58 protein-coding genes (2 of these 58 running past the window's edge) are annotated in these 57,233 nt (G+C 52.9%); 13 read left to right on the top strand and 45 right to left on the bottom strand.

What is annotated here, in order from left to right; genetic code table 11:
- From lapB to gyrA, 9 genes are all read right to left on the bottom strand, one after another.
- Positions 1–807: the 5' portion of a lipopolysaccharide assembly protein LapB gene (lapB, locus tag ACTF5G_RS00305; protein ID WP_438950819.1), read on the bottom strand. Its footprint begins 381 nt before the window's first position; 807 of the gene's 1,188 nt are visible here — the first part of the coding sequence; it begins with the start codon at positions 805–807; the stop codon falls past the left edge of the window.
- A gap of 13 nt (positions 808–820) precedes the next feature.
- Positions 821–1,114: a lipopolysaccharide assembly protein LapA domain-containing protein gene (locus ACTF5G_RS00310; RefSeq protein ID WP_438950820.1), complete on the bottom strand. Its 294-nt coding sequence runs from the start codon at positions 1,112–1,114 to the stop codon at positions 821–823.
- Positions 1,115–1,214: 100 nt separating this feature from the next.
- Positions 1,215–1,508 carry an integration host factor subunit beta gene (gene ihfB, locus ACTF5G_RS00315; RefSeq protein WP_438950821.1) on the bottom strand — a complete coding sequence of 98 codons (294 nt, stop codon included), beginning with the start codon at positions 1,506–1,508 and terminating at the stop codon, positions 1,215–1,217.
- A 56-nt stretch (positions 1,509–1,564) separates the two neighbouring features.
- Positions 1,565–3,247: a 30S ribosomal protein S1 gene (rpsA, locus tag ACTF5G_RS00320; RefSeq protein ID WP_438950822.1), complete on the bottom strand. Its 1,683-nt coding sequence runs from the start codon at positions 3,245–3,247 to the stop codon at positions 1,565–1,567.
- Between the two features lie 115 nt (positions 3,248–3,362).
- A complete protein-coding gene (cmk, locus tag ACTF5G_RS00325; protein WP_438950823.1) occupies positions 3,363–4,061 on the bottom strand; it encodes a (d)CMP kinase in 699 nt (232 codons plus the stop codon).
- On the bottom strand, positions 4,058–6,277 hold the full coding sequence (locus tag ACTF5G_RS00330) for a bifunctional prephenate dehydrogenase/3-phosphoshikimate 1-carboxyvinyltransferase (RefSeq protein WP_438950824.1): 2,220 nt from the start codon (positions 6,275–6,277) through the stop codon (positions 4,058–4,060). The genes cmk and ACTF5G_RS00330 overlap by 4 nt, the downstream gene beginning before the upstream one ends.
- Entirely contained in the window at positions 6,277–7,392 is a 1,116-nt protein-coding gene (hisC, locus tag ACTF5G_RS00335) for a histidinol-phosphate transaminase (RefSeq protein ID WP_438950825.1), read from the bottom strand. Before hisC ends, ACTF5G_RS00330 begins: the two co-directional genes overlap by 1 nt.
- A gap of 21 nt (positions 7,393–7,413) precedes the next feature.
- The gene (pheA, locus tag ACTF5G_RS00340) at positions 7,414–8,499 is read right to left on the bottom strand and encodes a prephenate dehydratase (RefSeq protein ID WP_438950826.1); all 1,086 of its coding nucleotides are present in this window, start codon (positions 8,497–8,499) and stop codon (positions 7,414–7,416) included.
- Between the two features lie 12 nt (positions 8,500–8,511).
- On the bottom strand, positions 8,512–11,070 hold the full coding sequence (gene gyrA, locus ACTF5G_RS00345) for a DNA gyrase subunit A (protein ID WP_438950827.1): 2,559 nt from the start codon (positions 11,068–11,070) through the stop codon (positions 8,512–8,514).
- Positions 11,071–11,246: 176 nt separating this feature from the next.
- Between gyrA and ACTF5G_RS00350 the strand changes: the two genes are divergently transcribed.
- From ACTF5G_RS00350 to ACTF5G_RS00365, 4 genes are read left to right on the top strand one after another with little or no spacing between them, the layout of a single operon-like run.
- A complete protein-coding gene (locus ACTF5G_RS00350; RefSeq protein WP_438950828.1) occupies positions 11,247–12,572 on the top strand; it encodes a TRZ/ATZ family hydrolase in 1,326 nt (441 codons plus the stop codon).
- 42 nt (positions 12,573–12,614) lie between these two features.
- Positions 12,615–13,322, top strand: coding sequence for a bifunctional 2-polyprenyl-6-hydroxyphenol methylase/3-demethylubiquinol 3-O-methyltransferase UbiG (gene ubiG, locus ACTF5G_RS00355; RefSeq protein WP_438950829.1), 708 nt, complete (start codon positions 12,615–12,617; stop codon positions 13,320–13,322).
- Between the two features lie 16 nt (positions 13,323–13,338).
- Positions 13,339–14,034, top strand: a complete 696-nt coding sequence (locus ACTF5G_RS00360) for an HAD family hydrolase (protein WP_438950830.1) — start codon at positions 13,339–13,341, stop codon at positions 14,032–14,034.
- Positions 14,015–14,761: a YciK family oxidoreductase gene (locus tag ACTF5G_RS00365; protein WP_438950831.1), complete on the top strand. Its 747-nt coding sequence runs from the start codon at positions 14,015–14,017 to the stop codon at positions 14,759–14,761. The genes ACTF5G_RS00360 and ACTF5G_RS00365 overlap by 20 nt, the downstream gene beginning before the upstream one ends.
- Before the next feature lie 8 nt (positions 14,762–14,769).
- Here the strand turns inward: ACTF5G_RS00365 and ACTF5G_RS00370 are convergent, their stop codons facing one another.
- The 9 genes from ACTF5G_RS00370 to ACTF5G_RS00410 form a co-directional block, all read right to left on the bottom strand.
- On the bottom strand, positions 14,770–15,204 hold the full coding sequence (locus ACTF5G_RS00370) for a hypothetical protein (protein ID WP_438950832.1): 435 nt from the start codon (positions 15,202–15,204) through the stop codon (positions 14,770–14,772).
- A 33-nt stretch (positions 15,205–15,237) separates the two neighbouring features.
- Positions 15,238–16,050 carry an acyltransferase family protein gene (locus ACTF5G_RS00375; RefSeq protein WP_438950833.1) on the bottom strand — a complete coding sequence of 271 codons (813 nt, stop codon included), beginning with the start codon at positions 16,048–16,050 and terminating at the stop codon, positions 15,238–15,240.
- A gap of 4 nt (positions 16,051–16,054) precedes the next feature.
- Positions 16,055–17,089, bottom strand: a complete 1,035-nt coding sequence (locus ACTF5G_RS00380; RefSeq protein WP_438950834.1) for an NAD-dependent epimerase/dehydratase family protein — start codon at positions 17,087–17,089, stop codon at positions 16,055–16,057.
- A gap of 35 nt (positions 17,090–17,124) precedes the next feature.
- The gene (gene rluB, locus ACTF5G_RS00385) at positions 17,125–17,952 is read right to left on the bottom strand and encodes a 23S rRNA pseudouridine(2605) synthase RluB (protein ID WP_438950835.1); all 828 of its coding nucleotides are present in this window, start codon (positions 17,950–17,952) and stop codon (positions 17,125–17,127) included.
- Positions 17,952–18,656, bottom strand: a complete 705-nt coding sequence (gene scpB / locus ACTF5G_RS00390; protein ID WP_438950836.1) for an SMC-Scp complex subunit ScpB — start codon at positions 18,654–18,656, stop codon at positions 17,952–17,954. Before scpB ends, rluB begins: the two co-directional genes overlap by 1 nt.
- Positions 18,657–18,675: 19 nt before the next feature.
- Entirely contained in the window at positions 18,676–19,524 is an 849-nt protein-coding gene (locus ACTF5G_RS00395) for a segregation and condensation protein A (protein ID WP_438950837.1), read from the bottom strand.
- 82 nt (positions 19,525–19,606) lie between these two features.
- A complete protein-coding gene (locus ACTF5G_RS00400; RefSeq protein WP_438950838.1) occupies positions 19,607–20,230 on the bottom strand; it encodes an L-threonylcarbamoyladenylate synthase in 624 nt (207 codons plus the stop codon).
- A 122-nt stretch (positions 20,231–20,352) separates the two neighbouring features.
- On the bottom strand, positions 20,353–20,631 hold the full coding sequence (locus ACTF5G_RS00405) for an EAL domain-containing protein (RefSeq protein WP_438950900.1): 279 nt from the start codon (positions 20,629–20,631) through the stop codon (positions 20,353–20,355).
- Positions 20,632–21,199: 568 nt separating this feature from the next.
- Entirely contained in the window at positions 21,200–22,984 is a 1,785-nt protein-coding gene (locus ACTF5G_RS00410; protein WP_438950839.1) for a thiamine pyrophosphate-binding protein, read from the bottom strand.
- 239 nt (positions 22,985–23,223) lie between these two features.
- Between ACTF5G_RS00410 and ACTF5G_RS00415 the strand changes: the two genes are divergently transcribed.
- Genes ACTF5G_RS00415 through ACTF5G_RS00435 form a run of 5 tightly spaced genes read left to right on the top strand, consistent with a single transcriptional unit; the run spans position 23,224 to position 26,326 of the window.
- Positions 23,224–23,964: a VC0807 family protein gene (locus ACTF5G_RS00415; RefSeq protein WP_438950840.1), complete on the top strand. Its 741-nt coding sequence runs from the start codon at positions 23,224–23,226 to the stop codon at positions 23,962–23,964.
- 4 nt (positions 23,965–23,968) lie between these two features.
- Positions 23,969–24,268 (top strand): YciI family protein, encoded by a 300-nt coding sequence (locus tag ACTF5G_RS00420; RefSeq protein ID WP_438950841.1) that lies wholly within the window; start codon positions 23,969–23,971, stop codon positions 24,266–24,268.
- Positions 24,268–24,966 carry a TIGR04211 family SH3 domain-containing protein gene (locus tag ACTF5G_RS00425; RefSeq protein WP_438950842.1) on the top strand — a complete coding sequence of 233 codons (699 nt, stop codon included), beginning with the start codon at positions 24,268–24,270 and terminating at the stop codon, positions 24,964–24,966. Before ACTF5G_RS00420 ends, ACTF5G_RS00425 begins: the two co-directional genes overlap by 1 nt.
- Positions 24,967–25,012: 46 nt before the next feature.
- The gene (locus tag ACTF5G_RS00430) at positions 25,013–25,540 is read left to right on the top strand and encodes a peptidylprolyl isomerase (RefSeq protein ID WP_438950901.1); all 528 of its coding nucleotides are present in this window, start codon (positions 25,013–25,015) and stop codon (positions 25,538–25,540) included.
- 3 nt (positions 25,541–25,543) lie between these two features.
- Complete coding sequence (locus tag ACTF5G_RS00435) at positions 25,544–26,326, top strand: pyridoxine 5'-phosphate synthase (protein ID WP_438950843.1); 783 nt, start codon at positions 25,544–25,546, stop codon at positions 26,324–26,326.
- 16 nt (positions 26,327–26,342) lie between these two features.
- Here ACTF5G_RS00435 and ACTF5G_RS00440 read toward each other — a convergent pair whose 3' ends face one another.
- On the bottom strand, positions 26,343–26,708 hold the full coding sequence (locus ACTF5G_RS00440; protein WP_438950844.1) for a TraR/DksA family transcriptional regulator: 366 nt from the start codon (positions 26,706–26,708) through the stop codon (positions 26,343–26,345).
- Between the two features lie 40 nt (positions 26,709–26,748).
- Here ACTF5G_RS00440 and ACTF5G_RS00445 point away from each other — a divergent pair, with 40 nt between their 5' ends.
- Positions 26,749–27,540 carry a TrmH family RNA methyltransferase gene (locus ACTF5G_RS00445; protein WP_438950845.1) on the top strand — a complete coding sequence of 264 codons (792 nt, stop codon included), beginning with the start codon at positions 26,749–26,751 and terminating at the stop codon, positions 27,538–27,540.
- Between the two features lie 5 nt (positions 27,541–27,545).
- On the opposite strand, the gene ACTF5G_RS00450 is transcribed toward ACTF5G_RS00445, so the two are convergent.
- From ACTF5G_RS00450 to ACTF5G_RS00535, 18 genes are all read right to left on the bottom strand, one after another.
- Positions 27,546–28,787 (bottom strand): MFS transporter, encoded by a 1,242-nt coding sequence (locus ACTF5G_RS00450; protein WP_438950846.1) that lies wholly within the window; start codon positions 28,785–28,787, stop codon positions 27,546–27,548.
- A 74-nt stretch (positions 28,788–28,861) separates the two neighbouring features.
- A complete protein-coding gene (gene ligA / locus ACTF5G_RS00455) occupies positions 28,862–30,895 on the bottom strand; it encodes an NAD-dependent DNA ligase LigA (protein WP_438950847.1) in 2,034 nt (677 codons plus the stop codon).
- The gene (zipA, locus tag ACTF5G_RS00460; protein WP_438950848.1) at positions 30,895–31,791 is read right to left on the bottom strand and encodes a cell division protein ZipA; all 897 of its coding nucleotides are present in this window, start codon (positions 31,789–31,791) and stop codon (positions 30,895–30,897) included. Before zipA ends, ligA begins: the two co-directional genes overlap by 1 nt.
- 80 nt (positions 31,792–31,871) lie before the next feature.
- Entirely contained in the window at positions 31,872–35,378 is a 3,507-nt protein-coding gene (smc, locus tag ACTF5G_RS00465) for a chromosome segregation protein SMC (RefSeq protein ID WP_438950849.1), read from the bottom strand.
- Positions 35,379–35,508: 130 nt separating this feature from the next.
- On the bottom strand, positions 35,509–36,702 hold the full coding sequence (ccmI, locus tag ACTF5G_RS00470) for a c-type cytochrome biogenesis protein CcmI (RefSeq protein WP_438950850.1): 1,194 nt from the start codon (positions 36,700–36,702) through the stop codon (positions 35,509–35,511).
- Entirely contained in the window at positions 36,699–37,259 is a 561-nt protein-coding gene (locus ACTF5G_RS00475) for a cytochrome c-type biogenesis protein (RefSeq protein WP_438950851.1), read from the bottom strand. The genes ccmI and ACTF5G_RS00475 overlap by 4 nt, the downstream gene beginning before the upstream one ends.
- A gap of 119 nt (positions 37,260–37,378) precedes the next feature.
- Positions 37,379–37,750, bottom strand: a complete 372-nt coding sequence (locus ACTF5G_RS00480) for a carboxymuconolactone decarboxylase family protein (RefSeq protein ID WP_438950852.1) — start codon at positions 37,748–37,750, stop codon at positions 37,379–37,381.
- A 12-nt stretch (positions 37,751–37,762) separates the two neighbouring features.
- Complete coding sequence (locus tag ACTF5G_RS00485; RefSeq protein ID WP_438950853.1) at positions 37,763–38,287, bottom strand: DsbE family thiol:disulfide interchange protein; 525 nt, start codon at positions 38,285–38,287, stop codon at positions 37,763–37,765.
- A gap of 16 nt (positions 38,288–38,303) precedes the next feature.
- Entirely contained in the window at positions 38,304–40,274 is a 1,971-nt protein-coding gene (locus ACTF5G_RS00490; RefSeq protein ID WP_438950854.1) for a heme lyase CcmF/NrfE family subunit, read from the bottom strand.
- Between the two features lie 24 nt (positions 40,275–40,298).
- Positions 40,299–40,754 (bottom strand): cytochrome c maturation protein CcmE, encoded by a 456-nt coding sequence (gene ccmE, locus ACTF5G_RS00495; RefSeq protein WP_438950902.1) that lies wholly within the window; start codon positions 40,752–40,754, stop codon positions 40,299–40,301.
- Between the two features lie 38 nt (positions 40,755–40,792).
- Positions 40,793–40,966 (bottom strand): heme exporter protein CcmD, encoded by a 174-nt coding sequence (gene ccmD / locus ACTF5G_RS00500; protein ID WP_438950903.1) that lies wholly within the window; start codon positions 40,964–40,966, stop codon positions 40,793–40,795.
- Positions 40,967–41,011: 45 nt separating this feature from the next.
- On the bottom strand, positions 41,012–41,755 hold the full coding sequence (locus ACTF5G_RS00505; protein ID WP_438950855.1) for a heme ABC transporter permease: 744 nt from the start codon (positions 41,753–41,755) through the stop codon (positions 41,012–41,014).
- 45 nt (positions 41,756–41,800) lie between these two features.
- Positions 41,801–42,472 (bottom strand): heme exporter protein CcmB, encoded by a 672-nt coding sequence (ccmB, locus tag ACTF5G_RS00510; protein ID WP_438950904.1) that lies wholly within the window; start codon positions 42,470–42,472, stop codon positions 41,801–41,803.
- Positions 42,473–42,474: 2 nt separating this feature from the next.
- Positions 42,475–43,113: a cytochrome c biogenesis heme-transporting ATPase CcmA gene (ccmA, locus tag ACTF5G_RS00515; RefSeq protein ID WP_438950856.1), complete on the bottom strand. Its 639-nt coding sequence runs from the start codon at positions 43,111–43,113 to the stop codon at positions 42,475–42,477.
- A gap of 103 nt (positions 43,114–43,216) precedes the next feature.
- Positions 43,217–43,405: a PA3496 family putative envelope integrity protein gene (locus ACTF5G_RS00520; protein ID WP_438950857.1), complete on the bottom strand. Its 189-nt coding sequence runs from the start codon at positions 43,403–43,405 to the stop codon at positions 43,217–43,219.
- Positions 43,406–43,522: 117 nt separating this feature from the next.
- The gene (locus ACTF5G_RS00525) at positions 43,523–44,170 is read right to left on the bottom strand and encodes a TIGR04282 family arsenosugar biosynthesis glycosyltransferase (protein WP_438950858.1); all 648 of its coding nucleotides are present in this window, start codon (positions 44,168–44,170) and stop codon (positions 43,523–43,525) included.
- Entirely contained in the window at positions 44,167–44,841 is a 675-nt protein-coding gene (locus tag ACTF5G_RS00530) for a TIGR04283 family arsenosugar biosynthesis glycosyltransferase (protein ID WP_438950859.1), read from the bottom strand. Before ACTF5G_RS00530 ends, ACTF5G_RS00525 begins: the two co-directional genes overlap by 4 nt.
- Positions 44,841–45,026 (bottom strand): hypothetical protein, encoded by a 186-nt coding sequence (locus ACTF5G_RS00535; RefSeq protein WP_438950860.1) that lies wholly within the window; start codon positions 45,024–45,026, stop codon positions 44,841–44,843. The genes ACTF5G_RS00530 and ACTF5G_RS00535 overlap by 1 nt, the downstream gene beginning before the upstream one ends.
- Before the next feature lie 209 nt (positions 45,027–45,235).
- Between ACTF5G_RS00535 and cobB the strand changes: the two genes are divergently transcribed.
- The gene (gene cobB, locus ACTF5G_RS00540) at positions 45,236–45,943 is read left to right on the top strand and encodes a Sir2 family NAD+-dependent deacetylase (protein ID WP_438950861.1); all 708 of its coding nucleotides are present in this window, start codon (positions 45,236–45,238) and stop codon (positions 45,941–45,943) included.
- Between the two features lie 46 nt (positions 45,944–45,989).
- On the opposite strand, the gene ACTF5G_RS00545 is transcribed toward cobB, so the two are convergent.
- The 3 genes from ACTF5G_RS00545 to ACTF5G_RS00555 form a co-directional block, all read right to left on the bottom strand.
- Positions 45,990–47,051: a succinylglutamate desuccinylase gene (locus tag ACTF5G_RS00545; RefSeq protein WP_438950862.1), complete on the bottom strand. Its 1,062-nt coding sequence runs from the start codon at positions 47,049–47,051 to the stop codon at positions 45,990–45,992.
- A gap of 14 nt (positions 47,052–47,065) precedes the next feature.
- Positions 47,066–48,556 (bottom strand): glutamate--cysteine ligase, encoded by a 1,491-nt coding sequence (locus ACTF5G_RS00550; protein ID WP_438950863.1) that lies wholly within the window; start codon positions 48,554–48,556, stop codon positions 47,066–47,068.
- 73 nt (positions 48,557–48,629) lie between these two features.
- Entirely contained in the window at positions 48,630–50,150 is a 1,521-nt protein-coding gene (locus tag ACTF5G_RS00555; RefSeq protein ID WP_438950864.1) for an FMN-binding glutamate synthase family protein, read from the bottom strand.
- A gap of 180 nt (positions 50,151–50,330) precedes the next feature.
- Between ACTF5G_RS00555 and ACTF5G_RS00560 the strand changes: the two genes are divergently transcribed.
- Positions 50,331–50,885 carry a DUF2062 domain-containing protein gene (locus ACTF5G_RS00560; protein ID WP_438950865.1) on the top strand — a complete coding sequence of 185 codons (555 nt, stop codon included), beginning with the start codon at positions 50,331–50,333 and terminating at the stop codon, positions 50,883–50,885.
- Between the two features lie 14 nt (positions 50,886–50,899).
- On the opposite strand, the gene ACTF5G_RS00565 is transcribed toward ACTF5G_RS00560, so the two are convergent.
- Genes ACTF5G_RS00565 through ACTF5G_RS00575 form a run of 3 tightly spaced genes read right to left on the bottom strand, consistent with a single transcriptional unit; the run spans position 50,900 to position 54,095 of the window.
- The gene (locus ACTF5G_RS00565; RefSeq protein WP_438950866.1) at positions 50,900–52,135 is read right to left on the bottom strand and encodes a lipoprotein-releasing ABC transporter permease subunit; all 1,236 of its coding nucleotides are present in this window, start codon (positions 52,133–52,135) and stop codon (positions 50,900–50,902) included.
- A gap of 6 nt (positions 52,136–52,141) precedes the next feature.
- Entirely contained in the window at positions 52,142–52,861 is a 720-nt protein-coding gene (lolD, locus tag ACTF5G_RS00570) for a lipoprotein-releasing ABC transporter ATP-binding protein LolD (protein ID WP_438950867.1), read from the bottom strand.
- Positions 52,851–54,095 (bottom strand): lipoprotein-releasing ABC transporter permease subunit, encoded by a 1,245-nt coding sequence (locus ACTF5G_RS00575; RefSeq protein WP_438950868.1) that lies wholly within the window; start codon positions 54,093–54,095, stop codon positions 52,851–52,853. The genes lolD and ACTF5G_RS00575 overlap by 11 nt, the downstream gene beginning before the upstream one ends.
- Before the next feature lie 186 nt (positions 54,096–54,281).
- Here ACTF5G_RS00575 and ACTF5G_RS00580 point away from each other — a divergent pair, with 186 nt between their 5' ends.
- Positions 54,282–54,590: a hypothetical protein gene (locus ACTF5G_RS00580; protein WP_438950869.1), complete on the top strand. Its 309-nt coding sequence runs from the start codon at positions 54,282–54,284 to the stop codon at positions 54,588–54,590.
- 49 nt (positions 54,591–54,639) lie between these two features.
- On the opposite strand, the gene sthA is transcribed toward ACTF5G_RS00580, so the two are convergent.
- Together sthA and ACTF5G_RS00590 are read right to left on the bottom strand one after the other, a co-directional pair.
- Positions 54,640–56,061, bottom strand: a complete 1,422-nt coding sequence (gene sthA, locus ACTF5G_RS00585; RefSeq protein WP_438950870.1) for a Si-specific NAD(P)(+) transhydrogenase — start codon at positions 56,059–56,061, stop codon at positions 54,640–54,642.
- Between the two features lie 147 nt (positions 56,062–56,208).
- Positions 56,209–57,233: the 3' portion of a SurA N-terminal domain-containing protein gene (locus tag ACTF5G_RS00590; RefSeq protein ID WP_438950871.1), read on the bottom strand. 853 nt of this gene lie beyond the right edge of the window; the window shows 1,025 of its 1,878 coding nt (coding positions 854–1,878); its start codon lies off the right edge, out of view; it ends in the stop codon at positions 56,209–56,211.

The raw sequence follows: 57,233 nt of genomic DNA on the forward strand, positions 1-57,233 counted from the left end.
CAACTGCTCGTAACACTGCCTCACAAGAGGAAGGATTTCCGGCAAGTATCCAGGCTGTTGCTGAGGAATCATGGCAAATCGTTTCAATGCCTCCATGTTATTGCCCGCGTACATTTCCATCCGCCCCCAGAGCATATTGGCTCTGGCTGAGTTTCTGTTGTATTTGAGCGCCGATTGAAGATGACGCCTGGCCTGCAATCCATCTTTCCTTTTAATCGACTGCTCCGCGAGCTCACAACAAAACTGGGCCTGCTCTATGGCCAACTCATCAGTAGCGCGTGCAAATCGCTTTTTTGCCATCATACCGGCGGCACGAATAGCCTTTTCCCACTCCTGCTCACCGCGATAGATTTGAATCAGGTGTTGCAAAGACGCCTGCCGGAAGTCACCACTTTCATCCTCCACCAGCTCCAGAAACAGGCGCTCAGCACGATCGAACAAGCCCGCTTTCAGGAAATCCCTGCCAAGCTCCAGTCGGGCCTGACCTGACTGGCAACTATTCAGGTTGGGTCGTGAAAGCAGATTTTGGTGAATCCGTATGGCCCGCTCTACTTCTCCGCGCTGCCGCATCAGATTACCGAGTGCGAGATGGGTCTCCAATGTATAGGGTGTGACGTCGACAGAACGGATGAAGGTATCAATAGCCTGATCAGGCTGCTCGTTGAGGAGGAAATTAACACCCTGAAAGTAATGATGCGCCAACACTTCTTCGTTACTCGCCAAACGCTTGCGTTTACCGAAGATGTAACCGGCAAGCCAGAGTAACGGGAAAAGCAATAACCCGATAAATGATAAGTGGTCCACCATGTATGGTATTCGGCTACTCCGCCTTGTTTCGCTCTCGAGCAGGAGCCACTCTCAATTTAATGAGTTGTTGATTCAGCCCACGAGCACGCCGCCTGAGTCGCAGCAACATTGGCAGACTGGCCAGCATACCCGCCAGACAACCAATAAAAAGTGCCACCAGCAACCAAAGACCGCCGGGGAGGGGCCCTGCCTCACGGCCAAAAAAATCAACTGTCATGACATCCGGGTTTGACAGCACCAGACCAATGCCCAACAGAATCGCCGCCAGACCAATCAACAATAAACAGAGCTTCTTTAGCAGTGCCATAAATTCCCCATAAAAAAACGGCAAGTCACGATACTTGCCGTTTATTGTAACCAAACTACTATGGGTTGGTCTTGTTTATCCTGTACTGGAACCTGCAGAATCAGTCTGCCTCAAGGCTACTATTAACGCGTTCGCGAAGCTCTTTCCCGGGTTTAAAATAAGGCACATATTTGCCCGACAACTTAACCGAATCACCGGTTTTAGGGTTACGCCCTACCCTGGGGGCACGATAATGCAGGCAAAAGCTACCAAACCCGCGAATTTCAATGCGATCATTGCTCACCAGCGCATGGGTCATACGCTCAAGGATCATTTTTACAGCAATCTCCACATCCCGGGGTGGGAGCTGATCCTGCTGGGTAACGATATAATCAATTAGTTCTGATTTTGTCATAACATTCTGATTTTATAAAGAAAAGGGGTAATGTTTCCATTACCCCCATCTAATCATTACTTCTCTTTGGTGTCCATCTGAGCCTTGATCAGATCACCGATAGTGGCCGGTGCAATATTCTCTGATTCAGACTTGCGATGTTCCTTGATGGCCGCCTTCTCTTCAGCAACATCCTTGGCTTTGATAGAGAGGTTGATACTGCGGTTCTTGCGATCCACATTGATCACCTTAACCTCCACCTCATCACCAACGTTGAGTACATTGCGGGCATCTTCAATCTTCTCGCGAGAAATTTCAGAGGCTTTCAGATAGCCTTCAATATCACCACTCAAGGTAACGACTGCGCCCTTGGCATCCACTTCCTTGACGACACCGTTGACAATGGCACCTTTGTCATTTTCAGTGACGTAGTTGGAGAAAGGATCGTCCGACAGTTGCTTCATACCCAGCGAAATACGCTCTCTTTCCGGGTCGATGGAAAGTATCACGGTTTCAACTTCATCACCTTTTTTGAAGTTGCGCACCGCTTCTTCACCGGTTTCATGCCAGGAAATATCAGAGAGATGAACCAACCCGTCAATACCACCGTTCAGACCGATAAAAATACCGAAGTCAGTAATTGACTTGATATTGCCGGAAATTTTTTCACCCTTGCTGTGGTTCATGGCGAACTCATCCCAAGGATTCATATGACACTGTTTGATGCCTAGTGAAATACGACGACGCTCTTCATCAATATCCAGAACCATGACATCAATTTCATCACCCAACTGAACAACCTTGGATGGGTGAATGTTCTTGTTCGTCCAATCCATCTCAGAGACGTGAACCAGACCTTCAACTCCATCTTCCAGCTCGGCAAAGCAACCGTAGTCAGTGAGGTTGGTGACAACCGCTTTGACACGGGCACCTTCCGGATAGCGACCGGAGATGTCAGCCCAGGGATCTTCACCCATCTGCTTCATACCTAGTGATACGCGGCTGCGTTCACGATCAAATTTCAGTACCTTGACATCAATTTCATCACCGACATTAACGATTTCACTGGGGTGCTTGATACGCTTCCAGGACATGTCGGTGATGTGTAGCAGGCCATCAATACCACCTAGATCGACAAAAGCACCGTAATCGGTGAGGTTTTTGACGATACCTTTCAGAGTCACGCCTTCTTCCAGTTTGCCGAGCAACTCATCGCGCTCTTCCGAGTTCACCTGCTCCATCACGGCACGGCGTGAAACGACCACGTTGTTGCGCTTTTGATCAAGCTTGATGACTTTAAATTCGAGGGGTTTGTCTTCCAGATGAGCTGTATCGCGAATTGGGCGAACATCGACCAGGGAACCCGGAAGGAACGCCCGCAGACCATTGACATCCACCGTAAAGCCACCTTTGACCTTGCCACTGATGATGCCGGTAACCACTTCGTCCGCCTTGTGAGCAGCTTCCAGTTCAATCCAGGATTCTGCACGGCTCGCTTTTTCCCGGGAGAGGCGTGTAGCACCGAAGCCATCTTCTACGGCTTCGAGGGCGACCTGGACTTCATCGCCAATATTGATATTCAGCTCGCCGTTATCGTCGTAGAACTGGATTTTGGGGATCACGCCTTCGGACTTCAGTCCTGCGTGAACCGTTACCCAGTCTTTATCGATATCAATAATGACACCGGTGACGATAGCGCCGACGTTCATTTCGACGGTTTTCAAGCTTTCTTCAAAAAGATCTGCGAAACTTTCGCTCATTGAAATGTACCTGTAAAAATCGAGTCAATCGACTCTCAAACCGCACTACCAGTTATGCGGGCTGTTGGTTTCAGGGTGACATGGTGCGTTACTGGCCAAACACCACAAACCCGGTTTATTGCGGTGGCTGTATGCCGCTTACAGCGACAACATCCACCACCTTCTGTAATACTTCCTCGATGGTCATTCCCGAACTGTCCAGCACCATGGCGTTGGTCGCAGGAATCATCGGTGACACCTTGCGTGTCATATCGCGCTCGTCGCGCTTCTGAACCCGTTCGATGAGGCCGGCAAGGCTAACACTTTCCCCTTTATCTATCAACTGCTTATAACGTCTTTGCGCCCGCTCTTCGGAACTCGCTGTAAGGAAGACTTTGGCATTGGCATCGGGGAAAACCACAGTGCCCATATCGCGTCCATCAGCTACCAGTCCCGGCAGTACAGCAAAGGCTCTCTGCCGCTGCAGAAGCGCATTACGCACCTCCGGATAGGCAGCAACAACTGAGGCATTGGTCCCCACACCTTCAGAACGAATCAGCGTAGAGACATCTTCTCCCTCCAACATCACCTTTGGCGCGTCACCGTTGTCGCGTGTCTTGAATGAAATATCCATATGGGCCGCCAGTACCGCCAGGGATTCCGTGTTATCCAACGACACGCCATGACGCTTGGCCGCCAGTGCAAGCAACCTGTAGAGCGCACCACTATCGAGATAGTGAAAACCTAATCTGGCAGCCAGTAACTGGCAGATCGTCCCCTTTCCAGAGCCACTTGGTCCATCGATGGTAATGACTGGTACTCTTTTTTCATTCATCGTATTTCCTCGACAATTCTCAACCCGACACTGTTGGCCAAAGCCACAAAGCCCGGGAATGATGTCGCCACATTATTACAATTTCGTATCAGGATATTTCCCTGCGCCCTTAACGATGCAATCGCAAAGGACATGGCGATACGGTGATCGCCCAGACTGTCCACCTCACCACCACGCAATATGCCACCCTGGACTTCCATACCATCAGGGGTGGGAATCGCCTGGATCCCCAGGCAGGTCAGACCATCTGCCATGGCCTTGATCCGGTCACTTTCTTTTACCCGTAATTCCTCGGCACCGGTCAAGCGGGTTTTTCCCTCGGCACAAGCTGCCGCCACGAACAGGGCCGGAAACTCGTCAATTGCCAATGGCACCTGATCTTCGGGTATATCTATACCGTGCAGTGGCGCATAGCGAATCCGGATATCGGCCACCGGCTCACCTCCGGCCTCACGGTGGTTGGTGAGTTCCAGATCCGCCCCCATCATTTGCAGGATATTGATGACACCAATCCGGGTGGGGTTAACGCCCACATGGGTGAGTGTCATATCGGAACCCGGGGCGATTGCCGCCGCCACCATGAAAAAAGTCGCCGAGGAGATATCTGCCGGCACATCGATATTGGTGGCATACAGTTTTCCACCTCCATCGAGCTGTGCAACGGCCCCTTCCCGCCTTACCGAATAGCCAAAACCAGTCAACATGCGTTCGGTGTGATCACGGGTCGGAGCAGGCTCTCTGGTCCGGGTGGTGCCATCGGCATAGAGACCTGCCAGCAACACCGAAGATTTCACCTGAGCACTGGCCATCGGCAGGGAATAATCGATCGCCTTGAGCACCTGCCTCCCTCTGATACGAAGCGGTGGCCTGCCACCCTGTTCCGTTTCGATGACAGCACCCATCTGCCTCAAAGGCGCTGCCACACGCTCCATAGGCCGTTTCGACAGCGATTCATCTCCGCTCAACTCGACATCGAAGGCCTGACCAGCCAGCAACCCTGCCAACAGGCGCATGGATGTCCCGGAATTACCCAGATATAACGGACAGGCTGGCGCCTTGAGACCGGCCATGCCAACACCGTGTATCACGACACGGCCATTCTGTGGTCCTTCGATAACCACCCCCATATCGCGAAACGCCTGCAAAGTGGCAAGGCTGTCTTCACCTTCGAGAAAACCGGTCACGGTGGTGACACCCTCGGCAAGTGAACCCAGCATAATCGAGCGGTGGGATATGGATTTATCACCGGGAACACGAATGCTACCGGTAACGGTATTGCCGGGAGATACCCGGTAGTCAATAGTCTGTGTCATGGGCTCCAGGTAAGCCTTGTTTTCGAGCATTTTGGCAAAATGATTGCGCGCTTCTCTGGCACGGGTAAACACCCCCAGCAGGTATTCGCTGTCCTTGTTCTGGATGGCATTTTTCAGCTGATCCATATGGTCGGTAAATGTTTCCAGCACGGACAACAGTGCCTGGCCGTTAGCCATGACAATGTCATGCCACATCACGGGGTCACTGGCAGCTATGCGCGTAAAATCTCTGAATCCACCCGCCGCGTAACGGAAAATATCACGATTTTCGTGCATGCCAGCGAGTGTATCCACCAGCGTATAAGCCAGCACATGGGGCAAATGACTGGTGGCCGCCAGAACTTCATCGTGTTCCGCCACCGTCATTTCGCTGATCACAGCACCCACACCACGCCAGAGGGCACGGATACGCTGCAGATGATTCTCACCGGTTTCCTGCAAGGGTGTCAGAATCACCCGGTGTTCATCAAACAGAGCGCTGTCCGCAGCCTCCACACCACTTTTCTCCGAACCGGCAATCGGATGTCCCGGCACAAACTGGGCAGGTACCTTTCCGTAGACATGGCACGCGGCGGCCACAACACTGCCCTTGACGCTGGCCACATCGGTCACAGTAACGGTATTCGCCAGCAAGGGTTGCAGTTGGCGGATAATGTCGGGCACGGTCAGGGTCGGCACACCAATCAAAACCACATCGCCCTCACCCAGCTGAGCCGCTACCTCATCAATATTGGTTATAACCCGGTCAACCACACCGCATGCGAGCGCCTTTTTCAGCGTATCGGGATTTCTGGAACTGCCGATCACCTCGCGGCAAATTCCCCGCTCACGAGCAGCCTTTGCCAGGCTTCCGCCAATCAGGCCAAGACCCACTACCAGCAGACGGTTGATAACAGGTGTCATCAGGCTGCGTCTCCATCGGCAAGCAGCTGGCTTAATGTATCGAGAAAACGCTGATTTTCATGGGGCAGGCCAATTGAAACCCGCAGATGCTGGGGCATGCCATAAAGTGCGATCGGGCGAACAATGACACCCTTGCGCAACAGGGCTTCATACAGGGCCAGTGAGTCCCCCGGGACCTGAACAGCAACAAAGTTGCCCGCCGATGGGATATACGCCAGCCCGAGCGCCTCAAAACCGGCCACCAGCTGGTCGTAACCGTCACGATTTACACTGATACTACGCTGCAGATATTCATCATCATCAAGCACTGCCAATGCAGCGGCCAGTGCCGGACTGTTGACGTTGAAGGGCTGGCGCAGACGATTGAGAATATCTGCCACATCCGGATGAGAGACCGAGTAGCCGATCCGCAACGCCCCCAAACCATAGGCCTTGGAAAAGGTACGGGTAACAATCAGGTTGGGGTAGCGATCAATCAATACGAGCGCAGAGCCATAATCGGGTTGATCGACATATTCATAGTAAGCTTCGTCCACTACAACCAACACGGATTCTGGCAGTTTCTGCAACAACCTTTCGATTGACGCAAGCGATACCGAAGTGCCGGTGGGATTATTGGGATTAGCGATAAACAGCAAGCGCGTGTGTTCATTCACAGCGGCAGCCATCGCCGGCAAATCGTGGCCCCAGTTGCTGGCTGGAACAACAATTGTGGTGGCATTTTGCGCTGTGATCACCAGTTGGTAGACCACGAAAGCGTGTTCAGCAATGATGGCGTTGTGCTGCGGGCCGAGGAAGCCTCTTGCCAGCAGCTCCAGGACCTCATTGGAGCCATTGCCCAGAGTCAGCTGGCTGACAGAGACAGCCAATTTCTCGGCGAGTCGGCGCTTCAGATAGAAGCCGCTTCCATCGGGATAGCGAGCACCATGTTCAAGTGAAGCTTCTACAGCGGCTTTCGCCAGTTTGCTCAATCCCAGCGGGTTTTCATTGCTTGCCAGCTTGATCGCACCGGAGATACCGAGCTCTCGCTCCAGTTCATCAAGGGGTTTGCCACCCTGGTAAGGTTGCAAATGTTGTACGCCTGGTAACGCCAGGCTCTTTAAGTCCATACTCATAAGTATCAACACGACGCCTGGTTACAAGACGGCTTTTGGATAGGAACCGAGCACTCTCAGGTCGGCAACGATAGAGGCCACTTCCCGGAGCACTTCGGCCACCTTGGGATTATCGCAGTGGCCCTCAAAATCAATAAAAAACACATAGGTCCATTTACCGGTCCGTGATGGTCTTGTTTCCACTCGTGTCAAGTCCACACCCTGGCGGTGGAAAGGCTCCAACAGTTGATGCAGTGCTCCCGGCTCATTGTGAACTGCGGCAATAATCGATGTCTTGTCATCACCACTGGGGGGAATAGCATCCCGACCGATAATGAGGAACCGGGTGGAGTTGTCTGGCCGGTCTTCGATTTTTTCTGACAACTTCTGCAAGTCATAGAGCTCGGCCGCCATATCGCCGGCAATAGCCGCACTATTCCATTCACTGATGACACGCTTGGCGGCATCCGCATTGCTGCTGACAGCAACACGCTCAGCTTTTGGGTAGTGGGCATCAAGCCACTGACGACATTGGGCCAATGACTGCGCGTGAGAATAGATCCGGGTAATCCGGTCGGGGTGGGTGTTGGGTCCGACCAGCAGATGATGGTGAATTCTCAGTTCCACTTCACCGCAAATATTCAGGGTGGAATCAAGAAAGGTATCCAGTGTGTGATTGATCATACCCTCTGTGGAGTTTTCCACGGGCACCACACCGTAGCTGGCCGCACCGGCAGCCACTTCCCGAAATACTTCATCGATCGCACCCAAAGGCACAGCCAGTGCTGAATGACCAAAGTGCTTGAGTGCGGCTTCCTGGGTAAATGTGCCCTCTGGCCCCAGAAAAGCGACCTTTACCGGCTGCTCTAGCGCCAGACAGGCCGACATGATTTCCCGGAACAGCCTGGCCATCTCTTCGTTATCCAGTGGCCCCTGGTTTTTCATCATGATATGACGAAGGACCTGGGCTTCCCTCTCAGGCCGGTAAAAAGTGGTATCACCTTCGGCACGCTTGACTTCAGCCACCTGCTGGGCACAGCAGGCACGCTCACTGATCAGGGCGAGAATTTTGTCATCTATTGCATCAATTTGCTCACGAAGCCGGCTGAGCCTGTTTTCTTCTGCCATACCGTCTCTCTGCTATGCTTCCATCTCTTCGTCAAGCAACGATTGCTGTTCCTCTATCCTTGCCATACCCACCAGCGCCTCAGCTTCCTTGAGGCGAATGACTCGAACCCCCTGGGTATTGCGACCGAGCACAGATATTTCACCCGCATGGGTACGAACCATGGTGCCCTGATCGGAGATCAACATAATTTCATCGCCATCAAATAATTGTACAGCGCCCACCAGAGGACCATTGCGCTCAGTAGACTGCATGGCAATCATGCCCTTGCCACCACGACCCTTGGTGGGGAATTCAGTCAGGGCCGTCTGCTTGCCGTAACCGTTCTGTGAAACCGTCAATACATAACCGTTTTGCTGGGGAATTACCATCGCCAGTATCTGATGGGCAGCGGGTAAACGCATACCGCGAACGCCTTTGGAAACCCGCCCCATAGCACGCACATCAGCCTCGGCAAAACGAACGGCTTTGCCCTCGCTGCTAAATAGCATCACATCACAACTGCCGTCCGTAATTGCAGTACCCACCAGGTGATCACCCTCTACCAGGTCCACTGCCCGCAACCCGACACTGCGCGGACGAGAGTATTGATCAAGTGATGTTTTCTTGATGGTGCCATTGGCCGTGGCCATGATCACAAACCGGTCAGCCGCGTACTCATCCACAGGAAGGATTGAGGTAATCCGCTCATTTTCTTCGAGGGGCAGCAAATTCACCATAGGCCGACCTCGGGAATTGCGACCAGCCAGAGGAATCTGGTACACCTTCAACCAGAAAACCTTGCCCCGGCTGGTAAAACAAAGAATCGTACTATGGGTGCTGGCTATCAGCAGATGCTCAACAAAGTCTTCATCCTTGACCGCAGTAGCAGACTTACCCATACCACCCCTACGCTGTGACTGATAGTCACTCAGGGGCTGGGTTTTCGCATAACCACCGTGAGAGATCGTCACCACCCGATCCTCTTCAGTAATCAGATCCTCGATCGTCAGGTCATGCTGGGATTCGATAATCTCTGTACGGCGATCGTCACCAAACTCCTCACTGACTTCACGCAACTCCTCTCTGATGACCTCCATGAGACGACTGTGAGAGGCCAGAATCGCCAGGTACTCGGCAATTTCTACCAATTTTTCCTGATACTCGCTCAGCAGTTTGTCATGTTCCATGCCTGTCAGGCGATGCAGACGCAAATCCAGAATGGCCTGTGCCTGTGCCGGAGACAGAAAATACTTCCCATCACGTATGCCGTATTCAGGTTCCAGATCTTCGGGACGACAGGCGTGGCTGCCGGTATGCTCGAGAAACTGGCCGACTGCCGAGGCATCCCAACCGCAGGCAATCAGGCGCTCTTTGGCTTCGGCAGGAGTCGGGGATCCCTTGATCAGTTCAATCACGGCATCGATGTTGGCAATGGCGACAGCCAAACCTTCCAGCAGGTGCCCTCGTTCACGAGCCTTTCTCAGCAGATAAACGGTGCGGCGTGTCACCACTTCGCGACGGTGGCGAACAAAGGCTTCCAGCATTTCCTTGAGGTTGAGTGTGCGTGGCTGCTCGTCAACCAGCGCGACCATATTGATACCAAAGACATTCTGCAATTGAGTTTGAGCATACAGGTTATTCAGAACAACGTCGCCCGACTCACCTCTTTTCAGCTCTATCACGACCCGCAGACCATCCTTATCGGACTCGTCCCGCAGCTCCGATATACCCTCAATTTTTTTCTCTTTCACTAACTCGGCGATGCGCTCAATCAACCGCGCCTTGTTCAGCTGATAGGGGATTTCGTGAATAATGATTATTTCACGGCTGGTTTTCTCATCGCGGATCACTTCCGCTCTGGCCCGCACATAAATGCGACCCCGACCTGTACGGTAGGCCTGAATAATGCCGGCGCGACCGTTGATAATGGCAGCTGTGGGGAAGTCAGGGCCGGGAATAAATTCCATCAATTCATCGATGCTGATATCCGGATTGTCGATCAGCGCCAGACAACCACGCACTACCTCCCGCAGGTTATGCGGTGGAATATTAGTGGCCATGCCGACAGCGATCCCGGAGGATCCGTTTACCAGAAGATTGGGAACACGGGTCGGCAATACCTGGGGAATCAGTTCTGTACCGTCATAGTTTTCAACAAAATTGACGGTTTCCTTCTCGAGATCCGCCAGCAGCGAGTGAGCAATCTTCGCCATACGGATTTCGGTGTACCGCATTGCCGCAGCAGAATCGCCGTCGATGGAACCGAAGTTGCCCTGCCCGTCCACCAGCATATAACGCAGAGAAAATGGCTGAGCCATCCGGACAATCGTATCGTAAACAGCCGAGTCACCGTGGGGGTGATACTTACCAATCACATCACCCACAACCCGGGCGGATTTTTTGTAAGCCTTGTTCCAGTCGTTATTCAGAACGCTCATGGCAAAGAGCACGCGCCGGTGAACCGGTTTAAGACCATCGCGAACATCGGGAAGTGCCCTGCCGACAATGACGCTCATCGCGTAATCGAGGTAGGATTGACGCAATTCGTCTTCGATATTGACGGGCAGGATTTCTCTGGCTAATTCACCCATACTGCTGCTCGATCCCTTTCTGCTTGTTTTGGACGTTCAGGCGCCTGATGGCGCCAAAACAAGCGCGGGATCATACCACACAATACACTTGAAACGCCCTTGTATGCCTTTGTTTAATGATCTTTTTTCTGCGGGTATAATGCGCGACCTGCTACCGATTCAAGGAATGGCCCATCATGACGGCTGAGCCCATAGACCTGTTGATTTCAGCGCGCTGGATTATCCCGATCATCCCGGAGGGTCAGGTTTACGAAAACTGCTGTGTGGCTATTCGCGATGGGGATATTCTCGCCCTGTTGCCGCTCGTTGAGGCAGAGCGGAGGTATTGCGCCCGTGAACATGTGTCGCTGCCAAATCATATTCTGATGCCGGGACTGGTCAACGCCCACGGTCATGCAGCCATGACACTGCTGCGCGGCTACGCTGACGACTACCCGCTGAAAATCTGGCTGGAACAGCATATCTGGCCCATTGAAATGAATTGGGTCAGCGACAGCTTTGTAAAGGACGGCACTGAACTCGCGGTTGCGGAAATGATTCGCAGCGGTACCAGCTGTTTTTCTGACATGTATTTTTTTCCCGAAAGCGCTGCCAGGGTTGCCAGCCATGCCGGCATTCGCAGCCAGATCGCCTTTCCGGTTTTCGACTTCCCCTCCCCCTGGGGACGGGGACCCGATGAGTATATCCACAAAGGCCTGCAGTTGCGGGACGACTACAAGGGACGGGATCTCACACGCATTGCCTTTGGCCCCCATGCACCCTACACCCTCTCCGATGAACCACTCCGCAAGATAGCCACTTACGCTCAGGAGCTGGACACCTGCGTCCAGATTCATCTGCATGAAACCGCGGGTGAGGTTTCAGACAGCCTGGGGCAGTTCGGATTGAGACCCATTCAGCGGCTCAAGGCACTGGAGTTCCTCTCACCCCTTACCCAGTGTGTACACATGACGGTACTGGACGAGAGCGACCTGGAAACCATTGCCAGTTTCAACGCGCATGTTATTCACTGTCCGGAGTCCAATCTGAAGATGGCCAGCGGATTCTGTCCGTTGGTGCAGCTCCAGGAGAGAGGGATCAACGTGGCGTTGGGTACTGACGGTGCCGCCAGCAATAACGATCTGGATATGTTTGGCGAGATGCGCACAGCAGCGATGGTCGCCAAGGCCGTTTCCGGTGATCCGGGTGCTGCGGACGCCCATGCCGCCTTGCGTATGGCCACCATCAATGGTGCCAGAGCACTGGGCTGGGGAGACCGCATTGGCAGTATTGAAGCGGCCAAAGCGGCTGACCTGGCCGCGGTGGAGATTGGGACAATCGAAACTGAACCACTGTATAATCCCGCCTCCCAACTGGTTTACACCAACGCCGGAAGTCGCGTCAGCCACCTGTGGGTCAATGGTCGAGCTCTGATGCTAGAACGGCAACTCCAGACCATCAACGAACAGGAAGTCCTGATCAAGGCCAGGCAATGGCAGCGCAAATTTACCGGTAAAAGTTGAAATACTTTTAAATCCACCACATATTCTAACTGGGGATTCCAGATGTCATCGCCCAATATTGATCGTGCCGAGATCGCCAAATTTGAAGCGCTCGCCAGTCGCTGGTGGGACCGGGAAAGCGAATTCAAGCCACTGCACGATATCAACCCGCTGCGGGTCAACTGGATCGACGGGTACTCCCCCGTTGCGGAAAAAAAGTTGCTGGACGTGGGCTGTGGCGGAGGGATTCTTGCTGAAGCGATGGTGCACCGTGGTGCAGACGTCACCGGCATTGATATGGGCGAGGCGCCGCTGGCGGTCGCCCGACTGCATGGACTGGAAAGCGGTGTCTCCGTGAACTATCTGCGCAGTACTGCAGAGGATATGGCCACACAGCATCGCGAACAATTTGATATTGTCACCTGTCTGGAAATGCTTGAGCATGTGCCAGACCCCCTGTCAGTGATGGAGGCCTGTGCGCAGCTGGCAAAACCGGGTGGCTATCTGTACTTTTCAACGATCAATCGCAACCCTAAAGCCTACCTGTTCGCCATTATCGGCGCCGAATACCTGCTGCGGCTTCTGCCAAAGGGGACTCATGACTACAGCAAATTTATTCGCCCATCAGAGCTCTCTCACTGGGCCAGGGAATGTGGACTGGAGATGCAGGCCATGACGGGGATGGTCTACAACCCGCTGACACGCCGCTACCGGATGACCGATCGCGATGTGGATGTCAATTACATGGTCTGCGTGCGCAAACCCGCCTGATGGGATATCCCGCTTAATGGACAAACAACCAAAATTTCAGGCTGTCCTGTTTGATCTTGACGGCACCCTGCTGGATACTGCACCAGATTTCCTGACCTGCACTAACCGGTTGCTCGGCCAAAGGAATATGCCTCCCCTGACAGAAGACTCCATTCGGAAAATGGTAACCCACGGCTCCGCAGGAATCATCAGCGAAGCATTTTCTCTCAACAAAAATCATCCGGATTTTGAACCCCTGCGCCAGGAGTTGCTGTCACTGTATATGGAGCATTTGGCGGACCGGACCCGACCCTTTCCGGGCATTGTCGAGTTGCTGGCCGAATTGGCCGACTACCGGATTCCCTGGGGAATCGTGACCAACAAACCTGAGCGGTATACCCTGGCCATCCTGGAGCAGCTGTGCCTGAATCCACCACCTGCCACCATCATCTGTCCCGATCATGTCACCCACACCAAACCAGACCCGCAATCCGTTTTACTGGCACTTCAGGAGTTGGCGATTATTCCAGAGAAAGCCGTATTGATTGGGGATCATCGAAGGGATATCGAAGCCGGGATACGTGCCGGCACCGTTACCATTGCGGCAGCCTACGGCTATCTGGACGAAAATGATGATCCGGGTGATTGGGGCGCAACCTTTACAGTGGATGATGCAAACCAGTTATCACCCTTGATTTTTCAGAGGACATCCCATGAATCACAAGCAGTATGAAGCGCCCGACAATCTGCTCGACGGCAAGGTTATTGCGGTCACCGGCGCGGGAGATGGGATTGGTGCCGAGGCAGCAAAAACCTTTGCGGCCCATGGTGCCACGGTCATCCTTATCGGGCGCACTGTCCCCAAGCTTGAACAGGTGTATGACCGAATCGAAAAAGCCGGCGGCGCTCAACCGGGTATTTATCCCATTTCTCTGGACGGTGCGGTAGAAAAAGATTACCGCGATATGCACGACCGTCTCGAGGAGGTTTTTGGCAGACTGGACGGCCTGCTTCACTGTGCCGGCGAATTGGGCCAGCGCACACCCATTGCCAACTATACCCTGACCAGCTGGCAAAAAGTCATGCAGGTGAACGTGACAGCAGCATTTCTCATGACCAAGGCACTACTGCCTCTGCTGGAAAAATCGGACAGTGCCTCGATTATCTTCACCAGCTCCAGTGTTGGCCGAGTGGGCAAACCCTACTGGGGTGCTTATGCCGTCTCCAAGTTTGCCATTGAGGGCTTGTCACAGGTATTGGCCAATGAACTCGAGGGAACCAGCAACATCAGAGTGAACTGCATCAATCCCGGGGCGACCCGGACTCGTATGCGGGCAACAGCATTTCCAGCGGAAGACCCGGCAACCGTAAAAACAGCTGCCGACATTATGCCCACGTTTCTTTATCTCATGGGCAGCGCCAGCGAAGGGGTAACGGGGCACTCCCTGGACGCCCAGTAGAAAACCCTTCAGCCCCGGCCAGTCACCGCCATCTTTTCGGCCTGTCGCCGGGGGCTTCCACGCATATTCATAAAAGGCCGCTCAATGAACAAATACACCATGGTTGCGATCAGTAAACTGAGCGGGACACCCACAAGTGTTGCAATGGCAATTTTCTCAAGCGTAGGCAATTCAGCCGCCAGCTGGAACATTGCACCATAGAGCGCGCCGATCACGAACGGGTGGAAAAGGTAGGTTGAGTAGGCCAACTGGCCTATGGGATATAACCACCGCGCGGAAAGACCCCGGCTGAGCCAACCACAAAAACCGTACTCGCAATAGAGGCTACTGATCAGAAGAAACCCGACCGCAATGGTAAACAGGTGTCTGAAACTCACGTAGTAAAAAGTGCCCAGTGAGGGAGAAAACGACACCAGTTGATTGTTGATGGGGATCGACAGCACCACCACCACCAGCAGCAATGAGAACAGGGATAATCAGGCGATGGGCTTGCGATATTTCAGAAAGCAATCCCGCAGTGCCTCCCGGTGATAGACATGAAAATAGGCAGCAAAAATACCCGGCAGAAAACTGCCAAAACGGGTCCATGGCTTCACATAAATATGATCAATCACCTCAAAAAAACCTTCGCAGGCGTTTTCATACCAACAGATGGGCAGTGGCAGCTGGTAATGTTTGATCACCAGATAACGAATTAACAGCGAGGCAACAACCGCAATGGTCATGGCAACCCCTAAAAACCGGACACTGCGGCGACGCAAAACCCACAGCAGCAACAGTGGGAACAGAAAATAGAACTGCTCCTCAATCGCCAAAGACCAGGTCCACGGCATAAAATGAGTGGATGCCGGCATTAAATTGTTGATGTAAAGCAGGTTGCTCCAAATGTATTCTCCGTTGGGCAACAGCAGCAGACCAAAACCCATGGCAAGCAGGTAAGCCGGCATCAGCCGCATGAATCGACGCTTGTAAAAGTGGCCAAAACGGATACCCCCCGAAGACTGGTACTCGCCCATCAGGATCGATGTAATCAGAAAACCACTGATCACAAAGAAAACATCGACACCCAACTCACCATTGAATACCCAGTTCAACCAGAACGGTGCCTGATAAAAAAACTGGGCTGCGCCCTCATCAAAAACGGCCAGTATCCAGACGCAGTGAATGGCCAATACGAGCAGAATAGAGATGGCACGGAGGCCATCCACTGGTCGCATCTGGCCAGGCAGCGGGCTGAAGAGAAATTTGAGGTTGTTACGAAGGGCAAAAGGACCTACAGAATTCGACACGTTTTTATTCGCTACCAGCATTGGGGTTCAGACATTCACGAAGCATCGGCAGACATTCAGAAACGCCTTGCCGAAAGGCAACCCGGGGCGTATACCCCAGCTGCTGTTCTGCTTTGTCAGTGGGAAATCGAGCATCATAAGACAATAATTTCGCCGCCGCCTTGCTGATGGGCAATATCCCAAGAAGCCCGATTCTGGCCAGACCCTCGGCGGCAACAGCCATCAACCCAACCAGGCGGACATTGATGTTGCCGGGCATGGCCAGCTGCATCTCTTCACACAACAGCGTTGTCAGCTGACGCCATTGGGGAGAATCTATGGAACAGGCATTGTATATCTGACCATCAGCTCGGGGGTGCTCTGCGGCAAGTATCAACAGGTCAACCAGGTCAACCAGGTCAACCAGGTCACTGATATAGATCATTGGAATCCGGCTATAACCGCCATTTCCCAGACGAAATCGACGCGTTTTGAGCATTGACAGCAATGTCGGCAAAAAACCGCCTGGCCGATCCCCAGGCCCGTAGATAAATACCGGCCTCAGGATACTGACCTGAAACAATCCTTCACGCTGTGCCTCAAGGCAAGCGGATTCCGCGGCAATTTTGGCCCGGCCATAGGGGTCCAGACTGGAGGTGAGCAATGGCATGGATTCGGTATACTCTGTGACGTTTTCTGTCAGCTCATAAACAAGAATGCTGCTGACATACACAAAGCGCTGCACCCGGGCCAAACCTGCTGCCTGCAGAAGATTGCATGTGCCCTCGGCAATAACCTGATGAAAAGCATCCATCCGGTGTCCGACGCCGGTTAACGCAGCGCAGTGAAAAACGACAGCACAACCTTCCATCGCAGCAGACAGCGCTTCCGGCTGGCAGAGATCACCGAAAACAACCGTCACACCCGGCTTTTCCAGTGGAGTATACTGACTCTGCTCGCGAACCAGCACCACCAGTTCCCACCCATCGGATAACAATCGTTGCGCAAGGGCTCCGCCCACAAACCCGGTGGCACCGGTTATAAAGGCCCGCTTTGTCAAAATACCATGCCCAGGCACTCCGTAGTTGGTCCGAATTATCGGGACGATGACCCCTTGGAACGCAATCGTTTCATCTGTCGCTCCCAGCGCTTCTTGTCCTCAGGCAATTGTTTGCGCTGCTTTTTGCTGGCCGACATATTGGTGGCAGCCAACAGGTCCGCCAATGCGCGTTCATCAAGCTCTACCCACTGACCCATGCGCACATAGGATGGCATAAAGATTGGCCCAAACCGAACGCGCTTCAGACGGTTGACTTCGACACCCTGAGACTCCCACAGACCCCGCACCTCCCGGTTGCGCCCTTCCATCAGCGCTACGGTATACCAACCATTGCTGCCGACCCGCTCGCCGGGCACGATATCGCTGAATTTGGCCGGACCGTCTTCAAGCAGCACGCCTTCACGCAGGCGCTTCAGCATCGGGTCATCAACAGTACCGTGCACACGCACCAGATATTCCCGGTCAATCTGATAGGAGGGGTGCATCAGCCGATTGGCCAACTCGCCATTGTTGGTAAACAGCAACAGTCCGGTGGTATTAATGTCCAGCCTGCCCACCACGACCCAGCGCTCGCCTGCCAACCTGGGCAGATGGTCAAATACGGTTTTACGACCCTCGGGATCAGCGCGGGTACAGACTTCACCCTCGGGCTTGTTATAGAGCAGCACACGAATTCTCTGGTCAGCGGCAACGAACTTGACGCGCTTGCCATCAACGCTTACTGCGTCTTCAGTGGTGACCCGATCACCCAGCCTGGCGGGCTTTCCATTCACCTCCACGCGGCCATCGCTGATCCATTGCTCGAGTTCACGACGCGAGCCATAACCGGCCGCAGCCAGTACTTTCTGTAATTTTTCAGACATCAGTGTTGCCAATCGCCGGAAGGTGTATTGATTTCTGTAGAGTCATTATCATCTGGACGGGATCCCATCCCAGAGCCTGCTATCTCGTCAGCTTCTGCGAAAGCATCGCGGGAATCCTCTTTATTTTGATTCTGTGTCGATATCTCAAGGGTCAATGTCGGATTGATATCATCAATATCGCGGATCTCACTCAATGGCGGCAATTGATCGAGACTGCTCAAGCTGAAATAATCGAGAAATTCGCGTGTGGTGGCGTACAGGGCAGGGCGACCGGGGACATCGCGGTGGCCGACAACCCTGATCCACTCACGCTCCTGGAGCGTTTTGATAATCTCCGAGCTGACAGACACCCCCCGAACATCTTCAATGTCACCCCGGGTAAGCGGCTGGCGGTAAGCGATCAACGCCAGGGTTTCCAATAGGGCACGGGAGTATTTTTTGGGTTTTTCCTCCCAGAGACGATTGATCCATGGCGACAGTTCCTGCCGGACCTGGATCCTGTAACCACTACCGGTGCGTTTCAACTCAAATCCACGATCGCTGCATGCTGCATCGATATCTTCAAGGACTGCCAGCAGCTGATCTTTTGCCGGCACTTGATCGATATCGAACAGGTTTTGCAGGTGGCCAATATCCAGTGATCGCCCGGCTGCCAGCAAAGCACCCTCAACAATTTTTTTTAACTGATCATTTGTCATTGTCATATCGTCTCTGTTACCGGAGCTAGGAGCGAGCCTTGACGTGAATAGGACCGTAGGCCTCGCTCTGTACAATTTCTATGAGAGACTCTTTGATCAATTCCATCAATGCTAAAAAGGTAACCACCACACCACTGCGGCCCTCTTCCAGCTTGAACAGGCTGACAAACAGCAAAAACTGCTTTCCTCTGAGCGCTTCCAGCACCTGGGACATCCGCTCCCGGGTCGACAACCGTTCCAGTTGCACTTTGTGACTCTCGAACATCTGTGCCCGACGCAGCACATCGGCAAGCACCAGTAGCAGCTCCTTCATGGCAACGTCCGGGTCGGGTCGCTGCTGGTGACAATCCGGTGTTTTTGCAGTGGCGATAAACACATCGCGGCCGAGACGCGGCAAGGCATCAATGTCTTCAGAGGCCTGCTTGAAACGTTCATACTCTTGGAGTCTGCGGATCAGTTCGGCCCGCGGATCATCTTCGTGCTCTTCAGCCATCTGACGAGGCAACAACATTCGGGATTTAATCTCGGCCAGCATGGCCGCCATCAACAGATATTCAGCGGCCAGCTCCAGTTGCATGGATTTCATCATTTCAATGTAGGCCATGTACTGCCGGGTAATCTCTGCAACGTTGATTTCAAGAATATCCAGGTTTTGGCGCCGAATCATGTAAAGCAGCAGATCCAGTGGCCCTTCAAATGCCTCAAGAAAGACTTCCAGCGCTTCAGGTGGGATATACAGATCTTTGGGTATCTCGGTAATCTGACGCCCCAGCACGACAGCAAAAGGCATTTCCCCTTGCAAGGGGTGAGGCTGAACCTCAGAGACCGGGTCCGCTTGGATTGTCTCTCCTTCCGGAGCAGCTGTTATGGTCATAAATTATTGTAGGCAGATGATTTAGCAACCGATGCATTATACTGTGATTCGCTATCACAGCCACTGGACGAAGACTGTCTGTTCAGATGACAAGATCTTCAAATTGGCCAACCCCCTGGCGGGTTACCCGGGGCACTTCACCAGATAGGTCTACCACTGTTGTCGCCTCAAGGCCACAATAGCCCCCATCAACGATCAGGTCTACATGATGTTCAAGGGTATCGCGGATATCATAGGGATCCGTCAACGGATATTCATCCGTTGGCATGATGAGGGTAACACTCATCAGGGGTTCACCCAGCTCTTCAAGCAGCGCCTGCGCAATCGGATTACCCGGTACCCGAAGCCCGATCGTTTTACGTTTCGGGTGCATCAGCCGACGTGGTACTTCCGCTGTCGCATCCAAAATAAAGGTGTAGGCTCCGGGGGTGTAGGTCTTCAACAGACGAAATACCTGATTATCCACCTTGGCGTAGACCGCCAGCTCTGAAAGATCACGACACATCAGGGTGAAGTTGTGGTGCTTGTCCAATTGGCGTATCTGACGGATTCGGTCCAGCGCTTTCTTATTGCCAATCTGGCAGCCAAGCGCATAAGCTGAATCTGTGGGGTAGACAACAACACCACAGGCACGAACAATTTCTACAGCCTGATGGATCAGTCGCAGCTGAGGATTTTCAGGATGAATTGAGAAAAACTGACTCATAGAACAGGCATCTGTGAATTTCCACACAATTATTACACAAATACCGATCAATAAAGTCAGGAAAAGTATTTCTCAGGAAGCGGAAAACCGCCATTAAACAGGCAAGGCAATATTAAAAATATTCATGAACTGGCAGCCGGACGAAGAAAAGTCCTCTCAAACTCTACCGCCGATACTGGTTTGCCAAAATAATACCCCTGACAGGTATCACAACCCAATTGTTGAAGGAGACGGTATTGTTCCTCCGTTTTCACACCCTCGGCAACCGAAGCAGCATAAAAAGCATTTCTGACTCTTCGGCAGAAAGTGACAAATCGGTCATTGCTGTCGCAGCAACACCGGACATGGCCAGAGGCGCACCGGCAAAGGCTTCGAGTTTTTCTCGATGCTGCATCAACCAGGCAAGGCTTCCCCCTTCACTAACTTCGGCGAGATATGCCAGGGTTTGCCTGACAGGGCTGGAGCAACTGACGCCATTCGGGTCAAAACCCGGCGCATGTTCCATCGGCATCCAGACATCAACCCGCTCTTCCCGGGGAGGGTTTTTAAGGATCGCTTCCCAGGCTGCCAGATCAGTGCCACATGCCTGCCAATAGTTAACTGCTGTATAGACTTCGCGACCGCCACCGAGATTTCCGGCCCCTACCGAAATGGAGGCAATCAGGGCCGATGCACGAGTGGAACCACCCACTCCGGCACACATCGCTGCACGTACACTATGATCTCTCAGACCTGGATTGGCTAAGGCAAGTGCCAGGCCTTCCAACAATTTTGACGCCGCTGTAGAAGGTGGTTCAAGTTTAAAAAGCAGGTACAGATAATCAATGTAGCTGGCATTGCGCAGTAAATCACCAAATACGTCAAAACCCGCGCAATAATAGGAAGCCGCTGCAAACGGATTATCCTCTTCAGGAACTTCACGCCAGATTTGAGTGGTAATTTTTTCCTGCTTATCTTCATCAATCATAATTATTGTGCAATCAAATTGGTTCGAACACTGATGGGTCGAACTTCGTCTTTATCTATCCTGACATCAAGCAAAGTGGGGCCGAGTCGGTTACAAATCGCTGCAATATCGAGTGACAAGAGATCCTCTGGTGAATTAATGATATGGGATTCCACACCCATCGCCCTGGCAAAGACGGCAAAATCTGTTTCTGGTATATCAGTACCAATATTTTCTGCACCAGTGAGTCTCTGCCCATGTTTTACCATGCCGTAGCCACCATCGTTGAGTACGACAAAGATCACTGGCAACTTTTCTTGCGTTGCTACTGTAATTTCCTGGCTATTCATCAGCATACTGCCATCTCCCGTGATACATACAACGGGATTACCTGGTCTTGCCAGGGCCGTACCAATGGAACTCCCGATGGCCCACCCGATAGAAGCAAATTCCAGCGCTGCACGAAATAATCCTCCGTTGGCATCACGCTTTCCAGCAATCCGGCGGTCATAAGGGTGAAGGTAGTGAGTTGCCCAGGCAAAACTGGCACCGGTATCTGCAAGATAACGTGTATTTGGAGGGAACAGACTGGATAACTCTTTCATTAACCGCTGGGGTTTTATTGGAGAAGCATTGGAAAGATAGCCTTCTTCATCGTCAATAGTGAAATAACGCTCATGCTCAACATCCTCAGCATGGGTTTTACCGGGCACGCTTGCATCAACCGCATGCAGCTTAACTCTACAATCACCTTCGTAGGACTCGACCAATCGTTCAAAAATTGAAGACAGACGGCCACGCACATGCAACTTGGCCATCGGGCTGCGCGTAAAATTTACTTCCGCAGACTCCACATGAATCATGCGCTTGGTCAACAGCCATTTTGTATCCCACCCATCTGTTGCCCACTCGCCCAGACTTGCCCCGATTGCCACCACCAAATCAACGGACTTATCTGTTAAAACCTCTTTTGCACTACTGTGTCCAGCAAAACCAATCACTCCACGGAATAGAGGATGATAGGGGCTTACCAACCCTTTGCCATGTGGGGTAACCAGCAGCCTGGCTCCCACTTCAACGGCCAGGCTCAATATACTGCCGATTGCTTCGCTGGCTTCATCGCCAATCAGAAACACCGGGGTTTTGGCTGAGATAATTTCTTCGTAAAGCTTGGCAACAGCATGATCGTCCATTAATGATGGACGTTGTAATAAACCAGAGAGATTATAGGCCGGTGTTTTTGCCGACGTCATCGCCCGCATAACATCCAGGGGTACACTGAGATGCACTGGGCCGGAGGGAGACTGAAATGCGGTCATAACAGCAGTTGCCAACTTGCTCTCAAACTGCTCAACATGAGAAACCAACGTGTTATAGCGAGTACAGTGCTCAAAAAGGCCGACTGTATTGATTCCCGTACAGGATGATTCCTGAAATGCCCCCCGCCCAAACGTGGACAACGCGGTCTGGACTGTAATCACCAGCATCGGAACATTGTTTTCATAGGCAGAAGCTACACCTGTAATCAGGTTTGTCGCACCGGGGCCGGTTGTTGCACAACACACGCCCAGCTTACCGGTATTTCGGGCATAACCATCCGCCATAAAAGCAGCACCCGTTTCATGTCTGGCGACCACTGCACGGGGGCCACCTCGACGCTCGCTGCGTGCCAATGCGTTATAAAGAGGCTCGATTGCACCGCCGGGAATACCAAATATATACTCCACTCCGAGCTGCTCCAGATAAGCTATCAACAGATCCCCAAACTCTGCATCCGCTTGCATCTGCTGCTTCGGTTTTTTATTCATCCCGAGAGAGCCCATAATTTTTTCCTTTTTAATCAATGAGATAAGACTTTTTCTTAAATCTATTTCAGTGATTTACGCATTATTGCCTTATTTTTATTAAAAATTCAGTAATTTAACGGATAACTATCTGTTCTGTGCAGCCACCCACAGGAGAAAGCCGCGAGTTCACTTCCAGTCGATAAACCGGCCTCCTTACCTTATAATGGCGAGCCACACACAGACCGGTTTACATCCTGCCAATGAACGAGCTGTCTCCCCCGCCCAAAAATACTGCAGCGAATAAAGGTAAAAGCGAAAGCCTGCTTCTCAACCTGCTCTTCAACATCATTATTCCCACACTGATTCTTACCAAGCTCAGCGGTGATGATTATCTCGGCACCCGGCTCGGGATTGTTGTAGCACTCGCGTTCCCCGTCATCTACGGGCTGAAGGACTTTGTTGCTGCCAGAAGAATCAATTTCTTCTCTGCACTGGGGGTGGTGAGCGTATTGTTGACGGGCGGGATCAGTCTTCTGGAACTGGACCCGGCCTATATCGCCATAAAGGAAGCGTTAATTCCCGCCATCTTCGGGCTGGCCACTGTTGTCTCCCTGAAAACGCCCTATCCTCTGGTAAAAACGTTTCTCTACAATGACAAAATACTTCAGACAGACCGGGTAGCTGCCGCACTGGCAAAAAGGAGCAACACCCTGCATTTTGAAAAATGCCTGAGCAATGCGTCCTGGATGGTCGCCGGATCTTTTTTCCTTTCATCGTTACTGAATTACCTGCTGGCCACCCTGCTCATTACCGCACAGCCCGGCACAGTTGAATTTAATGATCAACTGGGCAAAATGACGGCGTTGAGTTTTCCGGTCATAGCCCTTCCAGCCATGCTGGTATTGACCGGAGCGCTGTTTTATCTATTCAGGGGAATTACCAAATTGACCGGCTTATCCCTTGAAGAGGTTATCCACCACCACGACAAGAAAGAGAAGTGAACCCATGTGGTATGCGATTATCAGTCAGGATGTGACAAACAGTCTGAAAATACGACTGGCTTCAAGGCCGGCCCACCTGGCGAGACTGGAAGCCCTGAAGGCTGAAGGGAGACTGCTGCTCGCCGGACCTCACCCCGCAGTAGACTGTGACAATCCCGGTGAAGCAGGCTTTTCCGGCAGCCTGATCGTGGCCGAATTTGAATCACTTGAAGCTGCAAAAAAGTGGGCCGATACCGACCCCTATAACATCGCTGGTGTCTATGCCAGCGTCATGGTCAAACCGTTTAAAAAGGTGCTGCCTTGATGCCATCACAGCTATTAGAGACGCTTATGTTCAGAATCATGCGATCATTTTCAATGGCGGGATTATTACTGCTCGCAAGCACCGTCAGTGCGGAGACTATTTATGTTTCTGACGAATATTCAGTGCCATTGCGATCATCACCCTGCGCGGGGTGTTCCATTCTGCACCGAGGCATTAAAAGCGGCACCCCCATGACACTGGTTGAAACCAACGGGGAGGGCTGGGCGCACGTCACTACCTCAAGCGGACTTGATGGCTGGATGCCTTCGCAATATCTGCAAAAAGAACCTGTTGCACGCGATCTGGTTGAACGTATGAAAACCCAACTGGCTACCGCCGAGGAAAAAGCGTTGCAACTGACAGAAGAGTTGCAACGCCTGAAGGAAGAGAATGCCCAATCGCTTGCCGAGCTTGGTCGTGTGAAAGAGACAAATGATGAAGTGAGCAGTGAACTATCATCGATCAAGAAAATGTCTGCCAATGCCATTTCAATGAATGCACAGAACCAGGAACTGCTGGAGCGTAACGGTATATTGCAAAATGAAATCGATGTATTGAAGGCAACCAATCACCAGCTGGAAAGCAGTGACAGAAACACCTGGTTCCTTTATGGCGCACTAGCGGTGCTTATGGGATCCATGCTGACTCTCATCTTGCCCAGATTAAAACGACGCAAACGATTCTCGGAATGGGGATAACCACATGAAGCATTTCATCACAGCAACAATATTACTATTGAGCACCATGAGCACCCTGGCAGCTCCCGGCGAACCTGCCCAAGTGTTGATAAAAACGAATATGGGAGATATTCAGCTGGCGCTGGATTCGGAAAAATCACCGACAACCGTCGCAAACTTTATTCAGCTTCTGAAAAACAAACATTATGACGGTTTGATTTTTCACCGGGTCATTCAGGGATTTATGATTCAGGCAGGTGGCTTCAATGAGTACATGAGCTCCAGAGAGCCGGCCAGCAAGCCGATTAAAAACGAGTCGTACAATGGTCTCAAGAATCACAGGGGTACAGTGGCCATGGCCAGAACATCTGACCCCAATAGCGCCAAGGCGCAGTTTTTCATCAACCTTGACGACAACTGGAATTTGGATAAAACCCCACAAAATCCCGGTTATACAGTATTTGGAAAAGTGGCCAAAGGAATGGATGTAGTCGACAAAATTGCCAGTGTTCCGGTTGGCTCGGCGGGGGGCCATGACGATGTACCTAGGCAACCGGTACGGATTATTGAAGCAACCCTGCTGGATGCCCAGTAAAGCATGGACATCGCTCTCAGCGTCAACCTCAATAAAATCGCCCTGATTCGTAACTCCCGTGAGGGAAATTATCCGAATCTGATTGAGCATGCCAAAGCCTGTATCAGCCATGGTTCGGACGGTATCACGGTACATCCCAGGCCTGACCAGCGCCACGTCCGGCCAGGTGATGTATTGCAACTGGCGGAACTGCTCAAGCCATTGCCTGACATCGAATTCAATGTTGAGGGCAATCCATTTGCAGCCGCCAGGGGTGACTATCCGGGGCTGACGGCGCTCGCAGAAGCCTCACTGCCCGACCAGTGCACACTGGTGCCGGATTCAGATCATCAGCTCACATCCGATCACGGTTTTGATCTGACTAAAACCGCTGACAAACTGCTACCCGTTATTGAGAAGCTGAACGCCCTGAAAATTCGGGTAAGCCTGTTTATGGACCCGATTCCGAAACAGATTGAGCTGGCAAAACAGCTCGGGGCAGACCGTATTGAACTGTATACCGGCCCCTATGCGGCAGCTTGGAGCCATGATGCAGAAATACGGGAAAGGCTGTATCAACAGCACCACCAGGCGGCGCTACTGGCCACAGAACTCGGTCTGGGGGTCAATGCAGGACACGACCTCAACCTGCACAACCTGCCAAGATTTTCGACCATTCCCGGCCTGAAAGAAGTCTCCATCGGCCACGCCCTGATCGTGGATGCGATTACCCTGGGACTGGAGAACGCCGTCAAAGCCTACAAAGCCATTCTTGAATTAGCGACAAATTCGCAGGATCTCAAGTAGCAAACCTTTATGGTGCTCAGGCTCCCTCAGTTTCACTGAGCTGCTGGCAGCCAATACAGCGAGCCGATTCAGGTTTTATCTCAAGCCGGCGGGAATCAATCAACTCGCCGCATTGTTCACACCAACCGTATTCACCCTGATCCAGAGACTGCAAAGCCCGCTCTACAGCCACCAAGCGCTTGCGATAAGCCGACCTACTGGCATGGCACATCTGCTGCTGTTGCAGTGCATCCATTCTCGATAACTTGCCTACGGTGGTCTGATCAAGCGTGACGGTTTGGCTTGCTCCCGTTGATATATCCAGCAACTCACTGAGCTCGACCCGCAGGCTTTCCAATATGTCCCTGAAATGATTCAACTGCTTATCGGGTAAGTTCTGCATAGGCTTATAATAGTGCTTTATCGATTACCGGTTGTGCACAATGACACGTCAACACAATACGTCTGCTCCAAGGGACGAATATCTTCAGCGAAAGCGTTTTTTTGACAAAATGCTCACCATCTATGGGCGAAAACCGGTGCTGGAAGCACTCGAGGATGGCGACATCCCCTGCTATCGTCTGCACCTTGCCGAATCCAACCAAGCGGGGGGAATCATCGCCCAGATCATGAAACTGGCCGAAGTTCGGGGTGTGGAAATAAAGTTTCACAGCCGTCAGGCACTGTCACGCATTTCGCGCAACGGCAAACAGGATCAAGGCGTGGCAGCCGATCTGGCTTGCCCCCACCACCTGTTGCTGGAAGACTTTCTCGCCAATCCACTAACAGACAATTACAGCCTGATTGCACTGGATGGCGTCACCAACCCACAGAATCTCGGCATGATTATCCGCTCGGTAACCGCCAGCCCATGCCACGGTCTACTGTTACCCGCTCAGGGTATTGCTGCCATTTCCCCACTGGTGATCAAAGCCAGCGCCGGAACTCTGTTCAAGAGCAGACTGATTCACTGCGATAATCTGGCAGGGGCGCTGAAGGCGCTCAAACAACAGGGCGCCACTTGCTGTGCCCTGTCCTCCGATGGAGAACAGACTCTCTCCGGTTTCCGACCGAAAACACCGGTCGTTTATGTACTGGGCAATGAAACGGAGGGGGTCTCCAAAACCGTCAACGACTGTTGTACAACTCGTCTTCGGATTCCCATGCAAAATGGCGTGGAGTCACTGAATGTCGCCGTCACAGCAGCCCTGCTGGCTTTTCGTGGCTCTTGCTGATCCAATCAGCGTTCCTGAGTCTCATAAGACAATGGCTTCCAAAGATCACTGAATTTAATGGCGATTGCTGCAGCCAACACAGTCAATGCGCCCAGCGCACCAATGGCCATCAACACCCCCACGGAGGCAATCGCATGACCACTGAGCCATGCTCCCACCGTCGCAGCACCAAACAGCGATAACTGGTAAACGGAGACCACCCTTGCCCGATACTCCTGAGGCGACTCCTCGTGGGTAAGGGAACGGCCCAACATCATGGCCACCCCCGAAGCGCCTCCCCACAACAGCACCAATACAAATAATAACCAGACGGGTGGATGAAGGGCGATCATCATCAGGAATAAGCCGCGTACCAGCAAGCTGAGTAACAGAACCCTGCCGGACTGCCTGAAGCGACCCACCAGCCGAATAATAATCACATTGGAAATGATGACACCTAACATAAAAGTAAACTGGATGGACGCAAAAAAGGACGCACCCTGCTGATAGACCTCCCGGGTCAACAGGGGCATGGCGACAAGATACAGTCCAAAGCCGAGAAACCCGGTAGCCGCAACCACCATCATTAACTGGAATAATCGCCGGTGATGCCAGACCAGTTTCAAGCCGGACATCATATCCACCCAGGTAGAACCGCGGCGTCCCATACTGCCCTCTGGCAAATAGCCTAGGCTTTTTCGCAACAGCCAACCGGAAATGACCAGCAATGCCAGTTGGAAACTAATCAACGGCAACAAGCCAATGTGATCCATATAGCCAGCCAGAAAAATACCGGCACTTTGGGCAGCAAACTGTACAAAGGAAGCCCTGGCCACAGCCTGTTGCAACTGAGTATCCACAACACGCGACAGCAGACTTTCCCTGGCGGGCTGTACAAATGCGGTAATCGTGCCAAAACAGAACCCGTAGAGCAGCATCGCACTGTAGGATAGCTGGCCTGTCCACAGTGCTCCCAGCAACATCAGACATGGCAGGTTATAGAGTAGATAAAGGCGAAACAGGTGTTGTCCGGGGTGACGATTATCCGAGAGAACGCCACCCCACAAAACGAATAACAGTTGCGGCAGCATCAAAGCCATCTGCGCGATACCAACCCGCTCCGCCGTCTCGTTCAGGACACCGACCAACAGCCAGGGAAACAGTATGATCTGCAGCCCGTGCGCGAAGGAACTCACACCCATACCCTGCAGGTAAAAACGAAAACTGCCCGTAGGGCTGTCCTTCAAGCCTTTATCGTTGTCGGTCATTTGAGATAACACTAGCCAAAATGGCACCTTCAGAGGTTGACAACATAGCAACACCGGAAAGTGTTAAATCGTCTTCAAAGAAGCCCCTGTACTTTAAAAAGCGCCAGCAGCTGGTCTTCATCCACGACCGGCACACCCAGCTCCCTGGCTTTTGCCAGTTTGGAGCCGGCACCGGGCCCCGCAACCACACAGGCAGAACCGGACGACACACTGCCCGCTACGCGTGCACCCAATTGTTGCAGCTTCTCTTTTGCCTCGGATCGTCCCATCGACGTCAGCGTACCGGTCAACACCCAGGTTTCGCCAGCCAGCGGGAGTGATGATTTATCCGGTGAGACAACATCCGGCCAATACACACTCGCTTTCCGCAGCGTTTGCACAATTTGCCGATTCTCTGGTTGTTTAAAAAAAGTACTCACAAAATGCGCCACAACCGGCCCCACATCGGGCACCTCCTGAAGTTGCTCTTCATCTGCCGATTGCAGGGCCTCAAGATTGCCAAAATACTCGGCGAGACTGCGTGCAGTCGCCTCGCCCACTTCACGAATCCCCAGTGCATAAATAAAACGCGGCAGCGATGTCTGCTTTGAAGCGACCAAAGCCGCGAGCAGATTGGCAGCGGACTTGTCTGCCATTCGCTCCAGACCCGCCAGCTGATCAACAGTGAGTCGATAAAGATCCGCCACCGAAGTGACCAGTCCTTTATCCACCAGCTGCTCAACCAGTTTATCCCCGAGACCGTCAATATCCATGGCCTTGCGGGAAGCATAATGCCTGATCGCCTGTTTGCGCTGCGCCGGGCAAATCAGTCCACCAGAACAGCGAGCTACCGCCTCGCCTTTGACCCGTTCAACCGGCGAGCCACAGATCGGGCAATGGTCAGGAAAGACCACGTCTCTGGCATTGCAAGGGCGATCTTCCAGGATGACCTTAACCACTTGAGGGATAACATCCCCGGCACGGCGCACAATCACCCTGTCGCCAAGTTTGACACCCAACCGGGTCACTTCATCCTGGTTGTGCAGGGTCGCATTACTCACTGTGACACCCCCTACAAATACCGGCTCCAATCGGGCAACAGGTGTTACCGCACCGGTTCGCCCCACCTGAAACTCCACATCCAGCAACCGCGTCATCTCCTCTTGGGCGGGAAATTTGCGGGCAATCGCCCAGCGGGGCGCCCTGGCCACAAACCCCAGCCGCCGCTGGATCCCGAGGTCATCCACCTTGTACACAATGCCGTCAATATCGTAGGGCAGCTTCTGCCGCACAGTGATCATTTTCTGATAATAATCGATACAGCCCTGGATACCCTCTGCCAGCTCAATATGGGGGTTGATCAAAAACCCAAACACCTTCAACAAATGGAGCGTGTCCATATGGGTATCCGGCCAGCGGAATCCCTCCATGCGACCGAGGCTGTAGGCCATCATTTCCAGTGGTCGCGACGCGGTAATTCTTGAATCCAGTTGCCGCAAACTTCCCGCCGCTGCATTGCGGGGATTGACGAACAGTTTCTGATCCGTGGATCTGGCCCTGGCATTCAGCTGCTCAAAACCGGATCGGGGCATGTAAATCTCACCCCTGACTTCCAGAACTGCCGGGGCATGGCCATCTTGCAGGCACAGTGGAACGGATTTAATCGTCCGAACATTCGCTGTAATGTTTTCGCCGATCGCACCATCGCCCCGCGTGGCAGCGCGAACCAGTGTCCCATTTTCATAGAGGAGACTGATAGCCACACCATCCAGCTTGGGTTCGCACACATAAACCAGGGAATTCTCATTTTTCAGACGATCCAGCAGCCGGCGGTTAAAATCCACCAACTCATCATCGCTGAAAGCATTATCCAGGGACAACATGGGCACTTCGTGGGTCACCGGTTCGAAGCTGCTGAGCGGTTGCCCACCCACACGCTGGGTGGGCGAGTCAGGGGTTTTCAGCGAGGGGAAATCCGTTTCCAGACTGTTGAGCCGCCGCATCAGGCGGTCGTACTCAATATCCGGCACTGAGGGGTCATCCAGCACATAGTAACGATAGTTGTGTTCATTCAGCTGCCTGCGCAGCGCAGCCGCTTCCTCCTGAACGGCAGAGCCCGGTGAGGCCATTATTCAATTCCGGATAACTGGCTACGGCAATAGTCGGCTATGCGCTGCCGGTAGTGCTCTTCTGTCTGGCGGGTGAGAACACTGCGGCTCTCATCTTTCAACGTGCCACCGAGATCAGTAGCCATCTGTTGGGCGGCACCCAGTAGCAGCTCAAAGGCAACAGCAGGATCATCGACATCCTCCATGGCAAAGAAGAAACTGACACCCGGCGTCGTAAATTCATCCATGTCATTCAGGTCAAATGTGCCGGGATTAACGGAGTTCGCGACACTATAAAGTACCGGCCCCGAGCCATCGTCACTCGCATGGCGATGAAAAATTTTCATCGAGCCATACCGCAGCCCCTCGGCAAGTAATGCATCCAGCAATGGCTGCCCTGCAAACATTTTCCCGTCACCGGCCATCAGGTGCATGACCACCTCACTGACAACAGCAGAAGGTTTCTGACGAGCAGGTGTCGCGCGGGATTCCCTGTTATCAACAGCATCTTTTTCAGACGTTTCAGGCACAGTGTCGGGGATATCCTCAGCCTGCGGGACGTCAACCCTGCCAGGTGACGGGGCCGGATCTTCCTGAAAAAGGCTGGATTGTTCCGGCTTCCTGATGGGCACTGTTAGTTTGGGTTTACTGGCCTCGGCACGCTGCCTGACGGCCCGGCTCATCTCCTCGACATCGGATTCATTGCGATAGCCGACGACCCGAGCACCACCACTGGGCAGTTCACTGCCGTATTCATCCCGTCTGTGATCATCAAAAATAGGCTGCTTCCGTTTCGACATATGAATTTTGTCATAACGGGCATTACGCACACGCCGGATCACATCAAGGAAAATCGCCAGCACAACCAGCGCACCCAATGCGAGCATCATTTCGCGAGCACCAAATTCCATCGTCATTTGTATCCTGTCAAAATTTCGCTTTCCGGATTTAACAACCCTTTAGTAACACAGTGGCAGCATTCATCTGAAATTACACGCTAGGCTTCCGCCAATTCCACCGCCTGATTCACATCCACACTGACCAGACGGGACACCCCGGGTTCATGCATGGTAACCCCCATCAACTGATTGGCCATTTCCATGGCAATCTTATTGTGGGAAATATAAATAAATTGCACCCTGGCAGACATCTCTTCCACCATTCTCGCATAGCGCCCAACATTGGCATCGTCCAGCGGCGCATCCACCTCATCAAGCATACAAAAAGGTGCAGGGTTCAACTCAAAAATAGAAAATACCAGCGCAATCGCCGTCATAGCCTTTTCACCACCCGAAAGTAGGTGAATAGTGGTATTTTTCTTACCCGGCGGGCGCGCCATAATAGTAACACCGGTATCCAGAAGATCTTCTCCCGTCAGTTCCAGATAGGCGTGGCCACCACCAAATAGTTTTGGAAAGAGCTCCTGCAGTGAACCGTTGATCCGGTCAAAGGTTTCCCTGAAACGGGTACGGGTTTCCCTGTCAATTTTCCGGATCGCATTCTCAAGGGTCTGCAGTGCCTCTTCGAGCTCGGCATTCTGAGCATCCAGGTAGGTCTTGCGCTCCGACTCCACCTTATATTCATCGACTGCGGCGAGGTTGATCGGACCAAGTCGCTGAATACGGTTGGCCACCCGCTCCAGTTCCCCCTCCCACCGGGAAGGGCCTGCATCCTCCGGTAGCGCCGCCAGCAGGCTATCCAGTTGAAAACGATGCTCACCAATCTGCTCCACAATCGTTTTACTGCGAGTAACCAGATCCTGGGCAGACAGGCGATGCTGCTCCAGTTCCAGCCGTTCGGTCTGTATCTGCTGATCCAGCTGGTTGCGCCGTTTTTCCGTCTCGCGCATTTGCTCTTCAACCGTTTCCAGGGCCTGCCTTGCAACGGCAAGCTCTCTCTCGACACCCAGACGACGTTCCAGTTGCGCAGCCAGATCTTCCTGCAGCTCAAGGGTCGGATCTTCGTGCTGATTAAACACCGCGTGCAGCTGTTCACGGCGTTCCTGAAGCCTTGCCACCTGCACTTGTAAACGCTGGATTCCATCGAGAATAGCGTGCAACTGTGTGCTGACCGATTTCTCTCGCATGGCCAGCTCATGGGAGTGGTCACGGTCGTGCCTGGCAGTCTGTCGTGCTTGATCGAGTTCAGTCCGAAAGCTGTCTCTACGTTGCAAAAGCTGTTCGCGCTGGACGGTATCCTGCTCCATCCTTTCAATGGCTGAGGACAGCGATTGTCGGGCAGTTTTGAGATTTTCCTGCTCCAGCTGCTGTTGCTGTAACGCTTCATTAAGCTCATTCTCGGCTCGGGTGCGGCGTGCAGCAAACTGTTCGACCTGCATCTGATTGGCCGCAAGCACAGAGCGCAACTCCGCGTAATGGCGCTGCTGGTCAACCATATCCCGGCTGATTTCCTCTCGACTTAGCTCGAGCTCGCGGAGTGTCTGCTCTGTGTTGTTTTTCTCCACAGACAAGGCATCAACAACCGATTGGCATTCAAACAGCTCGCTGGCCAGAGAATCGAGTGCCTGCTGTCGTTTTAAAACCCCGGCACGGGCATCCTGGTCGCGTGCCACCCTGAGCCAGTTGGCACCGAGCCACAAGCCATCTCGCGTGACGACTGATTCCCCCTGTGCCAGAGCTCTGCGCATCAATAGTGCTGTGGAAAGATCTTCAGCGACCAGCACACCCGCTAATAATGATCCGGCCAATTCACCATCGACCTTGCCGGCCAGGGAACGGGCTAATGCGGGTTGGCTCTTACCACTCGCAGCATTCCCCAAGCGATCAAGCAGAACCAGCTGCCCCTTGCCAAAGGTGTCAAGATGATGACTCATCGAGGTGAAGTCATCGACACAAACGGCTTGCAGGTAATTACCCAACACTGTTTCCACTGCCGTTTCCCAGCCTGGCTCAACCCGAAGAGTTTCTGCCAGTTTCGGTTGCCCGGCCAGTTGATGACTCTCGATCCACTGCTGCTGATCACCATCACCCAATGCAGCTTGCTGCAGGGCCTCCAGGGATGACTGCCTGCCGAGCATGGACTGCAGATGGCCCCGCTGCTGATCGAGCTCGGCGCCAATTTTCAGGCTTTGTTGGCGCGTGTTTTCAACCTCAATATTCAAGTTATCCAGTTGTGCCTGTTGATCACCGAGGGTCAGTTCAATCTCCGCCAACCGCTCCTGAACCAGCGCAATTTCCTCTTGCACCGGACTATCGCTGAGACTCTGATACTCCTGTTTAACTGTCTCTATCCGTTCCCCCAGTCGCCGTAATACCTGCTCCAGATGTTGAATCCGGGACTGTTCCACCTCCGCCTGCTGACGGGGTTCGCCCGCTTTGAGGTTGAACTCATCCCACTGGGACTGCCACGTCTGCATAGACTCCTCGGCAAGGGATAATGCATGCTGAGAGCGATCTTCGGCGGCACTTGCCTTCTCAAGCTGCGGCGCAATCTCCAGCAGTTCACTCTGCCATATCTCTGCTTTCTGTCGGTCGACACGCAGATGCTCTTCAGATTCGGCAAAATTACGATCCGTTTGCGCCAGGTCCTGTTGCAATTCCCGGGCCCGATCCTGCACATGCTGAATGGCTTGTTCAATTCTTGCCACCTCGGCACCAATTCCGTAGTAGCGGCCCTGTACGTCATTAAACCGGTCACCCGACTCCGTGTACTCCGTACGATGGCGCTCTATGGTGGTATCGCAGGCACTGCGCTCCGTCACAAGAGCCTCAATCTTCAACTCAAAACCGGAAATAACCCGGCGCCGCTCGGCAATCTGCACCTCCAGCAATCGCCATCGAAGCGCCTGCAGCTCTGCCTTGATGCGGCGCTCTTCCTTTTTGAATTCGGTGTATTTTTCCGCTGCCTGCGCCTGACGCTCCAACCGACCCAGTTGCCGACCCAGCTCTTCACGGATATCCGTGAGCCGCTCCAGATTCTCCTGTGTGCGACGGATACGGTTTTCCGTATCCCGTCGACGCTCCTTGTATTTGGAAATACCGGCGGCTTCTTCAATGTAGACACGCAACTCGTCGGGACGGGCCTCAATCAAACTGGAAATCATGCCCTGTTCAATAATGGCATAGCTGCGCGGACCCAGTCCGGTACCGAGAAATATATCCGTGATGTCACGTCGACGACATTTGCCACCGTTAAGGTAATACTGGGATTGACCGTCCCGGGTGACTTTGCGTTTGATGGAAATTTCACTCCAGCTCGCGTATTCGCCGCCAAGTGTGCTGTCAGCGTTGTCAAAGACCAGTTCTATGGAGGCTTGCCCCACGGGCTTTCGTCCACCGGAACCATTAAAAATGACATCCGTCATGGACTCGCCACGCAAATGCTTGGCAGAGCTTTCACCCATTACCCAGCGCACCGCATCAATGATATTGGATTTACCACAGCCGTTCGGGCCAACAACTGCACAGAGATTGCTGGGGAAAGACACGGTGGTCGGGTCAACAAACGACTTGAAGCCTGCCAGTTTGATACATTTGAGGCGCATGATGTCTCTTTTTAATGGCATTTCTGCCAGTAGTTTTGTTGCGTTGACAGCCGTATCAGCCGGGCATCGTCGGGCTACTGAAAGATTGTGATTTTACACAGCTGAGCAGCGTCCACAAGCAACGGGCATCCTATAATTCTCTGTCAATGATAATGGTTGCTGCAGTCCCCTGTTTTTTCATGGACAGCACCTCGCTGGCACCTTCCAGATCACCAGCTGAAGGAGCCACTGAGCCCGTTGCTGAAACCCTCGCTACCACCTCAATCCGATCAGCCGATGAGAGTGTCTTACCGTTGGGCATTGCCATTGAGTCATCGAGAATAACCGTGGTCGGCAGGTCAGCCACCTGTAATTTTGCTACTGCCAACGGCATTGGTGACCCCTGCCACTCCCTAGCAAACACATAAACCACCTGCCCTGATTCTGCTGTCAGCTCTGACGCCAATGAGACACTCACCCGCAGAGACTGAGAACTCTCCCCCATTTGCTCACGAGCGCGCTCGATACCCGCCTGCAGGGATTCAGCCTGGGCCGTAGAGGGATGAATCGCCTGCAGGGCTTTTTGCCAACTGACAATGGCCAACTGGTAATCGCCCGATTCAAACGCACGGATGCCCTTCAGGCCAAGAGCGGTGAGATTGTTGGGGTCAAGGGTCAGCGCGCGCTCAAGCGCTGAATCAGCTTCGGGGCTGAAACGATTGCCGGAGGCAAAATAAGTCGCCTGGGCATATTCTGCCTGAAGGTCTGCATCGTCGGGGGCGGCCCGTACCGCACGCTGGTAAGTGGCACTGGACTGCAGAAACTCACCATCTTCAAGCAGCATACGGGCCAGCGTAACAAGGTAATACACATTATCGGGCTGGTCCTGCAGACGTCGGGCAATCTTGTTTTGCAACTGCTGCCGAATTTCGGCATCTGCTTGACTGTCCCGGCTTGCAAGGCGCTTCTCCATCAACTCACTGATCAGCACATCTTCGCTGGCACCAAGCTGCTGGTAAAGGCTGAAAGCCAACAACGGCAGTAACAACAGGCCCACCATCAACAACCAGGCTCCACGAGATCGAGAGGGGGGTTCTATCACCGGTAAATCTGACTCGTCAGCCAGTAGCAGGCGTTGCTGTTCAGCGACCAGCTCAGAATACTGCGACTCATCCATTTCACCATCGGCCAATTGGCGGTCGAGCGCCGACAGCTGCTCGCGAAACAATACAATGTTCGCCTGTTGCCCTTCCTCTGACTGCACCCGGGGTGCTTTTCGCAGCAGTGGATAAATCACAAAAACAGCGGCCAGCAAAGTAAGAAAAGCCAGGATTGACCAGATCATCGCTCCACCCCACCACTGCTTTTAGCATCATCTGATCCAGACCGTTCGCTCTCCCCCAGCAGAGTTTGTAATTGCGCCTGTTCTTTCGCAGACAATACTTCACTGCTGGCGGCCGTTGCCGATACCCCGCCGGGCCGAGAATTTAACAGGTCTGCGTTCATGGATTGGCGACGGTATACCCACCATAAAATACCAATACCAAGCACTGCCAGGAGCAATGGCGTCAGCCAGAGTATCAGTGTGGTCTTTTTGACCGGCGGACGATACATGACAAATTCACCATAACGGTCAACCAGAAAGTCGACGATCTGCCTGTCTGTTTTCCCCTCTTCCAGCATCCGGTAAATCTCACTGCGGAGATCCTGTGCTATAGGAGAATTTGAATCTGCCAGGGTCTGATTCTGACATTTTGGACAACGCAATTCCGCCACCAGGGCGTGAAACCGTTGTCGTTTGTCCTCGGAGGAAAATGCCTGCACATCCTCAGCGGCCCCGATCGGACCAGTGAAAACCAACATCAACAGTAGAATCGTTCCGACAATTGAAGCCCTGTGCATAGCTGATCCTGTTTTTACCTGCTTTCAATACTCAAACGGCCCGTCATCTGGCTGCTGAAGGGTCATTTGATGATCCCCGGGGGAAGACAAACAGACTGACTGCGCTCAGCCTGCCACGCTCACTGATCTTCAACGATTTCCTTTGCTGCACGGAATGCTTCCTGAAGGGCAGGCGCACCGATATAGGGGGCCGTATGCAGCAATACCTCGCGAATTTCCTCCGCGGTGCAACCGTTTCGCAGCGCACCGCGCACATGGCCTTTTAGTTCTGCCGGTGCTTTCAGCGCAGCCAGAACGGCAATCGTAATCATACTGCGGGTTTTCAGCGGCAGTGTGTCACGTGCCCACACAGAGCCCCAGCAGTTTTCATTGATATAGTCCTGAACCGGTTGTGTGAATGCCGTGGCTGCCGCCATGGATCGATCGACAAACTCATCGCCCATCACCTGACGACGCACCTTCATTCCGCGTTGATAATCTTCATCTGACATACAACCGTCACCTCATTGAATTTGTTGCCACACGGGCAGGAGCTTGTCTCGCCAGACGCGCTCATCCACAACACCAATGTGCTTGTAACGTATAGTGCCGGTTCGATCCACGATGTAGGTTTCAGGCGCCCCGAAAACTCCCAGGTCCAGCCCCATTCGACCCCGCGCATCAATCACACTTAATGCATAGGGGTCGCCTTTGTCCATCAGCCATTTTCTAGCCGCCTCGTTGTCATCCTTGTAATTCAAACCGATAATCCGTATTCCCTCACCAGCCAACTTGTTGAGAAAGGGGTGTTCAACCCGGCAGGCAACACACCAGGTTGCCCAGACATTAAGCAGCGTCGGCTCACCCTGAAACAATGCTTGAGTCACCGACCGCGTCTCATCGCCCAGTACCGGCAGAGAAAATGCCGGCACGGGCCGGTCAATGAGCGCTGAGGGCATGGCATTGGGGTCACGCTCCAAACCATTGAGCAGAAAAATGGCCAACACCACAAACACCATCAAGGGTAAAAAAAGCTTTAACCTGGACACATCACCACCCGATCATTCAACTATTGCCTACCATCTCCGACCCGGCTTGGATGACCCGCTGTCGCCGATATCGCTTATCCAGCACCGCAATCAACCCACCGATGGAAATCAACAAGGCACCCAGCCAGATCCAGCGGACAAATGGCTTGTAATGTACCCTGATCGCCCAAGCTCCGCCCTCCAATGGTTCTGCCAATGCCACATAGAGGTCACGCCAAAGGTTTCCGTCTATACCCACCTCGGTCATGGTTTGACCACTGGCCACATAACGACGTTTTTCAGGCTTCAGCTCATTCACCCGCTGGCCATCGCGGGTCACTGCGACCAATGCCTGGTCCGAAACATAGTTGGGACCCTGCACCTTGCGCAGCTCGACAAATTGGAACTGGTATCCAGCCATCTCTACCAGATCGCCCGGCAACATTCTCACATCCCGCTGAATACTGTAAACCGTCGTTACAGCGGCTCCCACCATACAGACTGCTACCCCGAGGTGCGCGAGAATCATACCGTAGTAACTGCCTTTCAGCCGTGTCAGACCGTGCCACCTGGAGCGGGAATGACCGGATTTCTGCCAGAGATCAAGCGATGTCACTGCGAGCACCCAGATTGCCACGGCCATCGTCACCGCAACGATCAGAGAATAGTCCGTGTCAAACAGCAGTGGTGAGAAGGCGCCTGCCAGCAATGAAATCAACAATGGTGGCGTCAGAAACCGTCGCAGGCCGGCAAGGCTGTTCCGCTTCCAGCGCATCACTGGAGCTACCGCCATAAACACCGCCAGGATAAGCATCAACGGGACAAAAAACAGGTTGAAGTACGGCGGACCGACAGAAATTTTGCCCCAATCAAGCACATCGGCAAACAGGGGATAAAGCGTCCCCAGCAGAATAATCACCATGGCACTGACCAACAGGATATTGTTGCCCAGCAGAAACATCTCCCGGGAAACACCGGCAAAACGGGTCACACCTTTGACAGCAGGTCCCCGCAGGGCATAAAGCAACAGCGAACCACCCACCACCAGTGCGAGAAACATCAGGATAAAAACGCCCCGCTCCGGATCAGCGGCAAAAGCATGCACAGAAGTCAATACCCCGGAACGGACCAGAAATGTGCCGAGCAGGCTGAGTGAAAAAGCAAAGATGGCCAGTAGCAGCGTCCAGCTGCGAAACACGCCGCGTTTTTCCGTCACAGCAAGGCTGTGGATCAACGCCGTTCCCACCAGCCATGGCATGAATGAGGCATTTTCCACAGGATCCCAGAACCACCATCCGCCCCAACCCAGCTCGTAATAGGCCCACCAGCTACCCAATGCAATACCGAGTGTCAGAAATACCCAGGCCATATTAGTCCAGGGTCTGGTCCAGCGGGCCCAGGCTGCATCCAGGCGACCGGCAAGTAGGGCAGCCACGGCAAAGGAAAAGGCCACCGAAAAGCCCACGTAACCCATATACAGCATCGGCGGATGGAAAATCAGCCCGACATCCTGCAACAGCGGGTTCAGATCAGCACCCTCCGCCGGGTAAAACGGCAAACTGCGCTCAAATGGATTAGAGGTGAATAGCATGAACAGGTAAAAACCGACACTGATCAATCCCATCACCGCCAACACTCTTGCCACCAGCTCCTTTGGCAAAGTCTGGCTGAACAGCGCCACCGCGAAACTCCATGCCGCCAGAATTAATGCCCACAGCAACAGAGAGCCCTCATGAGCACCCCACACAGCACTGATCTTGAAATAATCGGGAAGTAGCGTGTTGGAATTGGCGGCGACATAGCGCACGGAAAAGTCATCGTTCAGAAACAACGCCACCAGACAACCAAAGCTGAAAGCAACCATGACGGTCTGTCCAACCACCAATGGTCTCGCTGAGGCCATCCATAAGCGATTACCAAGGGATGCACCAGCCAGGGGAATAGCAGACTGCAACAAGGCTAAAATCAGCGCCAGGATAAGCGCAAAGTGACCATTTTCTGCAAGCATTAGGTTAACACCCGGTTTTTCCTGTCAGGATTCATCCACCGATTTTTGCGCTCGCTGGTGGGCGGCATTCATGGCATCTGCCACTTCCGGAGGAGTGTAATTTTCATCATGTTTTGCCAACACTTCAGACGCCATGAAAACGCCCTGCTTGTTCAGCTCGCCTGCAACCACAGCGGCTTCACCCGCAGCAAACAGATCGGGCAGGATGCCGGTATAGTGGACCTCTACATCGGCTTCACCGTCCGTTACCAGAAAACGGACGAACAGCGAATCACTCGCCCGCTCAACGCTACCGTCTACTACCATGCCACCTGCGCGAATGCGGACACCCTGCGGGACATCTCCGGCGGCAATATCCGAAGGCGGATAGAACAGATTGATATTATCACGCAAAGCATAGGTCATGAGACCAACCGCCAGAGAAGCCGCCACCACAATAAAGACCACCAAAAAAAGTCGCTGTCGACGAATCGGATGCATCATAATTTAACTCTGGTTTCTGCAGGTATGCTTTAAGGTCATTGCCGACTTTCCGTGCTCAAACTATCCCGCCTGGCGGTTTCACGGCGCAGTTCCCGGGCAACAGCCTGTCGAACGCCCGCCTGCCGCAAAAGTGGGCTTAACGCAAGCCAGATCATAATCAGAATCGATATCAAATAGGCAGACCACACGTACGGGCCATGCCCGCTCATCTGCAGGAAATCCTGGAAACTGTCAAAACGAAAGATCAACGTCAATTACCCCTGACTTTGTAACACCATATCCTTTACCCAACTGGCCCGACGCTCGCGATATAGAATCTCCGATCGGGTGTTGAGAATCAGAACCAACGCATAAAAACAATAAAACGCCGCTATCATCACCAACAGTGGATGGAACATGTCAGGGTGCATGGTGGGCGCTTCCGTAAATTTGATGGTCGCGGGCTGGTGCAGTGTGTACCACCAGTCAACCGACTTATAAATGATCGGGATGTTCACCATCCCCACCAGTGACAATACCGCACTGGCCTTGTTCGCTGCGTCCATACTGCTGTAGGAGTGCTGCAGGGCCATCACGCCCATGTATAAAAACAACAACACCAGCATCGAGGTAATTCGAGCATCCCAGACCCAATAGGTTCCCCAGGTAGGCTTTCCCCAAATGGCACCTGTAATCAGTGCAATAAACGTCAATGCTGCACCAAGCGGCGCCGCTGACTTCATGATCATATCCGCCAGCTTCATTTTCCAGATCAGACCCACAGCACCGGCAATTGCCATCACATAGTAACCGGCCAGCGCCAGAAAAGAGGCCGGCACATGAATATAGATAATCCGGAAACGGTTTCCCTGTTTCGCATCCCGTGGCGCAAAACCCAGCCCCCACACCAGCCCGACAACCAGCAACAAAAAGGTGATGCCCCCCAACCAGGGGAGCCACTTGCCACTGGTTTGATAAAACCAGCGGGGTGAGCCCAAACGATGAAACCATTGCCACATAGTCGTCTTTAGCCTTATTTGTTGGTCGAGCCACCGACCCAATAATCAACCGTGCATACTGACTCGCAGAGCACTGGCCGTGGCAAACGGGGAAACCAGCAATGAAAAAGCCAGCAGCGCACCCATTACCGCTAACGGCCCCTGCACCGAAAATCCATCCACAGCTCGCTGAACCGCGCTGGCACCAAAAATAAGCACCGGCATATATAGTGGCATCACAATCAGTGACAGCAACAATCCGCCCTTGCGCAGGGCAACCGTCAGGCCGACACCTATCGCACCCAGCAAACTCAATACTGCGGTACCCATCAGCAGACCCAGAACCAGTGGTAGATATCCCGCCGCGGGAAGAGATAACATCATACCTAAAACTGGTGCCAGCAGGGTTAATGGCAGACCCGTTATCAGCCAATGGGCTAAAATTTTTGCCAACACCATCAAATAGAGTGGCTGGGGGGAAATAACCAGCTGCTCCAATGTGCCGTCCCGATAATCACTGTGGAACAGCCCCTCCACTGAAAGCAGTGATGCCAGCAAAGCCATAACCCACAAAATACCGGGTGCAATTTCAGCCAGACGGGAGGCCTCGGGCGTCAAACCGAGCGGGATGAGCGTCACAACAATGAAGAAAAAGATGACCGGATTCGCTATCTCACCGGGGTTGCGAAATGCCAGCAGTAAATCGCGGCGCAATATTGCGACAAAACCATAACCCATACTCAAACGATCTCCACCGGAGCCACCAGAGGAAAACGGCGCACGTTGGCAATGCCCAGGTCCTGATGTGTTGAGAGCACGGCCATACCCCCGCGCCGCGCATGAGCTGTCAGAAGCACCTCAAGATCGGCAACACCCTGTTTGTCAATTGCGGTAAACGGCTCATCAAGGATCCAGAGAGGAGCATCCGTCACCAATAGACGAGCCAGTACCGCCCGCCGCTGCTGGCCCGCGGACAAGGCATAACAGGGGATATCCTCATAGCCGCACAAACCCATTGAATGCAATATTTCTTCATCCTTTAAGGGACTATTGTCCCGGTGAATACGGCGCCACCAGGTGAGGTTTTCAATGGGTGAGAGGGGTTGCTTCAGACCAGGCAAGTGGCCAAGAAACAATAGATTTTGCAAATACAGCTGGCGATGGCGAGCGACATCAATACCCTGCCAAAACAACTTGCCGGCAGTGGGCATCAGAGCAGTTGAAAGAATTCGCAGTAGTGTGGTCTTACCGACCCCATTGGGCCCTTCTACTTGAAGAATATCCCCGGGTTCGACTGACAGGCAAATGTCAGAGAACAACACACGATCATCCCGTTCAAAGGCAATCGAGTCCAGTGTCAGTTGCGGAGTTTGGAACAACAGAAAACATCCAGCCAAGGGCGTAGCGGATATTATGCCAAAACTCAGGGTAGTAAGGAAAAAAGTTAAACCATATCAAGAGAAAAACAGCAGATCGCTGCCATCAGTCAATATCGTATTCGTAGTCACCTATCAACTTTTGCAGCCGGCGCTCTTCAAGCCGATCCTCAAGGCGTCTTCTGGCCTCTGAATTGACTATTTTTACGACGACTTCAGCCGTTTCGGTTTCCCGACCGGCATCGCCTTCTTCAACATCGAAATCATCGTCTTCTAAAGCGTCTTCGCCACTCATATCGAAACTCCTGGATCCCGACAGAACAACCCCAGCGAGGCAGGGGTAATGCACTTGTGATTTTGCGCAAAATAGGCGTAAATCACAAGCGGGTCAAGAAAAATAAATCTTTTAATATCAAATTGTTAAGTATTTTTTAAAAAATAGTTTTCGCTCAGCACCACTTATTAGATAGTGCAGATCTTCATTTCGGTCAATATCGACCAATGGATCGAGTTCAAGCCAGTCCCAGCTGTTCGCCATCAAGTGCTGCCGCGTCACCTCCATAACTACCTCTGTCCCCCACGGGACATCCTCAAAAATAGCCCGACAGGGACGATTGAGTCCCACCAGCACATAGCCACCATCGCAGGCCGGACCAAATACAGCAGGAGCCACCTGCAATGCCTTGAGCGCAGCGGCAATATAATCACGGTCAATACCCGGGCAATCGCTACCAATCAACAACACGTTGCGGTAATGCGGCAATCGGTCGGTAAAGGCATGGGACATGCGCTGCCCAAGGTCATCGCCTTTCTGCAGGCGCAACGGTACGCCCGTATTAGCCAGAAGAGCATCAAAAAAGGAATGTTCACTGTCAGACCAGAGTTCACTGTCTACCTGACCCACGGGCAAATGACGATTGAATACCCAGCTGACTAGAGCCCGATGCAATGCAGCACAGCCCGCTTGCCCCAACGCGGGCTCCAAGCGGGTCTTTACAGCACCCAGAAGTGGGGCTTTGGCAAATTGAATCAGGCAGCTGTCAGAGGAGCCGCGTATCATTCAGGATAATACTGCCTGGCCAGACGCACCGGGGAAACACCCAGAAAAAACGCCAGCCGCAACCACCACATCTGCAATACGGTGCTGACAATCCCCCGCCGCTGCCAGCGACGAACAGAAGTCCAAACAGGAGAAGGCAACACTTCGGGCGGACAACGGACCTTCAGGCGGCGACAGATTTCCACATCTTCCATCAGCGGGATAGCAGCAAAACCGCCGATCTGATTAAAAATATCACGACGTACAAACAGCCCCTGGTCTCCAGTGCCAATGCCGGAGAGACGGGCTCGACAACTCATCGCCCGCTCGATCACCCGGAATGCACAATGGTCCCCAGCCAGCCTGATTGCGAAAAACCCCCAGTCATTGCCAGACAGCCAACGTGTTGAAAAATCGGCAGGTAATCGGGTATCGCAATGCAGAAACAGCAGATAGCGGCCACTGGCCTTTGCTGCACCCGCGTTCATCTGTATGCCGCGGCCACGCGGGCTGCTGATAACCGTATCAGCCAAAGCAAGGGCCAGCTCGACTGAATCATCTGAACTCCCACCATCCACCACGACCAGCTCGACCCCCGATTCGCGCAGCGCCTGAAGATGCTGGAGACATTGGGTTGCCTCTGCACCTTCGTTGACCACTGGTATCACAATACTGAGCTGCAAACTGGCCATTAGTCCAACAGGATCCCTTTACCACCGCGATCACCCACCACCCTGAACAAATTCGTATCCGGCTGGCCACAATAATGATCACACTTCAGAAATTGCCTATAGATCTCGCCTTCACTTCTGACCAACAGCACAGTACTGAAGTGACCGAACAGCATAGTCGTGATGGAGAAAAACGGATTGAACACGATGTAATACTTCTCCAGCAAGCGAGTTTTATATTTTTTTAGAGCTGTGGCCGCAGCAGCGGAGGATACGACTTTCAAACTGCGGACATAGTATCCTGTAAAAATTCTCCAGGTTTATGAACCCTGGGAACCTGAACAGTTAGTGCACACCGGAATATCGGTTGGCAATATTTGCCTGTTAGACTGACAGAAATCATGTCAGATGTCCTATGCCAGCCAAAACCTGTCAGACCATTGTCATTTTAACCGGTGCCGGAATCTCTGCTGAATCCGGCATACAGACTTTCCGGGCCAACGATGGACTCTGGGAGAACCATCGGGTAGAGGATGTTGCCTCGCCAGAAGGCTTTGCCCGCGACCCAGCCACAGTACACCAGTTCTATAATGAGCGAAGGCAACAACTGCTGGATCCGGGTGTCACACCCAATCCAGCCCATATCGCACTGGCTGAATTTGAGCAGCAATTTTCCGGCAACTTGACGCTGGTTACACAGAATATCGACAATCTTCATGAGCGGGCAGGCAGCCGCCATGTCCTTCATATGCACGGGGAATTAATGAAAACCCGTTGCAGCACTTCCGGGAATATTTTTGATTGCCGCCAGGATACCGCAGAATCGATGGCATGCCCCTGTTGCAACAAAATAGGTACCCTTCGCCCCCACGTAGTCTGGTTTGGTGAAATGCCACTTTTTATGGGTGAAATCTACCGGGCTTTACACCAGTGTGATTTGTTTATTGCCATTGGCACCTCCGGCCATGTCTATCCGGCTGCGGGGTTTTTCGCAGCGGCCAAAGCGGCCGGGGCATACAGCGTTGAGCTAAACCTGGAGACCTCAATCAATGGTTCACAGTTTGATGAATGCCATCAGGGTCCGGCATCGAGATTAGTACCCGAGTACTTTTCATTGCTGTAATTGATCGCTGTAACCCCTGGGCCTCCAATCCATCAGGCCATGCCATTCAGGTAGCCGGCAAATGGGTATGATCCACTTCTTTCACTGCATAAAAAATACAATCACTCACCGCTATCGAGGGGTTGGTGGTGGCCATAAAAAGCTTTAAAAAGGTTCGCGGGTAAAGCTTACTCTCCCAGGAAACAAGATAGTCATCAATAACATCATCACCGTTGGCATCAACCACCCGGAGATTCTGGATACCCGCTGGACCCAACCAGGCCAGGGGTGAATCCGGACCGACAATACCAAAATTTCGTCGGTCGAGATGAAGTGGCAAGGTAATATCCATGCCGGGACAGGGTTCCTCTGCATAGCACAATCGTCCCCCGGACTTCAGCTCCAGTCTCACTGGATGCCGGTAGATGTCTCGCTCTACCAATCGCTCTGAATCGGGTAATTCCGGCCTGGACAGGTCTGCCTCCGTCATGAACCGCTTTAATCCCTGCCGGGCGATCGTGTCGGACAACGCCTGTGCGGCGCCGCCACACTCAATCGTCACTACCGGACAACCGAGGCCTGGGGACTCCATCAACGCCCCCAGACGGATATCGGTAATAATGAGGCGGTGGGTAAAGAGAATGGCAATATCCATATGAATGGGCTGCTCTTCCATAGCGACCGCAAAAGCGGGCCCATCACCGGAGGTATTGTGGAGGTCAATCACGGCCTCGGGGCCGACCCGGCGGATGATATCCAGCAATTCAGCAGCCAACATGGCCTGTGCATCTGAGTAGGGGGGGGCGAACAGCCGATTCATATCTCGCTGATCTGGCAAATAGCGGTGACTGAACTGAGGCTCGGTCAATGCCGCCTCGACCGAGACAATAGCCAGATAGGTATCCACCTCCGGTTCAAAGCTCTCGCATAACAATTGGTGGATCGCTTTCAAACCGGAGGGTTCATTGCCGTGCAGCAGAGTGACCAAAAAACGGCAACGGCTGCTATCTCGCCCGTCCAGTTTGATCACCGCTGGGCCGCCAAGCTGCACAAGGAAATCGGTAACGGATGCTGGTACATCCTCTGCCAAAAGCTTCTGGAGAATTCTGAAGGTTCCCCCCCACTGCATATTCACACCTCTATCTACTCGATATCAGCCCATTGGGATACCGGCGTATTGGCAACCGAGCGCGCCTGGTAGGCTGCCAGTAACTGCCGACAAACCTCTTTGCGGTTTATGCCAGCTGACATCAATTGAGTAAATTGGGCCAACTGCCAACTCGCACCATTCACACCGGTTGATAATCTGTGCTCGATGATCTTCAGCCACTTCCGGCATTCCTCTCCCTCGACCCCGATACTGGCGAAACCCTCTTCCGCAGTGGGCAACAGCTTGCTCAATACACTGGCCAGTGATTGCTCATGCAAACCATTTTGTCGCGCATTTGGCCATAGTAACTGCGCTTGCAGACCATCCTTTGCCGCCCGATAAAAGTTCTCCTCGGCATAGGCAAACGGCAGTGCCGACAACAAGGGTTCCAGCTGATCGGCCAGCCCCTCGGCAAGCCCGATAAACAGTGCCGCATTTGCTGCCATATCCAGTGGCGTTGGTCCCGCCGGCAGTGCTCTCATCTCTATCCTCAAATGAGCATCCCCCTCGGGATCAAAAATTGGCCGGTTCCAGGACCAGATGGTCCTGTCATGCAAACAAAGCTCCTCAAGTGACGGTATGCCACCGCCTGCCACCACGGCCCGGGGATCTTCCGCACTGACCAGCGGCATCAGAGGTTTATAGAGTTGCACCATTTCCCTGAACAATTCCAAAGCGTTCCCGCGCAACCAGCCATGGCCAAAACTGACACGGGCAGGCTTGTTCCAGCCATCATTCACGGCTGCAGGATCATCGATGGACTGTCTGAAGAGCGGGACCCGGGTTTCGTGCCAGAGACGGTGTCCCAGCAGGAGTGGCGAGTTGGCGGCGACACCAACCATCAAGGGAGTAATTAACTGGATAGCGTTCCACAACCTGCCAAACCGGGCGGGATCGGTGCGGTAGTGCAACTGAAAGGACGTACAGGCACCCTCCAGTGTCACATCACCGTGAACCAGATGAATCGGATCCGGGCCGTCAATATTAATGCCGAAAGCATCGGCCCGAGATTTTCGAATGGCTTCAGCGAGAACCTGATAACGAGGCTCATCTGTCATCACAGCTTCGCCAAAATGATGGGGTCCAAGCGTGGTCAGAATGCCGATAGGGATGACACCGCCACCCTCTTCACTCAACAGGGCCTGCAAATTCGTCATGATTTCCAGCATCTGCTTTTCGATTGCAGAAAATGGCTGACCCATCGCAGACACGGGGGAAAGATTAAACTCGAGGTTGTAGCGGTTCAGTTCAAGCGTCAGCCTGGGGTCGCCAGCTTGCGCCTGAACTTCCAGATTGCGCAGGAGCGGCCCACCCTCCCCGTCGACCAGATACAACTCCAGTTCTGCACCAATACTGGCATTGCCCTGACCAAATCCTGGCCGGGCCAGGAGACTATCCAGTGCATCGAGGCAGTGATGCAATTTTTCTTCAAACCGCTTGAAATCAGCGGGAGTAAAACTGGTTTTCTCAATGGATTGACCCATTCAACATACCCCCTGCCATTCCAACTGACGGCCCAGCTGACTGATCGGTTTCACCTCTGACACCGCGGCGGGGTCATTGCTCAATATTTCCCGGTGGAAATAACATCGCACCCGTTTGTACCGATGGATAAAGGGTTTCAAGACTTTCCGAGCGACCGGAGCTGGTCGCCATTCTGGCATGGTGACGGCGCAGCTGTCGGGGCTCAAAAACACCACAGGAATGAGCGATCATTCCAACATCATAGGTCATATTCGCCACATAATTTGCTACCCGCTCGGACTTCAGCGTTGGATCCAGTCCACGCTGCAGTTTCGGATCATGGGTAGTAACGCCCGTGGGACAGATATTTTTATTGCACTGCATGGCCTGAATACAACCCAGAGAAAACATGAAACCACGCCCGGAGTTGACAAAATCCGCACCCATGCAGAGAGCCCATGCCACACTGGAAGGGACAATCAGTTTTCCCGACGCAATCACCTTGATACGCGCTTTGAGGCCATAGCCGCACAGCAAATCCACAACAGCCGGCAAACTCTCCCGAATGGGCAACCCCATATAGTCCATTAGTGCCTGGGGAGCAGCACCTGAACCACCCTCAGCACCGTCTATGGTGATAAAGTCGGGCGCCGTTTCAATGCCTCGCTCCAGTATCAGCTTGAACAGGTCTTCCAGCCACAGGGTATCGCCAATAACCGTTTTAAATCCGACGGGTTTGCCCGTCACCCTGCGCACCTGATCAGTCATATCCAGCAGGCTTGCAGCGTTGGTAATTTCCAGATGCCGGTTCGGGCTGATCGCATCCTCGCCTACTGAAATGGCCCGGATGAGCGCAATCTCCTCAGTGACCTTGGCACCGGGCAGGATTCCGCCCTTGCCCGGCTTGGCACCCTGGCTGAGCTTGATCTCAAACATTTTGACCTCCGGATGAGCGGCAACACCAGCCAACCTCTCTTCACTGAGTCGTCCCTGCTCATCCCGAATACCGAATTTCGCCGTGCCAATCTGAAAAACAATATCGCAGCCACCTTCAAGGTGGTAAGAGGATAACCCCCCTTCGCCGGTATTTAACCAGCAGCCGGCTTTAGCCGCACCGCGCGATAAGGCCTGCAAGGCAGGTTTCGACAGTGCTCCATAGCTCAGACCGGAAATGTTCAGAATGGAGACTGTTGTAAACGGTTTTTCACAATAGGGGCCGATGGTAATGGGACTGGGGGCCACCGCATCCTCGCCACGCGTAGGATAGGCACAGTTAACAAAAAATATTGAACCTAGCGGGCGCAGATCGCGGGTTGAGCCGAAGGCAAGGGTTCGATCCACATCCTTCGAGGCCCGATAGACCCAGGCACGCTCTGCCCGGTTGAAAGGCATTTCCTCGCGATCCATGGCATAGAAATATTGTCGAAGAAATTCACCCATGTGTTCAAACAGGTAACGGAAGCGACCAACAACGGGATAGTTCCGGCGAACCGCGTGCTTCGTCTGAGTGATATCAATGATATAAAACACTAACAGCGTGAGTATCACCAGGCCAAAGGAAATCACAAAAATGGCGGCCAGAGAATTCAGCGTGAAGGAAACCCAACCTGACATGACTGATTCCATATTTTATTTTGACCTGCTTTAAACGCGCACAAGATCCTAGAGATTAGAATAATCTCACTGATCTGAACATGGTACGCTGACAGAAACAACTACCCGGTTGATCTGACCAGTAGTCTCCCGAACGAAAACTGATCATAATTCGCGCCCGCACTCCATCAATCAGGACTTATGCCAAAAAAGATTTTACGTCGCTTCCTGCCGGATCCACACAAGATTCTTCACGTGCGGCCCCTTCGCTGGATGGGGCCGTTACAGAGGGATCCCAATCTGTTTCATATCAACCGGGCCTCCATTTCGACCTCTTTTTTTATCGGACTTTTTTGTGCTTTCCTGCCAATTCCGGGCCAAACTCTGGTAGCTGCGCTATTGGCATTGATTCTCCGCAGCAATCTGCCGCTGGCAGTGGCACTGATCTGGATCAGCAATCCGTTGACGATCACCCCGATGTTTTTATCTGCTTACGGCGTGGGTGCCTGGCTGCTGGGCCAAAGAGAATCTCACCTTGTTATTGAGTTAAGCTGGGATTGGGCGATCGCACAGAGTAGTCGAATCTGGTTGCCATTGTTGACCGGTAGTCTGATCTGCGGCTTAACAAGTGGCATCATTGGCTATCTGGCCATTTTCAATCTGTGGCGATGGCAGGTAATCAGAAATTGGGACCGTCGCCAGAAGAAACGCCTGGGACACGCAGCGGCCCTATTGAGTCGGAGGGGTAAACCCTAACCGATAGCAGGCGATCACTCATATCTCAGGACTTCTGCAGGGCGGGTATTAGATGCACGGATGGCGGGATACAAGGTTGCCAGAAAATTCAACGCCAATGCCACCACGATAATCATCACGACATCGTGCCAGAGCAACGCCGAGGGAAGATAGTCAAGCGGATAGATTTCCGAGTTGAGTAACGGGCGACCCATCAATGATTCAAGCCACCGGGCTGCCGCCGTAATATTCAGGGCTCCGGCCACTCCCAACAGCACGCCCAGCAGGGTACCAAACAATCCGATCAGTGCGCCCTGGGTGAGAAAAACTGCAACAATTTCATGCCGGACAAACCCCTGTGTTTTGAGGATCGCAATCTCGGCACGCTTGTCGATCACGGTCATCATCAACATTGAAATTACATTGAAAACAGCGATGGCAATGATCAGAAAAACCAGCAGGGAAACCAGATTTCGGGACATTTTTATGGCTTGATAGAGATTGCCATGGGTTTGTATCCAATCGGAAAACCGGTAACCGAGTGGCAGCACCTGCAACAGATCATAGCCGGTCTGGCGAGCCTGGAAGACATCGACCACTCTCACCTGCAATCCCTGAGCCCGATCAGCATGCCCCGCCAGTTTGGATACTACTTCGAGACCGGCCAGCACCAGACTCTGATCAGCAGCCGTATGGGTATCGAAGGTACCGAGCAACGTAAACGTGGCTATTCTGGGCGCCTGCTGTCGCCCATTTCCACCGGCTGACGGAACCAGCAATGTCACTCGATCACCTGTGGACAACGACAGTTTTTCGGCAACCCCACCCGCCATCAAAAGTCCATTGGAATGATCAGCCAGCCGCATCATCAGCTCAGAGGCAACGAACATACCCATGAACGGAGCAGCCAGGGACGGCTCCAGCCCCATCACTTCTACGGGTCTTGTTTTGCCGCGGTGCGTCAACATCCCCTCCAACCGGGTAAACGGCATCACCGCACGAACATTCGGCTGCTGCTCCAGAATTTGATGCAATTTGTCAGTCTGCTGCACACCCTGCTCATTGGATAATCGTATGTGAGGCACCGCTGCGAGAATACGTGACTCCATCTCCCGGTCGAATCCATTCATCACTGAGATCACCACTACCAGCAGGGCAACACCCATCACCAGCCCCAGGATAGCCAACAGCGAAATAAACGACACCATCCGGCTGCCAGTGCCGGAGGTGAAATTACGCAGCCCGATAAAGAGCGTTAAAGGTCTGAACACGGCCGGCTACAACTCCTGAGCCATGGAGCGAGATTCAGTGACATCAGTCAGGCAACCTTCTGTGAGGGAGAGGACCCGATCCATCCGGGACGCCACCTCGGCATCGTGGGTGACCACGACAAAACTGATTGCCAGATCCCGGTTTAATGACATCAACAATTCCAGTACCGTTTCTGCTGTGACAGGATCAAGGTTACCGGTTGGTTCGTCCATCAGCACACAGGCCGGTTTTCTCACAAGAGCGCGCGCAATGGCGACTCTCTGCCGCTCACCCCCGGATAACTCTGAGGGCTTGTGATCACAACGCGATCCCAGCCCGACCCTATCGAGCATATCCCGTGCCTGCGTTTTTGCTTCGGCAACCGGTATTTTTGCCACCAGCAGCGGCATGGCCACATTTTCGAGTGCACTGAATTCCCCCAGCAGATGATGAAACTGGTAGACGAATCCCAGGTGCTGATTGCGCCATCGAGCACGTTTTGATTCATTCATCGGCTTCAGCGCAGCACCCATCACATTGACAAAACCCTCGTCCGGATCATCCAGCCCACCCAGGAGGTTCAGGAGCGTGGTTTTTCCGGAACCGGATGTGCCGATTATCGCGATCCTCTCGCCACTGTGAACCTCCAGCGACAACCCCTTTAACACATCAATGCGCTCTGCACCCTGACAATAGTGTCTGGAGAGGTTGCCACAATGCATCACTGCAGTTGAATCAGTGGTCATAACGCAAGGCCTCCGCCGGTAAGATTTGTCCCGCTCGGTATGACGGATAAAGTGTGGCCAGAAGGCTCAATCCAAAACCGAGCCCGCTTATGATCACGACATCCGGCCACAATAACCTGGAGGGTAACTGGCTGATGAAATATACATCCGGGTCAAATACACTGAAGCCGGCTGCATATTCAAGCCAATGGACGATGTCGCCAATCCACAGGGCAAGCAAACTGCCCGCCACCACACCGCAAAGTACTCCAAGAAAGCCGACAGCGCTTCCCTGCACCATAAAAATCCGTGAAATTGTTCCAGCCTCGACACCCAGAGTTCGCAGCACTGCGATATCCTGGCGTTTATCAGCCACCATCAAAATCAGGCTGGCGATAATATTAAAAGCCGCGACCGCAATAATGGCCGCCAACAGCAATCCAACCACCTTTTTCTCCAGCTCTATCGCCTGGAATAAATTGCCCATGTCCTCAGTCCAGGCTTTGGCCTTGAAAGCAGAATCAATTTTGTCAGTCAATGTGGCAACTATTTCACTTGCATCAAAAGGATCGGCAAGTCGAAGTCTCACACCTGTAACTGTATCACGGGTGCGAAACAGCTTCTGGGCATCGCGATAATGAACAAATGCGAGCCCGGTATCCACCTGCGCACCCGCCTGGAAAACACCAAATACGCGAAACCGTTTATAGCGGGGGAAAATACCCGCCGGGGTCACATTCAACTCAGGCAACGACAGGACCACAGCATCTCCCCGAATGACCCCAAGCGACCGGGCAAGGAGGTTGCCGATAACGATGCCATACTCCCCCGGCTGAAGTAACGCCATCTCACCAACCACCATATGCTCACTGATCGGGCTGACTGAGTGCTCCAAAAGCGGGTCTATGCCCTGTACCAGAACACCTTGCCCCTGGGCATCTGAAGACAACAGGCCGTAACCCTCGACGTAGGGAGCAAATGCCTCAACACCTTTAACAAGGGCTGCATCAGCACCCAATTGCTGCCAGTTACTGACACCGGCTTCATTGAATATTGCTGTATGGGCCACTACATTGAGAATTCGCTGCCTGATTTCACGATCGAAACCGTTCATTACCGAAAGTACCAGAATAAGTGCCGCCACACCCAGGGCCATGGCGATAAAAGAAAGCAGGGATATAAAGGATACAAAACCATTTTTGCGTCTGCTGCGGATATAGCGCAGACCGATAAAAAGAGGCAGATTGGTAATCATGGGAAGGCATTAAATCGGAATCACTGAAGGCAAACAAGTGAACATTTCAAACCGATGGATAAACCGTTTATTTGATACCCGCCAATTTTGCAGTTGCACTTCCTGCATTTCAGCTTACTATAATTGAATCTTACAAAAGCGGCCTCGAACTGCAGGCAACACGCTTGAACTCAAGGGAATTTCATCATGAACAAGCTACTGGTACTGCCCTTCCTTGCGATATTGAGCCTGCCGATAGCTGCAGTTGCCGAGCAGGTCATTATTCCCGTCGGGCAACAGTCGTCAGAAAATCAGGCGATTGAGAAACCGGAGCGGGGCACCAGCAAGGACAGGGTTCGCGCTAAATTTGGCGAGCCCTCAAGCATGAAGCCCGCAGTAGGAGAACCGCCGATCTCATCCTGGGAATACCCTGAGTTCAACGTCTATTTTGAATACGAACATGTGCTCCATTCGGTACTCAAGCGCACTGAGCCGGGGAATACCGCTGCAGAGTGATTCTGCCCACAATTCTACCCTGTCAAATCCAACAGATTTCCCCGCCCGGTCATCCGATTACCAGTTTGCGGGATTCCCGACATAACCGATTGATTCCGTTAATGGCAGCAATTCGGTAGGCTTCGGCCATGGTCGGGTAATTGAATGTGGTGCGAATAAAATACTCAATGGTATTCGCATCACCGGGCTGGTTCATAATGGCCTGACCAATATGAATAATTTCCGATGCCTCGGCACCAAAACAATGCACACCGAGAATTTCCAGTGTTTCCTGATGGAACAACACCTTTAGCACACCCACTTCCTCTCCGGAAATATGAGCGCGGGCAATATTCTTGAAGTAGGCGCGGCCTATTTCGTAGGGAACCTGCTGTTCGGTGAGCTCGGACTCGGTCTTGCCGACAAAACTGATTTCCGGGATTGTCCAGATGCCGGTGGCAACATCTTCAACGTGATATTCGCGCGCTGCACCGCACATATGTGCCGCAGCAAACCGCCCCTGATCGTAGGCTGCACCTGCCAGTGATGGCCATCCCACCACATCACCAGCTGCGTATATGTGCGGCACCGTGGTCTGATAGTGCCCGTTGACTTCCAACTGACCGCGCTCATTGACAGCCAGTCCCAACTCATCTAAACCCATGCCTTTGGTATTGCCGGAACGGCCATTGGACCAGAGCAGGGCCTCCGCGTGAATCCGCTTGCCGGATTTCAGCTCCATGGTGACACCGTTATTACGGGTTTCTATGTGGTCATATTCCTCGTTATGCCGAACGGTGACATTCAGATCACGGAGGTGGTAGCTAAGCGCATCAGAAATTTCGTCATCGAGAAACGATAACAGTCCCGAACGACTGTTCACCAGGTCGACACGGGTTTCGAGGCCAGCAAAAATCGATGCGTACTCACAGCCGATAACCCCCGCACCGTAAATAATAATATTGCGGGGTGTTCTGTTCAGTTTCAGAATGGAATCACTGTCAAAAATACAGGGGTGATCAAAATCAACATCTTCGGGATGATAGGGACTTGAACCCGTTGCAATCAGAAAAAATTTTCCCTTGATCGTTTCTTGGGTGTGGTCAGGTTGTTTGATGGAAATCTGATAAGTATCCGTGAAACTGGCTCGCCCTACATGGAGTTTGATTCGATTGCGGGAATAATCTTTGGTGCGCCCTTCAACCTGTTTGCGAATGACATCATCGGCCGATTGCATCAGGTCCGGGAATGAGAACCAGCGGGGGTCGCCCACTGCGCGGAACATGGGCATGGTATTGAACTGGACCATGCGCCGGACCGCATGGCGCAAAGCTTTTGAGGGGATGGTTCCCAGATGGGTACAGTTACCCCCCACCATAGGCCGCTCATCCACCACTGCCACCGACCAGCCCTGCTTTACGGCCGACATTGCCGCACCCTCACCAGCCGGGCCACTGCCAATTATCACCAGATCATACTGATAATCTGCCATGCTTTAAAACTCCATATCTATCGGTTGTATAGTAGGCACCACATAGTAGCTACTTCATCACAACCCCATGTTCACAACACCTCCAGTGCCACCGTTACAAACCATAGCAAGTGAGACGAACCTTGGTGTATCAATACACCTACCTATCTAGTATTCAGATGCGATATCTGCTTGTTCAACCAGCAGGGTCTCGTAAGACTGGTAATCGCGACTGGCGGCCGTCAGGGCAACCGTCGTGGAAAGCACCTGCTTCTGCTCTTCACTCAGCTTGGTGAAATCACCCTCCGTCACCCTGGTCAGAGACACAACCACGTGATCGCCATCGGCAAGGGGCAAATCGCTGACGACAGGGCTGTCTGCAGGCTCTGACATGGAGAAGACCCATTGCCGGATCTCCTCATTAAGTTTGCCGCTGAAACGCTTGGTGTCGAGATTAACCTGCCATTCGAGCGACTCTTTTTTAGCCACTTCTTCAATGGATTCACCTGCTTTCACACGAGCGACCAATGTTTCAGCCCGCTCAATCAGTTGACGGTCCGCACGTTCCTTCTTGAGTATCTGCTCAATACGGGACTTGACTTCCGCCAGCGACTTTAGCTGTGACGGAATGCACTCGCGAAGCGACAAAACCACGACGTGATCATCTGCCAGATCGAGCACCTCACTGGTGACACCTTTTTCCAGCACCGGCTCACTGAATGCGGCGGCTATTACCTGTGGTTTGTCTGTAATGCCCTCACCACCATCGCGGCTGAATGGCTCACTAACCTGCAGCTGCAGATCAAGCCTATCGGCGACACTTTCCAGAGAGTCCGCATTATAGGAGATATCTTTCAGCTCCTCGATACGCTCTGGCAACAATTCCAGGGCCAGCTGCTGTTGAAGTTCGCGCCGGATACCCGGTTCAATATCATCACGATTGGGTAGTTCAGCCGCTTTTTCTGCTATCAGTTTGACCAGATGAACACCGAGATCGGTTTCAACAGGACCAGAGACCTCACCGACAGACAGGGCATCCAGTGCTACGCTCAAGGATTCCGGCAAATCTCCCCGCTGCACAAATCCAAGGTCACCACCTTGTTCAGCCGTGCTGTAATCCTCTGAATACTGCCCAGCAAGCGCAGCAAAGTCTTCACCGGCTTCAAGCTGTTGCCGGATGTCAGAAATTTTAT

This window comes from Porticoccus sp., assembly GCF_965660005.1.
Classification (GTDB): Bacteria; Pseudomonadota; Gammaproteobacteria; order Pseudomonadales; family Porticoccaceae; genus Porticoccus.

What these genes read in the sequence shown, in the direction of transcription:
- ACTF5G_RS00310 (WP_438950820.1), bottom strand. Translation starts at nt 1,114, where the DNA reads ATGGCACTGCTAAAGAAGCTCTGTTTATTGTTGATTGGTCTGGCGGCG.
- ihfB (WP_438950821.1), bottom strand. Translation starts at nt 1,508, where the DNA reads ATGACAAAATCAGAACTAATTGATTATATCGTTACCCAGCAGGATCAG.
- rpsA (WP_438950822.1), bottom strand. Translation starts at nt 3,247, where the DNA reads ATGAGCGAAAGTTTCGCAGATCTTTTTGAAGAAAGCTTGAAAACCGTC.
- cmk (WP_438950823.1), bottom strand. Translation starts at nt 4,061, where the DNA reads ATGAATGAAAAAAGAGTACCAGTCATTACCATCGATGGACCAAGTGGC.
- ACTF5G_RS00330 (WP_438950824.1), bottom strand. Translation starts at nt 6,277, where the DNA reads ATGACACCTGTTATCAACCGTCTGCTGGTAGTGGGTCTTGGCCTGATT.
- hisC (WP_438950825.1), bottom strand. Translation starts at nt 7,392, where the DNA reads ATGAGTATGGACTTAAAGAGCCTGGCGTTACCAGGCGTACAACATTTG.
- pheA (WP_438950826.1), bottom strand. Translation starts at nt 8,499, where the DNA reads ATGGCAGAAGAAAACAGGCTCAGCCGGCTTCGTGAGCAAATTGATGCA.
- gyrA (WP_438950827.1), bottom strand. Translation starts at nt 11,070, where the DNA reads ATGGGTGAATTAGCCAGAGAAATCCTGCCCGTCAATATCGAAGACGAA.
- ACTF5G_RS00350 (WP_438950828.1), top strand. Translation starts at nt 11,247, where the DNA reads ATGACGGCTGAGCCCATAGACCTGTTGATTTCAGCGCGCTGGATTATC.
- ubiG (WP_438950829.1), top strand. Translation starts at nt 12,615, where the DNA reads ATGTCATCGCCCAATATTGATCGTGCCGAGATCGCCAAATTTGAAGCG.
- ACTF5G_RS00360 (WP_438950830.1), top strand. Translation starts at nt 13,339, where the DNA reads ATGGACAAACAACCAAAATTTCAGGCTGTCCTGTTTGATCTTGACGGC.
- ACTF5G_RS00365 (WP_438950831.1), top strand. Translation starts at nt 14,015, where the DNA reads ATGAATCACAAGCAGTATGAAGCGCCCGACAATCTGCTCGACGGCAAG.
- rluB (WP_438950835.1), bottom strand. Translation starts at nt 17,952, where the DNA reads ATGTCTGAAAAATTACAGAAAGTACTGGCTGCGGCCGGTTATGGCTCG.
- scpB (WP_438950836.1), bottom strand. Translation starts at nt 18,656, where the DNA reads ATGACAATGACAAATGATCAGTTAAAAAAAATTGTTGAGGGTGCTTTG.
- ACTF5G_RS00395 (WP_438950837.1), bottom strand. Translation starts at nt 19,524, where the DNA reads ATGACCATAACAGCTGCTCCGGAAGGAGAGACAATCCAAGCGGACCCG.
- ACTF5G_RS00400 (WP_438950838.1), bottom strand. Translation starts at nt 20,230, where the DNA reads ATGAGTCAGTTTTTCTCAATTCATCCTGAAAATCCTCAGCTGCGACTG.
- ACTF5G_RS00410 (WP_438950839.1), bottom strand. Translation starts at nt 22,984, where the DNA reads ATGAATAAAAAACCGAAGCAGCAGATGCAAGCGGATGCAGAGTTTGGG.
- ACTF5G_RS00415 (WP_438950840.1), top strand. Translation starts at nt 23,224, where the DNA reads ATGAACGAGCTGTCTCCCCCGCCCAAAAATACTGCAGCGAATAAAGGT.
- ACTF5G_RS00420 (WP_438950841.1), top strand. Translation starts at nt 23,969, where the DNA reads ATGTGGTATGCGATTATCAGTCAGGATGTGACAAACAGTCTGAAAATA.
- ACTF5G_RS00425 (WP_438950842.1), top strand. Translation starts at nt 24,268, where the DNA reads ATGCCATCACAGCTATTAGAGACGCTTATGTTCAGAATCATGCGATCA.
- ACTF5G_RS00430 (WP_438950901.1), top strand. Translation starts at nt 25,013, where the DNA reads ATGAGCACCCTGGCAGCTCCCGGCGAACCTGCCCAAGTGTTGATAAAA.
- ACTF5G_RS00435 (WP_438950843.1), top strand. Translation starts at nt 25,544, where the DNA reads ATGGACATCGCTCTCAGCGTCAACCTCAATAAAATCGCCCTGATTCGT.
- ACTF5G_RS00440 (WP_438950844.1), bottom strand. Translation starts at nt 26,708, where the DNA reads ATGCAGAACTTACCCGATAAGCAGTTGAATCATTTCAGGGACATATTG.
- ACTF5G_RS00445 (WP_438950845.1), top strand. Translation starts at nt 26,749, where the DNA reads ATGACACGTCAACACAATACGTCTGCTCCAAGGGACGAATATCTTCAG.
- ACTF5G_RS00450 (WP_438950846.1), bottom strand. Translation starts at nt 28,787, where the DNA reads ATGACCGACAACGATAAAGGCTTGAAGGACAGCCCTACGGGCAGTTTT.
- ligA (WP_438950847.1), bottom strand. Translation starts at nt 30,895, where the DNA reads ATGGCCTCACCGGGCTCTGCCGTTCAGGAGGAAGCGGCTGCGCTGCGC.
- zipA (WP_438950848.1), bottom strand. Translation starts at nt 31,791, where the DNA reads ATGACGATGGAATTTGGTGCTCGCGAAATGATGCTCGCATTGGGTGCG.
- smc (WP_438950849.1), bottom strand. Translation starts at nt 35,378, where the DNA reads ATGCGCCTCAAATGTATCAAACTGGCAGGCTTCAAGTCGTTTGTTGAC.
- ccmI (WP_438950850.1), bottom strand. Translation starts at nt 36,702, where the DNA reads ATGATCTGGTCAATCCTGGCTTTTCTTACTTTGCTGGCCGCTGTTTTT.
- ACTF5G_RS00475 (WP_438950851.1), bottom strand. Translation starts at nt 37,259, where the DNA reads ATGCACAGGGCTTCAATTGTCGGAACGATTCTACTGTTGATGTTGGTT.
- ACTF5G_RS00480 (WP_438950852.1), bottom strand. Translation starts at nt 37,750, where the DNA reads ATGTCAGATGAAGATTATCAACGCGGAATGAAGGTGCGTCGTCAGGTG.
- ACTF5G_RS00490 (WP_438950854.1), bottom strand. Translation starts at nt 40,274, where the DNA reads ATGCTTGCAGAAAATGGTCACTTTGCGCTTATCCTGGCGCTGATTTTA.
- ccmE (WP_438950902.1), bottom strand. Translation starts at nt 40,754, where the DNA reads ATGCATCCGATTCGTCGACAGCGACTTTTTTTGGTGGTCTTTATTGTG.
- ccmD (WP_438950903.1), bottom strand. Translation starts at nt 40,966, where the DNA reads ATGAGCGGGCATGGCCCGTACGTGTGGTCTGCCTATTTGATATCGATT.
- ACTF5G_RS00505 (WP_438950855.1), bottom strand. Translation starts at nt 41,755, where the DNA reads ATGTGGCAATGGTTTCATCGTTTGGGCTCACCCCGCTGGTTTTATCAA.
- ccmB (WP_438950904.1), bottom strand. Translation starts at nt 42,472, where the DNA reads ATGGGTTATGGTTTTGTCGCAATATTGCGCCGCGATTTACTGCTGGCA.
- ACTF5G_RS00520 (WP_438950857.1), bottom strand. Translation starts at nt 43,405, where the DNA reads ATGAGTGGCGAAGACGCTTTAGAAGACGATGATTTCGATGTTGAAGAA.
- ACTF5G_RS00525 (WP_438950858.1), bottom strand. Translation starts at nt 44,170, where the DNA reads ATGATACGCGGCTCCTCTGACAGCTGCCTGATTCAATTTGCCAAAGCC.
- ACTF5G_RS00530 (WP_438950859.1), bottom strand. Translation starts at nt 44,841, where the DNA reads ATGGCCAGTTTGCAGCTCAGTATTGTGATACCAGTGGTCAACGAAGGT.
- cobB (WP_438950861.1), top strand. Translation starts at nt 45,236, where the DNA reads ATGCCAGCCAAAACCTGTCAGACCATTGTCATTTTAACCGGTGCCGGA.
- ACTF5G_RS00545 (WP_438950862.1), bottom strand. Translation starts at nt 47,051, where the DNA reads ATGCAGTGGGGGGGAACCTTCAGAATTCTCCAGAAGCTTTTGGCAGAG.
- ACTF5G_RS00550 (WP_438950863.1), bottom strand. Translation starts at nt 48,556, where the DNA reads ATGGGTCAATCCATTGAGAAAACCAGTTTTACTCCCGCTGATTTCAAG.
- ACTF5G_RS00555 (WP_438950864.1), bottom strand. Translation starts at nt 50,150, where the DNA reads ATGTCAGGTTGGGTTTCCTTCACGCTGAATTCTCTGGCCGCCATTTTT.
- ACTF5G_RS00560 (WP_438950865.1), top strand. Translation starts at nt 50,331, where the DNA reads ATGCCAAAAAAGATTTTACGTCGCTTCCTGCCGGATCCACACAAGATT.
- lolD (WP_438950867.1), bottom strand. Translation starts at nt 52,861, where the DNA reads ATGACCACTGATTCAACTGCAGTGATGCATTGTGGCAACCTCTCCAGA.
- ACTF5G_RS00575 (WP_438950868.1), bottom strand. Translation starts at nt 54,095, where the DNA reads ATGATTACCAATCTGCCTCTTTTTATCGGTCTGCGCTATATCCGCAGC.
- ACTF5G_RS00580 (WP_438950869.1), top strand. Translation starts at nt 54,282, where the DNA reads ATGAACAAGCTACTGGTACTGCCCTTCCTTGCGATATTGAGCCTGCCG.
- sthA (WP_438950870.1), bottom strand. Translation starts at nt 56,061, where the DNA reads ATGGCAGATTATCAGTATGATCTGGTGATAATTGGCAGTGGCCCGGCT.